Below are 57,671 nucleotides of genomic sequence, written 5' to 3'. Positions count from 1 at the left end.
CACCGCCGGAGAGCTCACCGGGCATCCGGTCCTCCTTGCCGCCGAGCCCGACGAGGTCGAGCACCTGCGGCACGGACTTGCGGATCTCGCCCCGGGACTTGCCGATGACCTCCTGCGCGAAGGCCACGTTCTCGGCGACCGTCTTGTTGGGCAGCAGGCGGAAGTCCTGGAACACCGTCCCCAGCTGGCGCCGGACCTGCGGCACCTTCCAGTTGGAGACGCGCGCGAGGTCCTTGCCCAGGACGTGCACCTGACCGTGGCTGGCCCGCTCCTCGCGGAGGATCAGCCGCAGGAAGGTGGACTTGCCGGAGCCCGAGGACCCCACGAGGAACACGAACTCGCCCTTCTCGACCTCCAGGGAGACATCTCGGAGGGCAGGACGGTTCTGCTTGGGGTAGGCCTTGGAGACGTTGTCGAATCGGATCACGGGTGCACCACGGGTCGCCGGGGGTAGATGTGCGTGACCTTACGCGAAGCGGAAGCCCGACCGCAGTCACCGGAGTGGGTTGCGTGCCACTTGCGCGCTTTATGCCGGATGTGCGGCGGGCCCGCCGGCCCGGGGGCGGGGGCGGGGGCGGGCAGGATACGGGGGCCGCGCCGATTTCCGGGGAACCTGGCACAGTGGTGGGGGGAACGTTCGCGCCGCCGCGGGCGTTGTACTGACTGGAACCGGTGCGAGGAGGGAGAGCGGATGACGTACGACCGGCTGGTGTGCGCCAACTGCGCCGCACCCGTGAGCGAGGGCCGGTGCCCGGTGTGCCGTGCGAGCCGCGAGCGGATGCAGCAGGTGAACTTCTTCGCGGGCCTGAACCCCATGACGCTGATCGCGCTGCTGGCGGTCCTGGTCGCGGCGGTGGCGTTGCTCGCCCACCAGACCGTCTGACCGTCGCGGATCCGCCGTCCGGCACGGAGAACCCCGAGCACGCCCGAGGGGCCCGGAGCGCATGTGCGCTCCGGGCCCCTCGGCCTGTGTCCCTGCCCTGCGTACGGTGCGTACGCGCGGCGTCACCGTCAGGCGGTGGCGCCGCCGCGGCCGGTCATGAGGCGCGGCAGCACGCGGAAGCCGATGCCGCCGGCGATCATAGTGGCGGCGCCGATCACCAGGAAGGTCATCTCGGCGGCGCCGGTCTCGGCGAGCTCCTGGCCGTTGCCCTGGGCCGACGTGGCGGGCTCGTCGCCTGTGCCGGTGAGGGCCGAGGAGCCCTGCTCCTGGGTGGAGACGTCGGAGCCCCCGGCGGGGTTGGCGGCGTTGCCGCCACCGCCGTTGCCGTTCCCCTTGCCGTTGTCGCCACCGGTGCCCGGGGTGCTCGGCTTTGCGGTCGGCTCTGTCGGCTCCGTCGGCTCAGTGGGCTCCGTCGGGTCCACCGTGGGTTCCTCGGTGGGCTCCGTCGGGTCCACCGTGGGCTCCTCGGTGGGATCGGTGGGCTGCTCCGTCGGCTCCTCGGGAATGGTGGTCGGCGGGTCCGTCGGCTCGGTCGGCTCGTCGGTCGGGTCCTCGTCCTCGAGGTTCACGTTGACGCCGACGTTGGCGCCCTGGCTCCCGACACCGGCGTTCACGCCTATGCCGAGGGCGGAGGCCGCGCCGGCGGCGGTCAGCGAGGCGCCGCCCGCGATCACGGCAGCGGCCGCGATCCGTGCGACACGGATACGCGTCTTCTTGGTCATCTGGTTGCTACCCCCAGTAGCTCATCGTCAATGAGGCGGCGCTCGGGGCCGTGATCAACGGGGGTGACTGCGGTGAAACGCCCCCCCCGGTTCACATGCGCCCCAGAGATACGCATGCCGCGCCTCACCCTTCCCACTTTTCAAATCGACGTCAAGGCCGTTGCGTACGCGATGTCCACGTACGTGCGCTTTGCCGCACATTGAAGGTGTGAGTGTGATGCAAAACCCCGACACCCCCGGCATACGAAAGGCAACTGCCGCCCCGAAGGCGGCAGTTGCCTTGTCGACAAAGCTCTGTCGGTGTGGAGGTCACTTCTCCCGCTGCTTGCGCCAGCGAATTCCGGCCTCCAGGAAGCCGTCGATCTCACCGTTGAACACGGCCTCGGGGTTGCCGACTTCCTGCTCCGTGCGCAGGTCCTTGACCATCTGGTAGGGGTGCAGCACGTACGAACGCATCTGGTTGCCCCAGGAGTTGCCGCCGTCGCCCTTGAGGGCGTCCATCTTGGCCTGCTCCTCCTGGCGGCGCCGCTCCAGCAGCTTGGCCTGGAGGACGTTCATCGCGGTGGCGCGGTTCTGGATCTGGGAGCGCTCGTTCTGGCAGGAGACCACGATGCCGGTCGGGATGTGCGTGATGCGCACCGCGGAGTCGGTGGTGTTGACGCCCTGGCCGCCGGGGCCCGAGGAACGGTAGACGTCGACACGCAGCTCGCTCTCGTCGATGTCGACGTGGTCGGCCTTCTCGACGACGGGGAGCACCTCGACGCCCGCGAACGAGGTCTGGCGCCGGCCCTGGTTGTCGAAGGGCGAGATGCGCACCAGTCGGTGCGTGCCCTGCTCGACCGAGAGGGTGCCGTAGGCGTAGGGCGCCTGCACGGCGAAGGTGGTCGACTTGATGCCGGCCTCCTCCGCGTACGACGTCTCGTAGACCTCGGTCTTGTAGCCGTGCTGCTCGGCCCAGCGCAGGTACATCCGCTGGAGCTTCTCCGCGAAGTCGGCGGCGTCGACGCCACCGGCCTCCGCCCGGATGTTGACGAGCGCCTCACGGGCGTCGTACTCGCCGGACAGGAGGGTACGGACCTCCATCTCGTCGAGCGCCTTGCGGACGCCCGCGAGCTCGGCCTCGGCCTCCGCGCGGGTGTCCGGGTCGTCCTCCTCCTCGGCCATCTCGAAGAGAATGGCGAGATCGTCGATCCGCCCGCGCAGCGTCTCCGCCTTCCTGACCTCGGCCTGGAGGTGGGAGAGCTTGCTGGTGATCTTCTGCGCCGCCTCCGGGTCGTCCCACAGGGAGGGCGCGGCCGCCTGCTCCTCGAGCACGGCGATGTCTGCCCTCATCCTGTCGAGGTCCAGAACGGCCTCGATCGACTCCATGGTCGAGGAGAGGGACTTGAGCTCTTCGGATACATCGACGACTGCCACACCCCCAGCGTAACGGCTCGCTCGAGCCACCCCTACCGAACACCTGGGACGGAATCCCCACCGGCGGCGTCAGTGCTGGTCACGCGTGGGGCGGGTGCGGCTCAAGGGGTGGCTGGGGCCGAGTTGCTGCTGTCGTTGTCGTCCTTGGGGTTCGTTCCCGGCTCGTCGTTCGAGGTGGCCAGCCAGGTACCGGCGCCCACCGCGGCCAGCAGGGTCACCGCCAGCGCGGCCAGGGTCAGCCGGCGTCGGCGGGCGAGCGCGCGGTTGCGGGCCGAACCGGGACGGCGGGCGCCGCTCGCGCGGGGGGCGCGGGCCGTGCCGCGGGCGCCGCCGGCCAGCTCGTCGGGGCTCGGTACCCGCATCGAGGTGTGGGTGTCCCGGTTGGAGTCGGTCGGCCTCGCGCCCGGCACCAGCGGGACCGCGCCGCGCCGCCGCACGGGCACCCCGGTGCCCGGTGCCGGGCCGGAGGCCGGGGTGTCCCCTCGCTCCGGCCTCTCCGTCCTGTTCGGCCTGTCCGTCCTGTCCGGCTCCACCGGATCCGTGGCCGGCTCGTCCACGTCCAGCGGCGGCATCCCCGCCAGCATCGGCAGCAGCTCCCGCAGCCGTGTCCCCAGCTCCGAGGCGCGCAGCCGCGAGGCCGGCGCCTTGGCCAGGCACTGCACGAGCAGCTGCCACAGCTCGTCGGGGATGCCGGGGAGCGGGACCACCGACTCGGTGACGTGGCGGCGCAGCACCGCCCCGGGGTGTCCGCCGCCGAACGGCGTGAAGCCCGCGAGCAGCTCGTACAGGACCGTGGCGAGCGCGTAGATGTCGACCGACGCGCGCGGCGGCAGGCCCTCCACGATCTCCGGCGCCAGGTAGTCCGGCGTCCCGATGATCTTCGTGGCCCGGGTGCGGCGCGGGGTGTCGATGAGTTTGGCCACGCCGAAGTCGGTCAGCAGGGCGCGGTGCGAGCCGCCGGGGCCGAGCGGGCCCTGCATGTCCAGCAGCACGTTCTCCGGTTTGACGTCCCGGTGCACGACCCCCGCCGCGTGCGCCGCCGCCAGGCCGTCCGCGATGTCGGCGACGATCGCCACCGCGGCCTCCGGCGCGAGCCTGCGCTCCCGGTCGAGCCGGGTGCGCAGATCCGTGCCGCGGACCAGGTCCATGACCAGGGCGAGATCGTTGCCGTCGACCACCAGGTCGCGCACCGAGACGATGTGCGGGTGCTCCAGGCCGAGCAGCGCCGTCCGCTCCCCCACGAAACGCCCGACGAGCTCCTGGTCGGAGGAGAGGTCCTCGCGCAGCAGCTTGATGGCGACGGGTCCTCGCGGCCCTTCGCCGAGCCACACCGTGCCGGCGCTGCCCCGGCCCAGGATCTGGTGGGCGGTGTACCGGCTGCCGATCTTCCGTGCCAAGACTGCTCCTACCGACGCGTGTTGCCGCCAAAGCTACGCGCCTCGAAAGCCGACGTTCACCGGGGACGGCGAATTCACCCGCCGGATGTCGACAAATCAGCAAACAAGTCGGAACCGCCCCCGGAAGGGGGCGGGCGCCCGTTTCGGTCGGGGCTCTAAGGCGCCCCGGGCCCGCCCAGGTCCTGGATCCAGTCCGTCGCCGTGCCGAACCAGTCGGTGAGCTGGTCCCAGTAGCCCTTGCCGCTGCCGATCCAGCCCTGCAGCGGGCTCAGCTCCCAGATCAGCCAGCCCGCGACGAACAGGATGATGATCGTGAACAGGCAGCCCTTCAGGCAGCCGAGACCGGGGATGCGCATCGGGTTGGCGCTGCGCTGCCGCTGGCGGGGCTCGCGCGCGGGACGCCGCGGTTCCGGCGGCGGGGTGTACCGCTGCGGCTCCGGCTGCCGCGGTCGCTGCGGCGGTGGCGGGGCGTACTGCTGCGGCTGCTGGTACTGCTGCGGCTGCTGTCCGTAGCCGGGAGCGGGCTGGGGCTGCGGACGGCGCTGCTGCTGCGGCTGCTGCTGCGGCGGCCGGGCGACCTGCCGCTGGGGACGACGGCGCAGCGGGTCCTCGCCCGGGTCGAGGTACTGGACCTGCGTCTGCTCGTTGCGGTCGCGGGCCGCGCGCAGCTGGTTCTGCCAGGGGTGCGGGTCGTCGGGGCCGCCCTGTCCCTGGCCGCCCTGGCCGGGCGGGCCCGGTGGCACCGGGGGCATGACGGCGGTCGGGTCGGCGGCGCCGGAGGGCCCGCCGGTGTGCGGCAGGACGCTGGTCGCGCCGTTGGGGTCGTACGCGCCCCCGGTGTGCGGCAGTACCTGCGTCGGGTCGGCGGCACCGGGCGCGCCCGGCGTGCCGGGCACGGGGGCGGGCGCGGGGTCGGGCATGAGGAGCACGCCGACGTTCTCCGCGGCGGCGATCTGCGCGGAGTTCACGTGCACGCCGATGCCGTCGGCGACGACGCGCAGGCCGCGTGCGAGGTTCTCGGCGCTGGGCCGGTGCTCGGGATCCTTGCTGAGGCAGCGCTCGATGACCGTCCACAGCGGGTCCGGGACCGTGGAGGGGCGGCGCGGTTCGGCGCTCAGGTGCTGGTGCAGCACCTCCAGGGCGGAGCCGCCGGAGAACGGCGGGCGGCCGGTGACCAGCTCGTACAGCAGGATGCCGGCGCCGTAGATGTCGACGGCGGAGGTCTGCGGGCGGCCCTCGGCGGACTCGGGCGCGATGTACGCGGGCGTGCCGACGAACTCATGGGTGCGGGTCAGGCCCGGGGAGTCGGCCAGCCGGGCGATGCCGAAGTCGGTCAGCATCGGGTGCATCTCGCCGCCGTCCTGCTTGAGCAGGACGTTGGCGGGCTTCAGGTCGCGGTGCACCACGCCGTCGGCGTGGCTGGCGGCGAGCGCGTCGGAGATCTGGGCGGTCAGCAGCGCGGCGGCGACGGGGGTGAGGGGGCCGTTCTCCCGCAGGTAGCGGTGCAGGTCGGGGCCCTGGACGAGGTCCATGACCAGAGCCAGCAGATCGCCCTCGACGACCAGGTCGCGGACCCGGACGATGTTGGGGTGGGTCAGCCTGAGCAGGACGGAGCGCTCCCGCAGGAACCGCGTCACGATGTCCGCGTCGCTCGCGAGCTCCTCCTTGAGGACCTTGATCGCGACGGTCTCACCCGGCTGGCCGGGCACCGCCGCCTCGGCTCCCGCGGTCTCCCTCTGGCGGCCCCGCCAGACGGTGCCCGTGGCGCCGCGTCCGATCTGCTCCTCGAGCAGGTACTTGCTCCCTACCGGCCGCACGTCATGCGCTCCCTGCTGCTTGCTTGGCTGGCGTACACCGTGGTTCGTCGTACCGCGGAACGGAATTGCTCCGCCCCACTGTAGGGCCTGTCCGGCAAATCCCCGCCTGCTCTGGGGCGTCTGGCACGCACGCTCGCCGCGTTGCCGAAAGGCCCTAGTAGCTCCTCCCCCACTCTCGGCTCCGCTCGAGCGGGGGGACCCCCATCGAGGACCTTCCGGCGCCTTGCGATCGCACGCACCAGACGCCCCAGAGCCCGCCCTCCGGGCGGACGACGGGGATGTGCCGGACAGGCCCAGTGCCGCCGCACGGGACACCGGCCTGTCGACTTCGGCGTCTTCCCGGCTCTTCCTGTCGGGTCCGTGTCGGGTCCGTGCCGGCTTTCCGCCCTGTGTCGGGTTCCACGGGGCTGTGGGGTTTCCTCCGTACGGTTCCCCCTCCGTGTTCGACGGAAGACGCTCGACTCGGTCCGTTTGGTTGCCGGACACCGGACGTGACCGATCTCAAGTGGCGCTGAAACGATCATCCACGGCGCATTGGGCAGGCACTTTTGAGGGCAGAGCCGACCAATCAAGATCATTTGATGCCGGGGGGCGGGCATGGCGCCGGTGTCAGGTGCGAGGATGCCTGCAGTACTGGCCGTACGTGCGCGTGTGGTGGTGGGGGAAGTCCGCGGTGGGGGACCGCGGGGCCGCTTCGTCCCCCTGTGCCGCGGGCGCCCGCGCAGAAGGGACCGCTCCCGGCGATGCAGATCCGGCTGACCGTCGTAGACCCGCTGGGCCCGCCCTCCCCCGCGCGGGGCCACGTGGTCGTCACCGCCCCCGCCGGTACGGCCCTGGCGACGGTGGCCGCCGCACTGGTCTCCGCGGCTTCCGGCGGCGACGGGGGATCCGGCTCCTCCTCGGGCTCGGGTGCCCCGGTGCTGTACGCCGGTGACCAGCGGCTGGACGCCCAGCGCTGCACCCTCGGCGAGCCTCCGCTGATCGAGGGCGCGGTGCTGGCCGTGGGCGCCCCGGGCGAACCCGAGCCGCATCCCGAGCTGGACGACACCCCGACCAGGCTCCATGTTGTCGCCGGTCCCGACGCGGGGGGCGTCCACCTGCTGCACGGCGGCGAGATCCGCATCGGCCGCTCGGCCGACGCCGATGTGCCGCTCGACGACCCGGACGTCTCCCGGCTGCACTGCGCGGTGACGGTCGGCCCGGACGGCAGGGTCTCGGTCGCCGACCTCGGTTCCACGAACGGCACAACCTTGGACGGCCGGCGGGTGGGCCCCCGCCCGGTCGCTCTGGCACCGGGCGCGCTGCTGCGGATCGGCGAGTCGGCCCTGCGCCTCACCCCGGCCGCCGGACCGGGGGCGTGCGCGCGGACGACACCGGACGGGGAGGGGCATGTACGCGTGCCGAATCCACGCGCGGGCGAGGACCGTGTCGGCGGTGGTGGCAGCGGGGAGCCGGCCAGGACGACGTCGGGGACGGGGACGCTGGGGTCGGGGTACGCGCGGGTACCGGCCGCGTATCCGGTGCAGCCGGGTCGTCCGACCCACCACGGCTACGGTTCCGCACCCTGGGCCACCACCTCCGGCGGGTACGGGGCGGGCACGGGGGAACGCCCGCCGGCCCCCGGCCGGGGCGACGCACCGGGGATCGAGAACCGCGAGACGGACCCCTCCGATCCCGGCGGGCGCACGGTGCACGTCGCTCCCCGGGGCGAGCTGCCGCGGGTCCCCAAGGGGCGCCGGGTGTCGCAGCCGAGGCCCGCCGACGGCGACCCGGACGCCGGACGCCCGGGCGACATGTACCGCGACCCGTACGACGGGGCGACCCCAGAACCCCCGGCGCCCCCCACCGGGGTCACCCACTCGGGCACCGGCGGCCCCGGGGCCCCTCCCCCCACCAGCCGTAAGGGCACCCCGCTGCGCGGCACCGACCTGGACGGCGCCGGACTCACGCAGCAGCCTTCCGGCGCCCGCAGGCGCGGCGGGCTCTCCGCCTGGGCGCGGCGCCTGGCCGGAGGACGCCAGGGACCGGAGAGCGCCGGGGCGGACGGGCCCGGCGGGGAGGCGGTCGGCGCCGTCCCGCCCGAACGGGCCGTGGCCGCGCCGGGCCCGCCCGAGACCTGGCCCGACCCCGCCGCCCTGCTGCTGACCGCGCTGGGCCCCGGGCCCCGGCTGTGGGAGCGCGGGCCCGGCCATCCGGAGACCCTCGCGATACGCCTCGGCACGGCCGACCGGGCGGTGCCGGGCGGCTCGGGTCTGCTGCCCGCCGTACCGATGACCTCGGGACTGCGCGAGGTGGGCTCGCTGGGCCTGGCCGGCCCGCGCGAGCGGCTCACCGGGCTGGCCCGCGTGGTGCTGGCCCAGCTCGCCGCGCTGCACTCCCCCGACGTGCTGGAGATCGTCCTGATCGCCGCGGACCGCTCCCGCCCCCTGGAGGAGCGGACCGCCGAATGGGCCTGGCTGGGCTGGCTGCCGCACGTACGCCCGGGGCACGGCCAGGACTGCCGGCTGCTCCTCGCCCACGACCGCGAACAGGCCGCGGCCCGCACCGAGGAGCTGCTGCGCCGCCTGGCGGACCACGACCACGCGGCACGGACCTCACCCACCCGACCGGCCCCGGCCGCCCCGCTCATCCCGGAGCAGCCCCGGCCCGCCGACGCCGACCGGAGCGAGCGCCGGCGTCCCTCCTGGGCCGTGGGCGACGGCGCCGGCCCGGCGGACGGCTTCGCGGGGCCGTACACCGTGGTCGTCGTGGACGGTGATCCCGGTGACCTCGGTGCCTCCGGTGCCCCCGAGGTGCGCGACGCGCTGGTGCGGCTGGCCGTGGAGGGACCGCGGGCCGGGATCCACCTGGTGTGTCTCGCCGAGACGTCCGCCGCCTCCGCCGCGTCCCCGGTCACGCGGACGTACGAGGCGGCCTGCGCGGTGACCCCGGCGTTCCGGGAGTGCGGTGCCGTCGCCCTGCTCAGCGGGGACGTGGCGACCACCCTGCGGCTGCTGCGGGTGGCCGGCACCGGCGCCGGTACGGGGACGGTGTCGGCACCGGGCCCGGTCGGTCACGGCACGGTCGCCACGGTCGACGCGGTCTCCCCGGCGTGGGCCGAACGCTTCGCGCGGGCGCTGGCACCGCTGCGCCCGGAGGGCGTCCCCGGCGCGGTGCACACGCGCGTGTCGGCGCCGCTGCCCCAGTCGGCGCGGCTGCTGGACGAGCTGGGGCTGGCCCGTGCCACCCCGGCCTCGCTGATGGCCCGCTGGGCGGACGCGGCCGACGACAGGGAGAGCACCGGCGGCCGGGTGTCCGCGGTGCTGGGCGCCGGTCCCCGCGGCCCGGTCGCCGCCGACCTCGCGGCCGAGGGGCCGCACCTGCTGGTGGAGGGGCCGTCCGGCAGCGGCCGTACCGAACTGCTCCGGGCCGTCGTCGCCTCCCTGGCCGCAGCCGAACGGCCGGACCGGCTGGGCATCGTCCTGGTGGACGGCCGGTGCGCCGCCGCGTCGGGCGGCGGGCCGGGCGACGGACTGCGGGTGTGCACGGACGTACCGCACGTCACCACGCACCTCAGCGCCAACGATCCGGTGCGGATGCGGGAGTTCGCCCAGTCGCTGAGCGCCGAGCTGAAGCGGCGTGCCGAACTGCTCGGCCGGTCGGACTTCGTGGAGTGGCACACCGGGCGTGAGCTGTCGGACCGTATGGTCGCCCAGCGCACGACCGCGCCCCGCGGCCAGGCGGCCGCCGGCGGTGAGCACTCGGGGGACCTGGACGCCCCGCCCAGTTCGACGCTGCGGCTGCGGCCCGGGGCGGCGCGGCGCAGGACGGAGGCCCCGCCTCCGCTGCCCCGGCTGGTGGTGGTCGTGGACGACCTGGACGCGCTGGTCTCCCCCGCGCTCGGCTCGCCGGGGCGGCCCGCCGCCGGGTCGGTGCTGCGGGCGCTGGAGGCGGTCGCGCGGGAGGGCGAGCGGCTGGGCGTGCACCTGGTGGCCGCCACCGGCCCCTGCGCCCGCACGGCGGAGACCGAGCCGGCGAAGCGGGCGACCCTGCGCGTGACGCTCGACCCGCCCGCGCCGGGCGGCCGTGGGGACACCTCCCCGTTCGAGCAGGGCCGGGACAACGGAGGAGAACCGGCGCCGGGACGCGGACAGTTGGCCCACCCGGACGGCACGGCGACCGCGTTCCAGGGCGGACGGGTGACCGGCCGCATCCCGCGCACGGCGACGCTGCGGCCCACGGTCGTACCGCTGGAGTGGCACCGCATGGGCGATCCGCCGGCCCGCCGCCCGGTCCGGGAACTCGGCAACGGCCCGACCGATCTCGCGCTGCTCGCCAGCGCGCTGGAACGCGCGGCCCGCCAGGTCTCGGCCACCGAGGTGCCGTCCCTGCTCTGACCTGACTCCGAGCCGGCTGACCCCGCGTCACCCGACCGCTCGCCACCCGGCACGCGGCACGGACACGCCCCGCCCCGGCATGCCCCGCTCCGGCGCCCCACGGCCCCGGAGAGTCACGACGCGGTCACGATCCCGGACTTGACACACGACGCGGTCTTGCCGCCCCCGTCCTCCCGGGCGTACACAGAGCCCACGGGACAGCGCTCGACGTTCGACGAGGTACGAAGAACGGGGCAGTGATGCGCAGGACGAGCAGAATCATCCGGATACGCAGGTCACCCGGCACACCCACGGAAACGGCGACTCCCCGCGTCCGCAGGGCCGCGAGAACCTCGGCCGCCGTCGTCGCGGGTGTCCTCGCGGTCTCGCTCACCGCGTGCAGCGGGGACGACGACGGCGGCACCGCCGACGGCGCGGGCGGCACCGCCGACGAGACCGCCGCCACCGTCACGCTCCCCCGGCTGGACGGTGAGAGCCTCGAGGTCGCCGCCGTGTGGACCGGCACCGAACAGGCCAACTTCAAGAAGGTCCTGGCGGAGTTCGAGAAGCGCACCGGAGCGAAGGTGACCTTCGTTCCCGCCCAGGATCCCATCATCAACTTCCTCGGTTCGAAGATCGCGGGCGGCGCCCCGCCGGACGTGGCGCTGCTGCCGCAGCCGGGCGCCATCAAGCAGGCCGTCGACAAGGGCTGGGCCAAGCCGCTCGGCGCCGAGGCGACCAAGGAGCTCGGCGAGAACTACTCGCAGGGCTGGCAGGACATCGGCAAGGTCGACGGCAAGCAGTACGGCGTCTACTACAAGGCCGCCAACAAGTCGCTGATCTGGTACAACGCCCAGGTCTTCGAGAACGCGGGAGCGGCCGAGCCCAAGACCTGGGACGAGCTGCTCACCGCCGCGCAGACCGTGTACGACTCCGGCGTCACCCCGTTCTCGGTCGGCGGCGCCGACGGCTGGACGCTGACCGACTGGTTCGAGAACGTCTACCTCTCCCAGGCGGGCCCGGAGAAGTACGACCAGCTCGCCGCGCACGAGATCAAGTGGACGGACCCTTCCGTGAAGGAGGCGCTGACCACGCTGGCGGAGATCTGGGGCAAGGCGGACTACGTGGCGGGCGGCCCGGGCGGCGCGCTGCAGACCGAGTTCCCGGCCTCCGTGACGCAGACGTTCACCGGCGGCGACCAGCCCAAGGCGGGCATGGTCTACGAGGGCGACTTCGTACAGGTCAACATCGGTGAGACCAAGGCGAAGGTCGGCACGGACGCGAAGGTGTTCCCGTTCCCCGCGGTCGGTGACAGCCCGCCCGTGGTGTCCGGCGGCGACGCGGCCGTGATCCTGAAGGACTCCAAGGCGTCGCAGGCCCTGGCGACCTTCCTCGCCTCCCCGGACGCGGCCGGCGTCCAGGCGAAGCTGGGCGGCTACCTCTCGCCGAACAAGAACGTGCCGAACACGGCGTATCCGAACGCGGTGCAGCAGAAGATGGCCAAGGCGCTCATCGACGCCGGTGACGACTTCCGCTTCGACATGTCCGACCAGGCTCCGCAGGCGTTCGGCGGCACCCCCGGCAAGGGCGAGTGGAAGGCGCTGCAGGACTTCCTGAAGAACCCGAAGGACATCGCGGGAACGCAGACCCGGCTGGAGGCCGACGCGGCCGCGGCGTACGGGGACTGAGCCGGCGATGGCGTCGGACACGGCGGCAGGGGTCCCCGAGGTCCCTGCCGCTCCCCAGTCGCGCAGGAGCGTCACCGGCACCCGCAGGACCGTCGCGGCGCTGTTCCTGCTGCCCGCGCTGCTGCTGCTCGGTGCGCTCGTGGTCTACCCGATCGGGTATTCCGTCATCCGCAGCTTCTACGACCAGTCCGGTGGCGGCTTTGCCGGATTCGACAACTACCGGGCCCTGTTCACCGACGACGGCATCCGCACCGCCCTGAAGAACAACGTCATCTGGGTGGTGTTCGCGCCGACGGTCGCGACCGCGCTCGGTCTGGTCTTCGCGGTGCTGACCGAACGGATCCGCTGGGGCACGGCGTTCAAGCTGGTCGTCTTCATGCCGATGGCGATCTCGATGCTGGCGGCGGGCATCATCTTCCGCCTGGTGTACGACCAGGACCCGGACAAGGGCGTCGCGAACGCGGTGTGGGTGGGGGTGCACGACACCTTCGCCGAGTCCTCGGCGTACCCGAAGGCGCATCCGGGCCGCGAGTCGCCGCTGGAGGCGGCCGGCGGGGGCGCCTTCGTCACCAAGGGGACGGTGCGCGTCGGGGACGCCGTCACGCTGCCGCTGGTCGGTGTCGCCCCGGACCTGATCCCGGAGGGCGCCGAACGGGCGGCCGCGCCGAAGCCGGAGCCGGACCGGATCACCGGCACGACCTGGCAGGACTTCACCCGCGGCAAGGGCGTCGGCACGCTGAACGGCGTCGACGCCGACGAGTTGGGCTACCCCGGCATGAGGATCGAGGCGGTCAGGGACGGCACGGTGGTGGAGACGGCCACGGCGGGAGCCGACGGCACGTTCTCCCTGTCGTCCAAGGCGGACGGGGCTCGACTCCGGCTTCCGGCGAGCAACTTCAAGGAGCCGTACAACGGCCTGGACTGGCTGGGCCCGTCGTTGGTCACGCCCGCCGTCATCGGCTCGTACATCTGGATGTGGGCGGGCTTCGCGATGGTGCTGATCGCGGCCGGACTCGCGGGCATGCCCCGGGAGTTGCTGGAGGCCGCGCGGGTCGACGGTGCCAACGAGTGGCAGGTGTTCAGACGGGTCACGGTGCCCCTGCTGGCGCCGGTGCTCGCGGTCGTCACCGTCACCCTGATGATCAATGTGCTGAAGGTGTTCGACCTGGTCTTCATCATCGCCCCCGGCTCCTCCCAGGACGACGCCAACGTCCTCGCGCTGGAGCTGTACCGCAAGGGCTTCTCCGAGGACCAGCCGGGCATCGCCAGCGCGATCGCGGTGTTCCTGTTGCTCCTGGTGATCCCGGTGATGTGGTTCAACGTGCGGCGGCTGAGGCGGGAGGTCAGGCGATGAGCCCACGTCTGCTCAAGGCACGGCCCCCGGTCAAGTCGCTTCCACCGGGCTCCCGTTCGCTCGCCTCCCGGCTCGCGGACCGGGTCGGCGGGGGGCTGGTCCAGGCGTTCCTGATCGTCGTCGGGCTGTTCTGGCTGGTCCCGACGATCGGGTTGCTGCTGGCCAGTCTGCGCACTCCCGAGGACATGGCCGCCGACGGCTGGTGGACGGTGTTCACCGAGCCCTCGCAGCTCACCTTCGGCGCCTACGAGACCCTGTTGGAGAACGGCGACATCACCGGCTCCCTGCTGAACACGGCGTACATCACCGTCCCGGCGACGGTGCTGGTGGTGGTGATCGGTTCGCTCGCCGGATACGCCTTCGCGTGGATGGAGTTCCCGGGCCGGGACTGGTGGTTCCTCGGTGTGGTGGGGCTGCTGGTGGTGCCGGTGCAGGTGGCGCTGATCCCGATCGCCGAACTCTTCGGCAGTCTCGGCATCTTCGGCTCGCTGGCCGGGGTGGTGCTGTTCCACGTCGGCTTCGGTCTGCCGTTCGCGGTGTTCCTGCTGCGGAACTTCTTCGCGGAGATCCCGAAGGAGCTGCTGGAGGCGGCCCGGCTGGACGGCGCGGGTGAACTGCGCCTGTTCGCCCGGGTGGTAATGCCGCTGGCCGGGCCGGCGATCGCCTCGCTGGGCATCTTCCAGTTCCTGTGGGTGTGGAACGACATGCTGGTCGCGCTGATCTTCACGGACTCCGGGAGCCAGCCGATCACGGTCGCCCTGCAGACGCAGGTACGGCAGTTCGGCAACAACATCGACGTGCTGGCGCCGGGCGCGTTCATCTCGATGGTGATCCCGCTGGCCGTGTTCTTCGCCTTCCAGCGGCAGTTCGTCTCCGGCGTGATGGCGGGCGCCGTGAAGTGAGCTGCGCGGAGGCAGAGTTGACGGGCGGGTCCGGGGCTCCGCACAAAGGGCCCCGGGCCCGCCCCTTCGGGTGACGGATGCCCCGGATGCCGCACACGGCGTAACCCGGGCGGCCCGGCGGCCGTTCCCGGGCCGAACCCCCCGTGCCGACCGTTGGATGTCCCTTGCCCAGGTTCCGTGTCACCGTCCCCGCGCGCCCGGGGTGGGCGCACCCGCCGCACCGGGTCCGGGTGTACCGGGCCGTCCGCCCGGCGCGGCCCGCTCCGACCCGGCCACCCACCTGGCGGCCCTCGGGACGGCCTTCGGGGCGGCCCGGCCGGTGAGCCCGGGGCGGCTGTTCGCCTACTCGATTACTCGATTGCTCGATTACTCGATGACAAGATCGACCGGGATGTTGCCGCGGGTGGCGTTGGAGTAGGGGCAGACCTGGTGGGCCTGCTCGACCAGCTTGCGGCCGGTCTCCTCGTCCACGGTGTCGGGCAGCTCGACGCGCAGCGTCACGGCGAGCGCGAAGCCCTCTCCCTGCTTGCCGATGCCGACCTCGGCGGTCACCGCGGCCTCGCTGACGTCGACCTTCGCCGCCCGGCCGACCAGGCCGAGGGCGCTGCCGAAGCAGGCCGCGTAACCGGCGGCGAACAGCTGCTCCGGGTTGGTGCCCTCGCCACTGCCGCCCAGCTCCACGGGGGCGCCGAGACCGAGGTCCAGCTTGCCGTCGGAGGTGACGGCGCGGCCCTCGCGGCCGTGGGTGGCGGTGGCGACGGCGGTGTAGAGCGCGTCCATGGGAAACCTTCCCTCTCGAGTCGTGGCCGGGCGGCCGGCCCTCTGCCTTCGGGGCTCCGGCCGCCGCACGACGCAAGTAGAGCACGCAATTCAATTGCGCGCAATCAAATGGCCCGAAAGAGCTACCCTGGGGCCATGACACCGACCCCGAACCCCCCGCCGGCCGCGTCCCCGGCGCCGGCCGCGGACCCGGCCGGTGCCCCGCCGCCCGGTTCCGCCGACGACTGGCTCCGCCTCGACCGGCAGATCTGCCTCTCCCTGCACGCCACCTCGCGCGCCTTCAACGGCGTGTACCGCGTGGTCCTCAAGGACCTCGGCCTCACCTATCCGCAGTACCTGGTGATGCTGGCCCTCTGGGAGCACGGCACCCTGCCCGTCAAGAAGCTCGGCGAACACCTGCGGCTCGACTCCGGCACCCTGTCCCCGCTGCTCAAACGGCTGGAGACGGCCGGCCTGGTGCGCAGGGAGCGCAGCACGCTCGACGAGCGCTCGGTGGAGGTGCGACCCACCGAGGAGGGCACCGCGCTGCGCGAGCGGGCCGTGGACGTCCCGCGCCGGATCGTCGCCGCGACCGGCTTCGAGATCGACGAGATCCAGTCACTGCGGGCCCGCCTCGACCGGCTCACCGCCGCACTGGACACGGCGGCGGCGAACGGCGCCTGACGGCTGCGCGGCGCCGCCGCAGCGGACATGGGGGTACGAAGTACCTGTTAGCGGGCAAAAGGTCAGTAATCCATTCACCCGAGCCCCAGGGGACGCCTATGCACCCCCACCGCCCCCAGGCCGCCGCCGGCGGCGCCACCGGCATCACCGTCGTGGTCATAGGCCACGACGACGCCGCCCATGTGACCGACGCCGTGCGCTCGGCGCTCGGGCAGGGCCCGGCCGTACGCGAGGTCGTGGCCGTCGACGACTGCTCGACGGACGGCAGCGCGGGCCTGCTCGCCCGGCTGGCCGGGACCGAGCCCCGCCTCCGGGTGATCCGGCACCGCGCCAACAGCGGCGGCTGCGGCTCCCCGCGCAACACCGGGCTCGACGCGGCGACCTCGCCGTACGTGATGTTCCTGGACAGCGACGACGTCCTGCCGGCCGGTGCCGTGGACGCGCTCCTCGGCGCGGCGGGCGCGGCGGACGCGGACGTCACCGGCGGGCTGTGCGTGCGCCGCGAGCTGCCGTCGGGACGCGAGGTGCCGTGGCAGCCCGGCCTGTACGCGGCGCCCCGGGTGCTCGCGCACCCCGCCCGGCGCCCCCGCCTGGTGCACGACACCCTCTGCGTCAACAAGCTCTACGCGACGGCCTTCCTGCGCGCGCACGGCATCCGCTTCCCCGAGGGGCACTTCCCCTACGAGGACTTCGTCTTCACCGCGCGCGTGTGGGCCGCCGCCCCGCGCGTCGCCCTGGTCCCGGACCGGGTCTACGTCTGGCAGGTGCGCCGGTCCGCCCGGCGGCTGTCGATCTCGCTGGACCGCGCGGGCCTCGACAATTGGCAGGACCGCACGCGCGCGTGCCGCACGGCGCACGAGATCCTGCTGGCCGCAGGACAGAAGGAACTGGCACGGGCGGCGCGGGCCAAGTTCCTCGACCACGAGCTGCGCATGTACGTGCGGGAACTGCGGCTGCACGACGCGGACTACCGGCACGCGTGGTGGGCGCACACCCGCGCGTTCCTCGCCGAGTACGACGCGGCCGACTGGGCCCGCGACCCGGTCGCGCCCGGCCGGCTGATCGGGCGGGTCCTGCTGGCCTCCCCCGAGCCGCGCGACCTGCCCCGCCTCCAGGAACTGGCGGGCCGCCCGGCGCGGCTGTGCCCGCCGTACCCCCGCGCGGCGGACGGTACGCCCTGCTGGTCCGCCGACCTGCCCGGGGTCACCCTGGAGCCCCTGCTGGCCCGTCCCGTGACCCGGCTGCCGCTCGCCGTCGACGCGGAACTGCGCCCCCGCACCCGTGCCACCCGGCTGCGCCTGCGCCTGCACGAGCTGTACGGCCTGCTGGAGCGGGCGCACCCGGTGGAGCTGGAGATCGAGTGGCGGCACCGGGACGGCGGCGGCAGGAGGGTGTGCACGGTGCCGCTGCGGGCGGCTGCCGGGGGCGGCTGGTCCGCGGAGACGACCGTACGGCCGGCCCGGCTGGCCGCGCTCGGCGCCGGCGCCTGGGACCTGCGCCTGCGGGTGCGCTTCGGCGACGGCTCGAGCCGCGAGGTCACCGCGCACGCGTGTGCGGGCCCCGGTCTGCTGCGCCGCCGCGCGGTGCCGAGCGTCCGGCACGGCGTGGTGCTGGTCCGGCCGTACGCCACCCACTCGGGCGCGCTGGCACTGCGGGTCGCACTCGGCGTACGCGGCGCCGCCTCCGTCGTACGCGGGAGACTGTGGCGCCTGCTTCACTAAGATCCGGGAGAGCGGCGGGGACCGACCACCCGCCGCGGGCCAACGACGAGGGGACGTCCGCACATGACCTGGTTGATCACCGGCGGCGCCGGCTACATCGGGGCGCACGTCGTACGGGCGATGACCGAGGCGGGCGAGCGGACGGTGGTGTACGACGACCTGTCCACCGGCCTCCCCGACCGGGTGCCGGACGGAGTGCCGCTGGTGGTCGGCTCGACCCTGGACGGCGAGCGGGTGGCCCGCGCCCTCGCCGACCACGAGGTCACCGGCGTCGTCCACCTGGCGGCGAAGAAGCAGGTCGCGGAGTCGTTGGAGCTGCCCCTGCACTACTACCGGGAGAACGTCGAGGGCCTGCGCGTCCTGCTGGAGGCGGTGGCGGCGACCGGTTCCGTGTCGTCCTTCGTCTTCTCGTCCTCGGCGGCGGTGTACGGCATGCCGGAGACCGCCGCCGAACTGGTGACCGAGGACACCCCCTGCGCGCCGATGTCCCCGTACGGGGAGACGAAGCTGGCCGGCGAGTGGCTGGTCCGCGCGGCGGGCCGGGCCACCGGTCTGTCCACGGCCTCCCTGCGCTACTTCAACGTGGCGGGCGCCGCGAGCCCGGAGCTCGCCGACACGGGCGCCCACAACCTCGTCCCCATGGTCTTCGAGAAGCTCACCGAGCAGGCGCCCCCGCGCATCTTCGGCGACGACTACCCGACCCCGGACGGCACCTGTGTCCGCGACTACATCCACGTGGTCGACCTGGCCGAGGCCCACGTGGCCGCGGCGCGCGCCCTGCGCGCCGCCCCCGGCCGGGACCTCACCCTCAACATCGGCCGCGGCGAGGGCGTCTCCGTCCGGGGCATGATCGACCGCATCAACGCCCTCACCGGCCACGACCTGCCGCCCGCGGTCGCCCCCCGCCGCCCCGGCGACCCGGCGAGCGTCGTCGCCTCCGCCGACCGCGCCGCCACCGAACTCGGCTGGAAGGCCCGCCACACCGTCGACGACATGATCACCTCAGCCTGGCAGGGCTGGCTCCGCCTCCACCCGTCGGCGGCCCGCGGCTAGTCTGCGCGGATGACCTCTGCCCCGACCTGGTCCGAGCGCGCCGTGGGTGCCGTCGTCGGTTCCGCCGTCGGCGACGCCCTGGGCGCCCCCTTCGAGTTCGGCCCCGAAGGGGCCTTCTCGGCCCGCTTCTCGGAGCCCGGAATCGGCGGCGAGATGTGCGGGGGCGGCGGCTGGGAGCCGGGTGAGGCGACCGACGACACGCAGATGGCGGTCCTGGTCGCCGAGTCGCTGCTGGAGCGCGACGGCCTCGACCTCCCCGACGTGTTCCGCCGCTTCCAGCGGTGGGCCGCCGCCGGCCCGAAGGACATCGGCCTCCAGACGGAAGCAGTACTGAGCAGCGGCGACCCGTGGGACCTGGCCGCCGCCCTGCATTTCCAGACCAGTCAACGGGCAGCAGGAAACGGTGCGTTGATGCGTGCCACCACTTCCGCCGTGTACTTCGCGTGTCTGGGCCGCGAGGCCACCATGGACGCCGCCCGTCGGCTGGCCGCGCTCACCCACGGCGACCGTGCGGCCTGGGAAGGCACGGCCATCTTCCACGAGTTGGTACGCGTCGCCCTGACCGGAGACGACCCCCTCTCCGCCGTGGCCGACACCCTGTACTCGGTCCACCCCGACCACCGCGAGCGCTACGCCACCGTCCTCGCTTCCGACTGGCATCCGGACCTGGCCACGGAGTTCAACGGCGCCGTCTGGCCCTGTCTCGCCTCCGCCGTCTGGGCAGTACGCACCACGACCGGCTACGAGGACGCCGTACGCGCCGCGATCGACCTCGGCGGCGACACGGACACGGTGGCCGCCGTGACCGGAGGACTGGCGGGGGCGGTGTACGGCATCACCGCCGTGCCCACCCGCTGGGCCGAGACTCTGCACGTACCCCTACCGGGCTCGGAGGGACGAGTACTGCGGGTGGCGGACATGGCCGCCCTCACCCGACGGTTGTGCCGCTGAGCGGCGCAGAAAGTCGCCGGAGCCACCGGTCACCCGAGTCGAACGCGGATGCCTCGTTGAAGGGAGAGCGGGCTTCTGGCTCTATTTCGAGGCTCGCGGCCTGACGCTCGGTCCGTGGGAACTCGCCGAGACCGAGGGGGATTTCAAGCTGATGTGGTGGCCGATGGGTGACGCACTCCGGGCCATGCACGAGGGGCGGTTCCTCCTGCCCGCCGGGCCGCCGACCCCACTCCTGGCAGATCACCGCCCCGCAGCGGACTGACCTGTCCCGCCGCGTCACAGCGCCTTGAGCGCCGCCGTCGTGGCTCTGGCCAGGGCGGGCAGGTAGCCCTTCGGCAGTTTCGGGTTGCGGATGACCACCGAGCGCCAGTACAGGGGGCCGGAGATCAGGTCGAGGGCCAGGGCGTGGTCGACCTCGGGGCGCACCTCGCCCCGTTGCTGCGCCGCCGTGACGACGCCCCTGGCGACCCCGTCCTGGCCCTCCCGCAGCGCCTTCCGGAGTGCCTCGGCGATGTCGGGGTTGCGGGCGGCCTCGGCCTGGAGGTCGGGGAGGATCTGCGAGGCGACGGGGTGGCGCAGGGCGCGTGAGGTGACCTCGTACAGCAGCCGCAGGTCTCCCTCCAGGGAGCCGGTGTCCGGCGCGGGCAGTCCCTGCACGGCGATGGCGGAGACCAGATCGAGGACCAGGTGCAGTTTGGAACGCCAGCGGCGGTACACCGCGGTCTTGCCGACGCCCGCGCGGCGCGCGATCCCCTCGATGGACATCCGCGCGTAGCCGACGGCCGCGAGTTCCTCGAAGACGGCTGCCCGGATGGCCTCCGTCACGTCCTCCCGCAGTACGGCGGCCCCGGCGGGGGCCCTGCGGCGCGGACGCGGCTGGGGCTCGTCGGCGTTGGTCGTCATGCGGCCCAGCATAGGGCGTGACGACGATACGGGCCCGTTCTGACGCCGACATGTACACCGATCCGGCACAGACCGGCGCGCCCGCCCCGGTCGTTGCGACGAAACGGTTGCGTTCCGACGTGCGTTCGCCCTACGCTCGCGTTGCGACGATACGGTGCCGTCCCGACGTAAGTGAACGCGCGAAAACACGCGGGGAAACACCGGGCGGAACACGGCATCGCACCGCCACGCCGCCACCCCCACTACTCCCCCTAGCGAAAGAAGCGGATGTGAGTCAGGCCCTCCACACACCGCCTTCCCCACCGGTCCGCCCGGTCCCGGCCGAGGACGACCTCCCGGCGCTCGCCGCCCGGTACGGGCTGACGGTCAGCGGCGCCCGGCCGTCGCTGCCCGAGTACGTCCGTCAGCTGTGGGCGCGCCGGCACTTCATCCTGGCCTTCTCCCGGGCGAAGCTGACCGCGCAGTACAGCCAGGCCCGGCTGGGCCAGCTGTGGCAGGTGGCCACCCCGCTGCTGAACGCGGCCGTGTACTTCTTCATCTTCGGGCTGCTGCTGGGCGCCCGCAAAGGCATCCCGCACGAGATCTACGTGCCGTTTTTGGTGACCGGGGTGTTCGTGTTCACCTTCACCCAGAGCTCGGTGCTGGCCGGGGTGCGGGCCATCTCCGGCAACCTGGGCCTGGTGCGGGCGCTGCACTTCCCGCGGGCGGCGCTGCCGGTCTCCTTCGCGCTGCAGCAGCTGCAGCAGCTGCTGTTCTCGCTGGTCGTGCTGGTGCTGGTGGTGCTGGCGTTCGGCAGCCTGCCCGGACTGTCCTGGCTGCTGGTGGTGCCCGCGCTGGGGCTGCAGTTCGTCTTCAACACCGGGCTGGCGCTGCTCTTCGCGCGGCTCGGCAGCCGGACGCCGGACCTGGCCCAGCTGATGCCGTTCGTGCTGCGCACCTGGATGTACGCCTCGGGGGTGATGTTCAGCATTCCGGCGATGCTGGCCGACAAGGACGTGCCGGGCTGGCTGGCCGACGTGCTGCAGTGGAACCCGGCCGCGGTCTACATGGACCTGGTGCGCTTCGCGCTGATCGACGGCTACGGCTCCGCGTATCTGCCGCCGCACGTGTGGGCGGTCGCGGTGGGCTGGGCGCTGCTGGCCGGGGTGATCGGTTTCGTCTACTTCTGGAAGGCCGAGGAGACCTACGGTCGTGGCTGACAACGCTGCTGAGAAGATTCCCACCGTCATCGCCGACGGCGTCGACATCGTCTACCGGGTCAACGGCACCGGCGCCGGACGCGGCTCCGCCACCGCCGCCCTCAACCGCATCGTGCGGCGCCGGAAGACCGAGCAGGCGGCCGGCGTGCGCACGGTGCACGCGGTGCGGAACGTGTCCTTCGTCGCCTACCGGGGCGAGGCCATCGGCCTGATCGGCACCAACGGATCGGGCAAGTCGACCCTGCTCAAGGCCGTCGCCGGACTGCTCCCGGTGGAGAACGGCCGGATCTACACCGGCGGCCAGCCCTCCCTGCTCGGCGTCAACGCCGCCCTGATGAACGACCTCACCGGCGAGCGCAACGTCCACCTCGGCGGCCTCGCCATGGGCATGTCCCGCGAGCAGGTCCGGGAGCGCTACCAGGAGATCGTCGACTTCTCCGGGATCAACGAGAAGGGCGACTTCATCACCCTGCCGATGCGCACCTACTCCTCCGGCATGGCCGCCCGGCTGCGCTTCTCCATCGCCGCCGCCAAGGACCACGACGTCCTCCTCATCGACGAGGCGCTGGCCACGGGCGACCGCTCCTTCCAGAAGCGTTCCGAGGACCGCATCCGGGAGCTGCGCAAGCACGCCGGGACGGTGTTCCTGGTCAGCCACAGCAACAAGTCGATCCGGGACACCTGCGAGCGCGTGCTGTGGCTGGAGCGGGGCGAGCTGCGCCTGGACGGGCCGACGGACGAGGTGCTCAAGGAGTACGAGAAGTTCACCGGCGGCCCGGACAAGGCCCGCAAGCCCAAGCCGAAGCCCAAGCCGAAGGCCACGGCTGAACCGAAGACCGAGACCGAGCCGAAAGCCGCGACCGAGCCCACGACGGTGACCGAACCGGAGGCCGCCACCGCCCCCTCGTGAGGTGCCGCCCGTCCGTCTCCGGGCAGCCCCTTCGTCACATTGATGCCACTATGACCGAAGGGAACGCCCGGATCGGTGACGAGACGAAGGAGCCCCGAGATGCCCGAGCTCAGCGTCATCGTCCACGGACCGAACACCCAGGACCACCTGACCGGCCTCCTCGACTCCCTCTGCTCCCCCGACTCCCTCACCGCCCGCACCACCTTCGAGGGGGATCCCTCCCCGGACATCGAGGTCATCGTCGCCGCCGTGGGCGACTGGGCCCGGGAGACCGCCGAGCGGCACACCCCCGACATCCAGGTGCTGCCCCTGCCCGACGGCACGTCCGACCCGGTGGCCAGGGCGGCGGGGGCGGCCCTGGCCACCGGCCGCTGGCTGCACTTCGTCCGCGCCAAGGACGGCCTGCCGTCCGGTGGTCCGCGTGCGGTCGCCGAGCACCTCGCCCGGCTCCCCGACACCGTGGACGTCCTGCTCCTGGACCACGTCCGCAGCACCTGGGACAGCTCCGGCCTGCCCTCCCCCGACGGCCCCCTGCTCGTCCGCGCGGGCCACGCCGAACTCGCCCTCGACGACTGCGCGCACCTGCTGCGCCTCACCCCGCTGCTCGGCACCCGCGTCCTGCGCGCCGCCTTCTGGCGGACCCGTCACACCCGGCTCACCGCGGTCGGCGTCCCGGACGGCGACACGTTCGACGAACCGTACGCCGCCCGCGCCGCCCTCCTGCTCGCCGACCGCGTCGCCTGTCTGCCCCGCGTCGCCCACGAGGACCGGCGGCTGCGTCCCGCCGCTCTCCCGCCGGTCACCCCCGAGCAGCGCTACGCCCTAGTCGAACACTACGAAGCCCTCCTCGGCCTCGCCGACGACCGCCCCGCCGTCCACGAGGCGCTGTACGAGATCATGGTCGACGACTGCCTGCGCACCTTCGTCCGCGGCGGCATGCCCGATCCGGTCGCCCGGGAGTTCTTCCGCCGCGCCTCGCTGGCCGCCGTACGCCACCGCCCCGAGGGCCACCGGCGCCCGGCAGGCCTCGAGGGCGTCCGGCGCTCGCTGCTCGAGGAGGGCGCCTACACCCGGTACCGCGCCCTCCAGGCCGCCAACCGCACCCGCCGCGCCGCCGGGTCCGCGGCGCGCGCCGGCAGGCGGCAGCTCGGCACCCTGCTCGTCGACCACCACTACCGCAGGGCCCTGCGCCGCCCCGTCGACCCGGACCTGGCGGTGTTCACGGCGTACTGGAACCGCGGTGTCGCCTGCAATCCGGCCGCGATCGCCGCCAAGCTCGCCGAACTCACCCCGTGGATCCATCCGGTGTGGGTGGTGAACGCCCACAGCGCCGCCCTGCTCCCGCCCGGCACGGACCATGTGGTGCCCGGCACCCGCCGCCACGGGGAGGTGCTCGCCACCGCGAAGTACCTCGTCAGCAACGTCAACTTCCCGGACGCCGTGGTCAAACGCCCCGACGCCGTCCACCTCCAGACACACCACGGCACCCCGCTCAAGCGCATGGGCGTGGACCAGATGCCGTTCCCGGCCGCCGCCCGGGGCCTGGACTTCCAGGCCCTGCTGGAGCGCGTTGACAAGTGGGACTACAGCCTCTCCAGCAACAGCCACACGACCCGCATGTGGCAGCGGGCGTACCCGTCCCGCCACGTCTCGCTCGACTACGGCTACCCGCGCAACGACGTCTACTACACGGCCGGCGCCGACGACATCCGCGCGATCCGCGAACGCCTCGGCGTCGCCCCCGGTCGCCGGGCCGTGCTGTATGCGCCCACGCACCGCGACTACGAGGCCGGCTGGGTCCCGCACCTGGACCTCGCCGCGCTCGCCGACCGCCTCGGCGAGGACACCGTCCTGCTGGTTCGAGGCCACTACTTCTACGACGGGAGCGCCGGAACCGCCGGGAGCGCCTCCCCCCGCACCGCCCCCTTCACCGCGCTGCGGCGCGGCGGCCGCAGCGCCCGCATCGTTGATGTTTCGTCCTACGACCCGGTCGAGGACCTGTGTCTGGCCGCCGACCTGCTGGTCACCGACTACTCGTCGATCATGTTCGACTACGCCAACCTGGACCGCCCCCTGGTGATCCACGCCGACGACTGGGACGTCTACCGGGAGACGCGCGGCGTCTACTTCGACCTGACGGCCGAGGCGCCGGGCCCGGTGGCCCGTACCCAGGAGGAGCTGACCGGGATCCTCACCACCGACGCCTGGCGCGACGCGAGCGCGGCGAAGGCGCGGGCCGTCTTCCGGCGCCGGTTCTGCGAGTACGACGACGGCCGCGCCGCCGAACGCGTCGTGCGCCGGGTCTTCCTCGGCCAGGGCGAGGAGTCGCTGCCGCCGGTGCTGCCCCTGGAGGAGCGCACCCCGGCGCCCGCCCCCGAGGAGGCGAACTCCTGATGAGTCCGCTCCCCGAGGCGAACGGCCTTCGAGAAGCGCTCGACGCACCCGACGTCACCGTGACGGTCATCGTCCACAACGACGCCGAACGCCTCCCCCGCGCGGTGGAGTCGGTCCGCCGGCAGACCCACCGCGACCTCGAGATCGTCATCAGCGACGACCACTCGACGGACGGAACCCCCCAGGTGGCACGGCGGTTGGCGGCCGCGGACCCGCGTATCCGGTACCTGCGCCTGCCGTACAACAGCGGCGGCTGCAGCGCGCCCCGCAACCGCGCCCTGGAGACCGCCCGCGCGCCGTATCTGATGTTCCTCGACAGCGACGACGAACTCCCCGCGAACGCCGTGGCGCTGCTGCTCGCCGCCCACCGCGAACGGGACATCGACTTCGCGATGGGCGCGGTACGACGCGTCCGCACCGACACCGGCCGCCGCTCCACCTGGATGCCGCACCTGGTGCGCGAGCGCCGCACCCTGGACGGCATCGAGGCCGATCCGCGGCTGTTCTTCGAGCACCTGTCGACCGGCAAGATGTACTCCCGGGCCTTCCTCGACCGGCACGGCCTGCGCTTCCCCGAGGGCATCCACTACGAGGACCAGTTGTTCTCGGCGCAGGCGTACTGCCTGGCGAGGAGGTTCACGATCGTCCCGGAGCCGGTGTACCTCTGGTACATAGCGCCCTACGCCGCCCGGGAGTCGGCGTCCATCTCCAACCAGCGGCACAAGCTGGACAACGTCCGCGACCGGGTCCGCGTCCAGCACCTCATCGACGCCTTCCTCACGGAGAGCGGGCACGCGTCACTGCGTGCGGACAAGGACCACAAGTTCCTCAAGCACGACGTCCGGATGTACACGGGCGACCTGCCCCACCGGGACGACGAGTGGCTCGCGGGCTTCGCGGACCTGCTGAACCCGTACCTGGAGACGCTGTCGCCCGGCGCGTACGCCCGCCTCCCGCGCGCCGAACGGGTCGTCCTCCGGTTGCTCCGTGACCGCCGCCTGGCCGAGGCCCGGCAGGCGGCCCGCGGCCTGGGCCACGACATCGGCCCGAGGCAGCTGACCGTGGGCCCGGACGGCCGCGCCTACTGGGGCGACCGGGTTCCCGCGTCCGCCGCCGCCCGCGCCGAGCTGGACCTCTCCGACCTGGAACCGGACACCCGCCCCTTCCTCACCGCCCTGTTCCGCCACGAGATCACGGACATCGACCGAGGTCCCGGCGGATCGGTCGAACTGACGGTGCGTACCTACGATCCGGCGCTGCGCCTCCCGCTCGGCCCGCAGCGCGCGACCCTCCTCGTCTCTCCCGGCCGGCGCTGCCTCAGCGTGCCCTTCCGCCTCTCCCCCGTCCGCTCCGGTGTCTTCGAGGGCCGCGTCGGCCTCGACCTGGCGGCTGCCTCCCTGCCGGTGAGCGGCTTCGCCGGGGTGCGCCATCCGCTGCTCCACCTCACCCTGCGGGGGCAGGGCAACGCGGGTCTCCTGCTGGCTCCCCCGGCCTTCCCCCCGTTCACCGCCCGTGTCCCGTACCGCCGTGGCGCGGCCCCGCACCGCGTCACCGTCGAACCGGAGGGCCACGGCGCGGGCCGCCTGCAGATCCGCTGGGAACCCGTGGGGGTGACGGCCCGGGTGACCCGCCCGACGGTGCGGCGTCTGGCCCGCCCGGTGGCGAACGTGCTGGGGTGGTGAGGCGCGCGGTCAGCGCACCGCGTAGAGCGTCTGGCCCTCCGGTCCCCGGGCCACGGCCCGCAGCCCGGTGTCGTGCAGGGTGCCCGTCGTGTCCACCACCCACCGCACCCCGTACGCCCGCTCGATGCCCCGGCGCACCCGCGCCGGTGTGCGCGGCGCGAAGTACTGCTCCGTGGCCGCCGCCCTGCGCTTCTCGTCCGGCAGGAAGAAGTCGGGGTAACCGGGGGCGACCGTGTAGGGCCCGTACGCGGGAATCCGGCGGGCCGGCTCCGTCTCGGCCATGACGACGTCCCCGTACTTCACCCACGGTGTCATCCAGTGGTACCCCGTCCACGGCTCCCGGTACCGGGCCTCGACCGCAGGGGGCAGCGCCTCGCGCGGGACGACGTAGCCCACCGCTCCCGCCTGCGCCCACGCGCCGACGGCCAGCGCACCGGTCAGGACGACGGCCCACCCGGCGCGCAGCGTGCGCCGCGCCGCCCCGAACGTCTCCAGCGCGGCCGCGAGCTGCGCCGGGATCAGCACGGCGGGCAGTGCGCGCCCCCACGCGTAGTGGCCGCTCAGCCAACCCGCCGCGAAGACCAGCGCGCCCAGCGCGAAGAACAGCGCGAGCGGGTCCCACCGGTCGCGCCGCCACCGCACGGCCAGCGCGGCCACGCCGAGCAGCACGAGCCCGAACCGGGCCGGCAGGTCCCGGTACAGCTCCCGGTGCACCGACTCCAGCCCGGCGCCGGCGCCCATCAGCGCGAAGAAGTCGTAGTACGGCCAGGCCCACAGCACGAGGACGCCCAGCAGCAGCCCGGCGCCGAGCCGCGGCCACACCGCCCGCGGCAGTCGCGCGGGCCGGGCCGAGAGCACCGTGGCGAGTGCGCCGACCGTGGCCACGACGCCGGTGAACTGGTGGCACAGCAGGATCACCGCCCACAGCGTGCCCAGCCCCGCCCACGTTCCCCACCCGGCCCGGCGGCGCAGCGCGGCCGTCAGCCGGGCCCAGAGGTGGAAGGCGAGGCCCAGGGTGAGGGTGCTCGGGTAGGACACCGTCAGCGCGAGCGAGTGGAGCCCCGGGAAGCCGCTCCACAGGAACGGGGTCGTGCCCCACAGGAACAGCAGGCTCAGCAGGGCGAGCGCGAAGACGGCCCGCTGCCCCGCCCCGTGCGCGGCCCGGGCCCCGGTCCCGCGAGCCGCCTCGCGCACGGTCAGCGCCCGTGCGTAACGCCATACGCCGGTCACCAGCAGCGCGAGTCCGGCCAGGGCTGCGAGCCGCAGCACTACGAAAACCGGCAGACCCGTCAGCCGGGCGAGGCCGCCGAGCAGCACGGTCCACGGCGAGTAGTACGGGCTCTGCGTGTCCGCGTCGACCAGGGGGTTGCCGGGGTCGGCCAGGTCGTGCCGCAGGCGTTGCAGGGTCGCCGCGTGCATGCCGAGGTCGCCGGCCCACGGGAGTGGCACGATCACCGCGAGCAGCAGGACCAGGGCCGACCCGGCGGCGACCTGAACGGCGGCCCGGGCGATGCCCGCCGACCGGAGCGCGGCACCCGGCCCGCCGGTCCTCCCGGGCAGGGCGGGCCGGGCACCGGCAGAGCGGCCGGAACGAACGGGACGGACGGTCACTCTCAGAGCCTTAACACCACATCGGCCCCGGGGCACCCCGACGACACCACAGGGGTGCCCCGGACCGTCGTGTCCGGGGCACCCCTGGGTGCGTCAGTGCCGTGTCGCTGCCGCGTCGGCGCCGTGCCCTACGAGTGCGTGCGCAGCAGCGTCCGCATCGTCCGCATCGCCACGGACAGGTTGGCCAGGTCGAACGTCTCCGAGCTGCGGATCTCCTCCAGGGTGGTGCGGGCCCGGCCGAGGATGGCCTCGTTCTTCGCCTCCCACGCCTGGAACCGCTGCTGCGGTGTCGCCGTGCCGTTGCCCGCCGCCAGCACCTCGGCCGTCACCGCCGCGTGCGCCGCGTACAGGTCCTCGCGGATCGCCGCGCGGGCCATGGACTGCCAGCGGTCCACGCGGGGCAGCTCGCTGATCCTGTCCATCAGCTGGGTGATGCGCAGCCGGTCGGCGAGGTCGTAGTACACCTCGGCGACGTCCAGCGGCTCCTTGCCCAGGCGGTCGGCCACCGAGACGATGTCGATCGCCGCGAACGCGGAGGAGAAGCCGGCCACGCGGGTGGCGAGTTCGCCGGGGACGCCGACGCCCGTCAGCTCGTCGTGGATCTTCTGGAACCACTCCAGGTCCGCGCCGCGCAGCAGCTTGGGCAGCTGCGACCAGACCTGCTCGACGCGCTCGGCGAAGAACGTCACCGTCTCCTCGAGCTCCAGCGGCTGCGGCCGGTTGTTGAGCAGCCAGCGCGTGCCGCGCTCCACCAGCCGCCGCGAGTGCAGCCGGATCCGGGTCTGGACGTCCGCGTCGACCTTGTTGTCGAGCTCCTCGACGCCGTCCCACACCAGGGCGGAACGGAAGATCGCGCGGGCCGCGGTCTGGGCCCGGACGATCTCCTCCAGCGACGCGCCCGTCTCCTCGCGCATCCGGTGCAGGTACGTCGTACCGCCCGTGTTGACCGTGTCGTTGACCAGGACGGTCGTGGTGATCTCGCGGCGCAGCGGGTGGTTGTCGATCCGGTCGAGGAACTGCTCGCGCAGCGGGGTCGGGAAGTACGCGTGCAGCAGGGTCTTGAGGTACGGGTCGTCGGGCAGCGAGGTGCTCAGCAGCTCCTCGGCGACCGTGATCTTCGTGTACGCCAGCAGGACGGCCGTCTCCGGGCCGGTCAGGCCCTGCCCGGCGGCCAGCCGCTCGCGGATCTGGCGGTCGGTGGGCAGGAACTCCAGGGCCCGGTCGAGGTGGCCCTCGCGCACCAGGTGCTTCAGGAAGCGTTGCTGGGCGTGGAGCATGTCCTTGGACTGGGCCAGGGCGTTGGCGATGGCGGTGTTCTGCGCGTAGTTGGTGCGCAACACCATCCGGCCGACCTCGTCGGTCATCGAGGCGAGCAGCTTGTTGCGCTGCTTGACCGTCATGTCGCCGTCCGCGACCAGGCCGTTGAGCAGGATCTTGATGTTCACCTCGTGGTCGGAGGTGTCCACGCCCGCGCTGTTGTCGATGGCGTCGGTGTTGATCCGGCCGCCGTGCAGCGCGACCTCGATCCGGCCGAGCTGGGTGAAGCCCAGGTTGCCGCCCTCGCCGACGACGGCGACCCGCAGGTCCTTGCCGTCGACGCGGATCGCGTCGTTGGCCTTGTCCCCGACGTCCGCGTTGGACTCGGTGGACGCCTTGACGTACGTACCGATGCCGCCGTTCCACAGCAGGTCCACCGGCGCCTTGAGGATCGCCTTCATCAGGTCGGCCGGGGTCGCCTTGGTGACGCTCTCGTCGAGGCCGAGGGCCTCGCGGATCTGGGCGTTGACCGGGATGGACTTGGCGCTGCGCGGGAACACCCCGCCGCCGGCCGACAGCAGGTCGGGGTCGTAGTCCGCCCAGGAGCTGCGCGGCAGCTCGAACAGGCGGCGGCGCTCGGCGTAGCCGACGGCCGCGTCCGGGTTCGGGTCGATGAAGATGTGCCGGTGGTCGAAGGCGGCGACCAGCCGGATGTGTTCGCTGCGCAGCATGCCGTTGCCGAACACGTCACCGGACATGTCACCGATGCCGACGGCCGTGAACTCCTGGCTCTGGGTGTCCACGCCCAGCTCCCGGAAGTGCCGCTTGACGGACTCCCAGGCGCCGCGGGCGGTGATGCCCATGCCCTTGTGGTCGTATCCGGCGCTGCCGCCGGAGGCGAAGGCGTCGCCGAGCCAGAAGTCGTAGGACTCGGCGACCTCGTTGGCGATGTCCGAGAACCGCGCGGTGCCCTTGTCGGCCGCGACGACGAGGTAGTTGTCGTCCCCGTCGTGCCGGACGACGTCCACCGGGGGCACGACCTGGCCGGCCACCATGTTGTCGGTGATGTCGAGCAGCGCCGAGATGAACGTCTTGTAGGAGGCGACGCCCTCGGCCATCCAGGCGTCGCGGTCCACGGACGGGTCGGGCAGCTGCTTGGCGACGAAGCCGCCCTTGGCGCCGACCGGCACGATGACGGTGTTCTTCACCATCTGCGCCTTGACCAGGCCGAGGATCTCGGTGCGGAAGTCCTCCCGGCGGTCCGACCAGCGCAGGCCGCCGCGCGCGACCTTGCCGTAGCGCATGTGCACGCCCTCGACCCTCGGCGAGTACACCCAGATCTCGAACGCCGGACGCGGCGCCGGCAGGTCGGGGATGGCCTGCGGGTCGAACTTCATGGAGATGTAGTCGTGCGGGCGGCCGTCGCTCGACTGCTGGAAGAAGTTGGTGCGCAGCGTCGCCTTGATCACGGTGAGGAAGGAGCGCAGGATGCGGTCCTCGTCGAGCGAGGCGACCTGGTCGAGGGCGGCGTCGATCTCCTCCAGCAGGGCGTCCAGCAGCTCGAACCCGGCGCCCTGCCGCTCCGGCGACAGCCGCGCCTCGAACAGGGAGACGAGCAGCCGGGTGGTGTGGATGTTGTTGCGGAGGGTGTCCTCCATGTAGTCCTGGCTGAACGTGGAGCCGGCCTGGCGCAGGTACTTAGCGTACGCGCGCAGTACCGTCGCCTGCCGCCAGTCCAGCCCGGCGCTCAGCACGAGGGCGTTGAAGCCGTCGTTCTCCGCCTGGCCGGTCCAGGTCGCGGCGAAGGCGTCCTGGAACCGCTCACGGGCGTCGTCCCCGAGGTGTTCGGCGTCGGACACCTTGGGCATCCGCAGTCCGAAGTCGTAGATCCAGGCGACGCTGCGGTCGGCGCGGCGCAGCTCGTAGGGCCGCTCGTCGACGACCTCGACGCCGAGCCGCTGGAGCACGGGCAGCACGGCGGACAGGGAGACGGCCTCGCCCTGGCGGTAGATCTTGAAGCGGCGCTCCCCGGGGGCCGCGCCCACCGGCTCGTACAGGCTGAGCTCGAAGTTCTTCTCCTGGTCGAGCTGTTCCAGCCGGACGATGTCGGCGACGGCGCTGCGAGGGGGGTGGTCGGCCTTGTAGCCCTCGGTGAAGGCGCCCGCGTAGCGGCGCAGCAGTTCGGCGGCGCGCTCCTCGCCCAGCTCTGCGGTGAGTGCCTCGCCGAAGCCGTCGGCCCAGGAGCGGGCGGCCTCGACCAGGCGGGCCTCGATGCGCTCCTTGTCGGTGTCGGACAGCTGGAGCAGCTCGGTGCCCTGCGGGACACGGACCACGAAGTGCAGCCGGGAGAGGATCGACTCGGTGTTCCAGGCGGTGAAGTCGACGCTGACGCCGCCGAGCTCCTCCTTGAGGATGTCGATGATCCTCAGGCGCACCCCGGTGGTGTAGCGGTCGCGCGGGAGGTAGACGAGGGCGGAGTAGTAGCGCCCGTACTCGTCCTGGCGCAGGTAGAGCCGCAGGCGGCGGCGCTCCTGGAGGTAGAGCACCGAGGTGGCGATGGCCTGGAGCTCGCCGACCGGGGTCTGGAAGAGCTCGTCGCGCGGGTAGGTCTCCAGGATCTGCAGCAGGTCGCGCCCGTCGTGGCTGTGCGGCGAGAAGCCGGCCCGCTCGAGGACCTCCTCGACCTTGCGGCGGATCACCGGGACCCGGCGGACGGACTCGGTGTAGGCGGCGGAGGAGAACAGTCCGAGGAAGCGGCGCTCACCGACGACGTTGCCGTCGGCGTCGAACTTCTTGACGCCGATGTAGTCCAGGTACGACGGCCGGTGCACGGTGGCCCGGCTGTTGGCCTTGGTCAGCACGAGCAGCTTGTGCTCGCGCGCCTTGGCCCGGGCGTCGGCGGGCAGCCGCTCGAAGGAGGGGCTGACCGGATGGCCCTCCGGGGTGGCGTGGTGCGGGTCGGCACGCAGGATGCCCAGACCGGTGCCGGGGAGGGCGCCGAGGGAGTCGTCGTCGCGCAGCTGGTACTCGCGGTAGCCGAGGAAGGTGAAGTGGTCGTCGGCGAGCCAGCGCAGCAGTTCCCGGGCCTCCTCGACCTGCTGCCCCGGCACGTCCCCGGGGGCGGGTTCGTCGGGCAGCCCCTCGGCCAGTCCGATGGCGGCCTGCCGCATCTTGCCCCAGTCCTCGACGGCCTCGCGGACGTCGGACAGGACGCGCAGCAGGTCGGCGGTGATCTGCTTGAGGTCGCCGCGGTCGGTCTCGCGGTCGATCTCGACGTGGATCCAGGACTCGGTGTGGGCGTCGTGCGGGAGGTCGTCGGCGGGCGGGGTGGCGAGCACCTCGATCAGCTGCCCGGTGAGGTCGCGGCGGACCACGATCTGCGGGTGGATGACGACGTGGATGCCCCGGCCCTGACGGGTCAGCTCGTTGGTGACGGAGTCCACGAGGAAGGGCATGTCGTCGGTGACCACCTCGACGACGGAGTGGCTGCAGGTCCAGCCATTCTCCTCGACGGTCGGGGTGTGGACCTTGACGTTGGCCGTGCCCTGGGGACGGTTCTCGGCCAGCCGGAAGTGCGCGACGGCGGCTCCGAAGACGTCGACCGGGTCGCGGCCGAGGAGGTCCTCCGGGGCGGTGTGCAGGTAGTAGCGCTGGAGGAACGCGAGCACGGTGTCCCGGTCGGGCATGCCCTTGTCCGTCGTCCCGGTCGGCAGTTTCCCGCCGGCCGGGCTGTTCTCAGCTACCCGGGCGGCCTTTTCGAGCAGCTCGGCCTTTGCTTCGTCCAGCTTGGTCTGCATTGTCCTCTGACTCCTGTCGCGCGCCATTGCGTGACGTAGAAGGAAGTACGGTCTCCGCGCTTGCGGTGCGGTGGTACGACGCGGGGTGTCCGGTCCGTTCCGACGCTATGCCGCAAGATGAGACGAGCGGGGGCTTCTCTGCCAACTTCGACGCGCCCGCCGGGTGTGACGCTGCTCTCTTCCGCGTCCGTACCCGGGGAGTGCCGCGCGCCCCTGGAACCCTTCGGGTCCTCTCCCGCCCGCGAGGACCAGCGAGCCCCGCCCGGCCACGGCTGTCGTCCGTGCTCTCCGGGCGCACGGCGGGGACGGCGAGGCCCCCGCGAGCTATCGCGCTGATCACGCCACCCAGGCTATCGCCCCCCGCAGGGGGCCCGTCATGAGCCGTATGTGTACAAAACACAGGGTGGAACTTGGACGTTCTGCACAGTGCGCGCCTGCGGTGCTCAGTGCTGCGTGCGCGGGCCCGGCGGTCAGCCGGCCAGGCGTTCCGCTTCCGCGACGGCCTCCGCCAGCGTGTCCACCACCGGCACCCCGACCGCTTCGAGGCTGGCCCGACTGTGCGAACCGCCGGTGTAGAGCACGGCTTTCGCCCCCACGCGCCGGGCGGCCAGCGCGTCGTCGGCGGCGTCCCCGATCACCACCGTACGCGCCGGGTCGATGTCGGTCAGCGCGCGGAGGTGGCGCACCATGTGCTCCGACTTGCCTCCGCCGGACGGCCCGGACCGCCCGTCGACGCGTATGAAGTGCGGCTCGATGCCGAAGCCCCGGACCAGCGGCACGAGGTCGTCGTGCCCGTACATGCTGAGGATGGACTGACTGCGCCCCGCCTCCGACCACTGCGCCAGCAGCTCGGCCGCGCCCTCGGCGAGCGCGCACCGCACCCGGTGTTCGGAGTAGTACCGGTGGAAGGTCGCGTCCATCAGCTCCCACTCGGCCCCGCTCGGCAGCCGCCCCATCAGCCGCTCGTAGAACTTCGGCACCGGCACGCAGTACAGCTCCCGGTACCGCTCCAGCGTGAGCGGCTCCAGGCCCAGCTCGGCGAAGGCCGCGTTCGTCGCGCCGATGACCGCGTCGACGTCGTGGAACAGCGTGCCGTTCCAGTCCCAGACGATGTGCGCGTCCGTGTGCATCCCCATGGAAGAAAAAGTACCCGCCGGCACTGACAACCGGGCCGCCGACTCGGCCCTCGGGGCCTGCCCGACGTCTCATGCCGCAGACGCGGGGCCTGGCACACCCTCCCCCAAACTCTTCGAGCAGGGGGACCCCCAGCGGCGTTGTCGTCACTCACCGGCTCCCCCGAGCTCTCGACGAGCCCGGGAAGGGAGGACCCCATCGCGTCGACGCCCTCCTCCACCGTGCGGCTGCACGCTCCCCGCAACCCTCGGCTGCGCTCAAGCGGGAGCACCCCCTCGCCCCCGCCCACCCGCGCTGACAAGGCACCGCCGGTTTCCTGCGCCCTGCTCCGCCGGACGGGCCCTAAGCCGTCGGGCCCAGCAGGTTCGGGATCTCCTGGGTGGCGTACCACAGCAGTTCGTGGTCCTCCGCCCCGTCCACGGCGGACTGGGCGTTCCCGTCCCCGCCGTCCGCGGCCGGCAGCGCGTCCGCAGCCGACGCCACGTCCGCCTCCGCGTCCTGAGCGTCCACGTGCACCGCCGCCGCCCTGTCCAGCCGGACGGGTCCGTCGACCCGCACCGCACCGGGGCCGGGGACCGGATCGGCCGAGACCGCCCGGTCGGGCACGTCCACGGCGACCACGACCCGGCGCCGCGGCGCCGCGGTGTCCGCCGCCAGCAGCCGCAACGAGGCCAGCGCGGCACCGCCCAGTGCCGCGTACTCCAGCTCCTCGACGTCGTCGGAGCGGTACCACTCGCGCAGCGCGGGCGTCACACCGTGGGCGGCGAACGGTCCCGGGCCCAGCTCACCCGTCCGGTACGCCTCGGCGAGTCCCGGGAGGGTGAGGGGGACGTAGACGCGCATGTCGGCCGCTTTCGTGGTCGGAGGTCCGCCGGCGTTCCGTCGAGGGGTGGTCGCACCCGGCCGGCTGGGCCTTCAGGATACGTGCGGGCGTCCCCCATCGGGTCCCTGCCCACCTCCTGGGCCGCGTCCACCCCGAGCCCGGAATTCACCCGGTGCGCCCGCTCCAGTACGGGGCCGAGGGGCCGCCATTCACTCGGATAAGTGAATTCCGCCGCCGCCCCGACACGGTTCACGGCGCCTTGCCGCCGCACTCCACCGCCCCGTACAAGATCCCCAACCCCGAAGTTACTGCCCGGTATCGCCTCGGTCCCCCGGCCGACGGCGACTCCCGGCCCGTCGAACGGAGTCCCGTGAACAAGGTCATGACCAGGGCTCAGCACCGCACCGGCACCCGCCCTCCCGGCCGCCGCGACACGCGCCGCCCCACCGGCGGCACCGTCCCGCCGCGCACCCCCGCGGGAGGCACCGCCCCCGCCCCGTCCCCCGGCGGGGGCCGCTCCTCTCCCGTACCCGCCCCGGCGTCCACGCGTCCCGCCGACAACCGCCCGCCGTCCTTCACGCCGACGGTCATGGCCACGGCCACGGCCACTGCCACGGCCCTGCTGCGACGGCGCCCGGCTCTCCCGGCCCCCGCGCCCCGGTCTCCCCGGCCGGCGCAGCCCCGTCCCACCGACCGCTTCGCCGAGCTGCTGCTCGCCGTCCTGAGCGGTCAGCGGCCCGTCCACTCGATGCTCCGGCACACCGCGGGCCGCGCCTACGACGAACTGGCGGACCTCGCCGAGCGCGGTCCGCTGCGCACCCGTGGCACCCGCCCGGTGGTGCGGGACATCGGTTACTACGTTCCCCGCGAGGGCGCGCTCGAGGTGTTCGCCCGGATCGGTGCCGGCGACCGGCTGCGGGCCATGGCATTCCGCCTGGAACAGGGCCAGGACCTGCGCTGGCGCTGCACCGCCGTGGAACTGGGCGGTACCCGCCCACCCCGCTCCCACGACCGCTGACGCCGAAGGGCCGGGCGACCCCTGGGGTCTGCCCGGCCCTCCGCCTGCTCTCACGGCTCCGTACGGAGCCTCACCGCTCGATCGGCCCGGAAGCCTCGCAGCTCGCTCACTTCTTGCGGCGGCGACCGCCCCGCGCCTGCTTGCGGCGCTCGGCGCGCGTGAGGCCGTCGGCCTCGGAGCGCACCGGCTCGTCCTCGGCGAACTCGCCCTCGACGGTGCCGCCCTCGCCGTCCACGGTCGGCGCGGAGAAGTGCAGGTTCCGCCGCTGCGGGGCGTCGAGCCCCTTGGCACGGATCTCCGGGCGGGCACCCGCCTGCGCGGGCACCGCGTCCTGCACCACCGGCTCCGGCTTGGCCTCCTCGACCGGGACCTCCTCGACCTGCTGCTCGACCTGGACCTCCAGGTTGAACAGGTAACCGACGGACTCCTCCTTGATGCCGTCCATCATCGCGGTGAACATGTCGAAGCCCTCGCGCTGGTACTCGACCAGCGGGTCCTTCTGCGCCATCGCGCGCAGGCCGATGCCCTCCTGGAGGTAGTCCATCTCGTAGAGGTGCTCGCGCCACTTGCGGTCCAGGACCGACAGCACGACCCGGCGCTCCAGCTCACGCATGATCTCGGAGCCGAGCTGCTCCTCACGCTGCTCGTACTGCTTGCGGATGTCCTCCTTGATGGAGTCACCGATGAACTCGGCCGTCAGCCCGGCGCGGTCGCCGGCCTCCTCCTCCAGCTCCTCCACGGTGACCTTCGCCGGGTAGAGCTGCTTGAAGGCGCCCCACAGCCGGTCCAGGTCCCAGTCCTCGGGGAAGCCCTCGGACGTCTCGGCCTGGACGTAGGCGTCGATGGTGTCGTCCATGAAGTGGTGGATCTGCTCGTGCAGGTCCTCGCCCTCCAGGACGCGGCGCCGCTCGCCGTAGATGACCTCGCGCTGCCGGTTCATGACTTCGTCGTACTTCAAGACGTTCTTACGGGTCTCGAAGTTCTGCGTCTCGACCTGCGACTGGGCCGACGCGATCGCGCGCGTGACCATCTTGTTCTCGATCGGCACGTCGTCCGGAACGTTCGCCATGGACATCACACGCTCGACCATCTGGGCCTTGAACAGGCGCATCAGGTCGTCGCCGAGCGAGAGGTAGAAGCGGGACTCGCCGGGGTCGCCCTGACGGCCGGAACGACCGCGCAGCTGGTTGTCGATCCGCCGCGACTCGTGCCGCTCGGTGCCGAGCACATAGAGCCCGCCGAGCCGCTCGACCTCGTCCTTCTCAGCCTTGACGGCGTCCTCGGCCCGCGCGAGGGCGTCCGGCAGGGCGTGCGCCCACTGCTCGATGTGCTCCTCGGGGTCGAGCCCGTGCTGGCGCAGCTCCGCCTCGGCGAGGTCCTCGGGGTTGCCGCCGAGCTTGATGTCCGTACCACGGCCGGCCATGTTGGTGGCCACCGTCACGGAGCCCCTGCGACCCGCCTGGGCGACGATCGTCGCCTCGCGCTCGTGGTGCTTGGCGTTCAGCACCTCGTGCTGGATGCCGCGCTTGCTGAGCTGCTGCGAGAGGTACTCGGACTTCTCCACCGAGGTGGTGCCCACGAGGATCGGCTGACCCTTGGCGTGCTTCTCCTCGATGTCGTCGACGACCGCCTCGAACTTGGCGACCTCGGTGCGGTAGATCAGGTCCGACTGGTCCATGCGGACCATGGGCCGGTTCGTCGGGATGGGCACCACACCGAGCTTGTAGATCTGGTGGAACTCGGCGGCCTCGGTCATCGCCGTACCGGTCATGCCGGACAGACCGGGCTGCTCCTTGCCGTTGTGGTCGCGGCGCTTGTAGAGGCGGAAGAAGTTCTGGAGGGTGATCGTGGCGAGCGTCTGGTTCTCGTCCTTGATCGGCACCGACTCCTTCGCCTCGATCGCCTGGTGCATGCCCTCGTTGTAGCGGCGGCCGGCGAGGATACGGCCGGTGTGCTCGTCGACGATCATGACCTCGTCGTCGATGATCACGTAGTCCTTGTCGCGCTTGAAGAGCTCCTTGGCCTTGATGGCGTTGTTCAGGTAGCCCACCAGCGGGGTGTTGACCGACTCGTAGAGGTTGTCGATCCCCAGCCAGTCCTCGACCTTGGCGACCCCGGACTCGTGGATGGCGACCGTGCGCTTCTTCTCGTCGACCTCGTAGTCGCCGGTCTCCTCGATGCCCTTGAGCGGGTTGCCGGCCTCACCGCGCTTGAGGCGCTTGACCAGCTTGGCGAAGTCGCCGTACCACTTGGTGGCCTGGTCGGCCGGGCCGGAGATGATCAGCGGCGTACGGGCCTCGTCGATGAGGATGGAGTCGACCTCGTCGACGACGGCGAAGTTGTGGCCGCGCTGGACGAGCTCGTCCTTGGACCACGCCATGTTGTCGCGCAGGTAGTCGAAACCGAACTCGTTGTTCGTGCCGTAGGTGATGTCGCAGTTGTACTGCTCGCGGCGCTGGGCCGGCGTCATGTTGGCCAGGATGCAGCCGACCTCGAGGCCCAGGAACTTGTGGACGCGGCCCATCAGCTCGGAGTCGCGCTCGGCCAGGTAGTCGTTGACCGTGATGATGTGGACGCCCTTGCCGGACAGGGCGTTCAGGTACGCGGGCAGGGTGCCGACGAGGGTCTTGCCCTCACCGGTCTTCATCTCGGCGACGTAACCCATGTGGAGGGCGGCGCCGCCCATGATCTGCACGTCGTAGTGGCGCTGGCCCAGGACGCGCTTGGCGGCCTCGCGGACGGTGGCGAAGGCCTCGGGGAGCAGGTCGTCCAGGCTCTCACCGTCGGCGTACCGCTCCTTGTACTCATCGGTGAGGGCACGCAGCTCGGCGTCGGAGAGGTCGGCGAAGTCCTCTTCGATGGAGTTGACCTGGCCCGCGATGCGGTGCAGTTTGCGCAGGATCTTGCCTTCGCCTGCACGCATGATCTTCGAGAGGACGGACACGGGGGGTGGTCTCCTTGCCGGTCGGGCCTGGGACGGTCGGTTTCCATTCCATTGCTGAGCAACGGCCATCGTATGCGAGGACCCCACCACGTCGGGAGGCCTGCCGCGACGGTGACCACGCACGGCTCCATATCTGTTTCACGGCTGCTTCAAAGAGGACAACGTCCGGAGCCCACGGATGGTGCCGCTTCACCCGTCGAATTGTGCGAAGGGTGACCATTTCCTCACGTACGGCAAACGGTTGGCGCCCATCACTCCTCCCTGAGGAGAATCGGCCGATGGAACCCGTCACGCTCACCACCGACCGGCTTCTGCTGCGCACGGTCGGCCCTCAGGACACCGACGCGGTGTACGCCGCCTGCCAGGACGCCGACATCCAGCGCTGGACCACGGTCCCCTCCCCGTATCTCCCCGAGCACGCGCGGGGCTTCACGGAGCAGATGTGTCCGGACGGCTGGGCGGACGGTTCGATGTTCACCTTCGGCGCCTTCCTCCTCTCCGGGGAGCTCACGGGCATGCTCGGCGTCACGATGCGCTCCCCGGGGGTGGGCGAGATCGGCTACTGGGGCGTCAAGGAACACCGCGGCAACGGCTACATGACCGAGGCCGCCCTCACCGTCTCCCGCTGGGCCTTCACGAAGATGTCGATCGACCGGGTGGAATGGCGCGCCGAGGTGGGCAACCGGGCCTCCCGCGCGGTGGCGGAGCGGGCGGGCTTCGTCGTCGAGGGCACCCTGCGCTCCGCGATCAACAACAAGGGCACGCTGCGGGACTGCTGGGTGGGCTCTCTGCTGCCGTCCGACCTGGGACTCGCGTCCACGGCGCCGTACCTGCCCGCCGGGGAGTAACGGGTGGGGGAGCGGGAGCGGAGGATGGGGCGGCGTCCGTCCGGGCCCGGGGCCGGTGTCAGTGCCGCCCCCTATCGTGCGGACGTATGACGACTCTCCCGCGTCCGGCCACGGACCTTTCGGCGGCAGAGGCCCGCCGCATCGCCCTGCGCGCCCAGGGCTTCCTGGGCGCCCCCGACCGTCGTTCCGGCGTCCGGGGGATCCTGCGTCACCTGGGCGCGGTGCAGCTCGACACCATCTCCGTCCTCGCCCGCTCCCACGAGCTCATCCCCTACGCCCGCCTCGGCGCCGTGGGCCGGGAAACGGTCGAGGCCGCGTACTGGAAAGCCGGCGCCCGGCCGCCGCGCGCGTTCGAGTACTGGTCGCACGCGGCCTGCATCCTGCCCGTCGAGGAGTGGCCGCACTTCGCCTTCCGCCGCCGTGCCTACCGCGGCCGCCCGCACTGGAACCACGAGCTCCCCGACGGGGCCTACGACCAGGTCGTCAAGCAGCTCCGCGCCCAGGGCCCGCTCACGGCCACGGAGTTGGGCGGCGCGAAACGCACCAGTGAGTGGTGGGACTGGTCCGGTGCCAAGGTCGCCGTCGAGCGGGCCCTGATGTACGGCGAGGTGGTGTGCGTCGAGCGTCGCGGCTGGAAGCGGGTCTACGACCTCGCCGAACGCGCGATCCCCGACGCCCTGCTGCACGACGAGCTGGACGACGCCGAGTGCCTGCGCCGTCTGGTCCGCCTGGCCGGTCAATCCCTCGGCGTCGGGACCCGCGCGGACCTCGCCGACTACCACCGCCTCAAGGGCGAGCAGGTCGACGCGGTGATCGCCGACTCGGGCCTGGTGCCGGTCACGGTCGAGGGCTGGTCCAAGCCGGCCTGGGCCGATCCGGAGGCCCTCGCCGCGCCTCCGCGCGGACGTCACCGTACGACGCTGCTGTCCCCGTTCGACTCCCTGGTGTGGGAACGGGCTCGCACCGAGCGGATCTTCGGCTTCACCCACCGCCTGGAGGCCTACGTGCCGAAACAGAAGCGGGTGCACGGCTACTTCGCGATGCCCGTACTCGCCGGTGGCCGGCTGGTCGGCCGCGTCGACCCGGCGCGCGAGGGCCGCACGCTGGTGGCCAGGCAGATCACGCTGGACGGCCCCAAGGCGGTCCCCGCCGTCGCGCAGGCCCTGGTCGAGGCGGCGAGCTGGGTGGACTGCACGAACGTCCGCGTGGAGCGCGTCGACGCGCCCGAACTGCGCGAACGGCTCACCCGGGAGCTGACCCGCGCTCTCGCCTGAGGTCACCGGATCTCGAGGATCTTCTCCCGCATCGCGTAGACCACCGCCTCCATCCTGGAGTGCAGCTGCAGCTTCTCCAGGATGTTGCGCACGTGGTTCTTCACGGTGTTCTCGGAGATGAACAGCTCCTTGGCGATGTCGCGGTTGTTCATCCCCGTGGCGACGAGCTTGAGCACTTCGAGTTCACGGTCCGTCAGCCGGGGCGCGGGCACCAGCCGGCGCTCGTCGGTGCGCTGGATCATCGACTTGAACTCGGTGAGCAGCTTCGACGCCATGGAGGGGCTGATCTGCGACTGTCCGTCGGCCACCGCGCGAATGGCGGTGGCCACCTCGTCCGTGGAGATCTCCTTGAGGAGGTAGCCGGTCGCACCCGCCTTGATGGCGTCGTAGAGATCGGCCTCCTCGTCACTGATCGTCAGCATGATGATCTTCGCGCTGGGGGCCACCTCCTTGATGGAGGTGCACGCCTCGATGCCGCCCCGCTTGGGCATCCGCACATCCATCAGGACGATGTCCGGCAGCAGGTCCGCGGCCTTCTCCACGGCCTCGGCACCGTCCCCCGCCTCGCCGACGACCTGGATGTCCTCCTCGGCCGCGAGGACGATCTCCAGTCCCCGGCGGAACAGCGCGTGGTCGTCCACCACCAGGACCCTGATCGGTTCCTTGCCCGCCTCCTCGGCCGGTTCACCGGCCGGCTCCTGGTACCCGGAGCCCGCGTGCGGGCCCCTGCCGGTGACGCCGTCGTCGGAGTCCTCTCCACGCATCGGGCCGAAGCTGTCCGCCATCGTTCCTCCCCCTGAAGGCTGTGGCCGTGGTCGTGAGCCATCGCCAACCCAAGGCAACGGCCCACCGGTTGGGCCGTTGCCGCCATGATTCCATGCCCGGACGGCACCGGGGTGCCGACGTGGGATGCGAAGTGGTCGCACACCGGTGCCCCCGGGGGCGCACACGCGCGCACCCGGGGGCACCGGTTCAGCAACTGCCGCCCGCCGGGTCAGCCGCCGAGGGGCCCGCCCGCCTCGGGAGCGTGCGGCTGCGTGACCATGGTGTCCGTACTGAGGTGGATCACGCCGTAGTCGTAGGCGTGCCGTCGGTAGACGACACTGGGTTCCTTCGTCTCGGAGTCGACGAACAGATAGAAGTCGTGCCCGACCAGCTCCATCTCGTAGAGGGCCTGATCGAGGGTCATGGGGGCGGCCACGTGGGTCTTCTCGCGGACGACGAGGGGTCCGTCACCCTGTACTTCCAGTGTGCCGATCTTCTTGGTGGGGACTGCGTCCTGCCCCTCCTCGGGGGAATGCGCGCCCGTCCCGTTGAGCGTCGCCGCACCCGGGACGTGGTCGGGGACCTCCGCTGCCGAGATCCTGCGCGCGCCGCGCCGTGAATAGCGCTTGTCGTGCTGCTTGCGCAGCCGGGCGTCCAGCTTCTCCGCTGCCAGGTCGAGCGCCGCGTACGGGTCGCTCGCCGCTGCCTCCGCCCGGATCACCGGACCGCGGGAATGGAGCGTGATCTCCACTCGGGCGCTGCGGTCGGCCTGCCGGGGGTTGGGCTCCTTGGACACCTCGACGTCGAGGCTGATCACCTTGCCGTCGAGCTTCTGGATCCTCTCCAGCTTCAGCTTCTCGGCCACGTGCTTCCGGAACCGCTCGGGCACCTCGATCTTGCGGCCCTTGACGACGATGTCCACGCAGAACTCCGTTCCCGGATCGCTCCGCCTCGGTGCGGAGCGTCTCCCTTTTGCACCAGGCCCCGGTCGACCCCGGAACCTCGGACTCGGTGACTTCCACCTCCATCCCCCATGGACGAGATCTACAGTCCACCAGCCCGGGTGATAACAGAAAACCCGTGGCACGGCATTCGGATTCGAGAGGTGTGGCCTGCGGCTTTCCCTCTCAACCGAACATATCTCGCCCGGACGGATGTCGTCACCCTCTACTGCCGCGTACCTCCGTTCAGGTGAATTCACCCTCTCGCTACCTGCAACGATGCAAGTTCCCAGTCAGTTCCGGTTTATTTCGAAAGAATCTGGTGAAGCCGCAACAACCGCCGCGCACTTCACGTCAATGGGCCGGTCGGCCCCATCCGCGCCCGCCACCGGGGCCGAACGGCCAAGCCCTTGATCCACCCTCTCGTGAGTCGATCCGTTTCGCCGTTCCCGTCGTTCTTGTCCTTCCCTTCGTGCCCCTCTCCTTTCCCATGTCTCACCCCTGTACACGGACGCGGACGCCGAAACACTCGAATCAGGCCCGACATCCACCTCCATGCGCGCCCCTCGCGCCCCCCACGCCCCCACAAGCGCTCCCGCACGCGGCTCGGTGTGCGACGCGAGACGCACCGCGCGCGCGGCCTCCGCCAGCGACGCCCCGGTCGTCATCAGGTCGTCGACGAGTACGACGGAGCCGTCGCGCAGCAGCCGGTCACAGCCCGGCGCCACCGCCAGCGCACCGGCGAGATTGGCCAGCCGCCGCCGGGCGTCGAGCCCCGACTGGTCGGCCACGTCCCGCCGATGCCGCAACGCGGGCAGCACCGAAACGGGTAGCCCCTGGCGCCGCAGCGCACCCGCCGCCGCCCGCGCGATCCGCAGCGCCGGGGCGTGTCCACGGGCCCGCACGGCCCGCCGCGCGGACGGCACGGGCACCAGCAGGACCGCCCCGCGGTGGCCGCGCACCGCCCCCGGAACCCCACCGGGGCCCGACCGCGCCGCCTCCCGCAGACCCGCGCGCACCGCTTTCGCCAAGGCCTCGCCCAGCGGCCGGGAGAGGGCCAGGGCGCCCCGCTCCTTGTGGGCCAGCAGCGCGGCACGCACCTCGTCCGCGTAGGGGGCGGCAGCGTGCACGACCGGCAGTCCGGCCGGCCGCGGCACCGGGCACACCCCGCGTGGCGCGGCGCCGCTCAGTGCCGTACGGCACCGCTCGCAGAGCACCGCACGAGGTCTGCCGCACCCGCCGCACTCGGCCGGGAGCACCAGGTCGCTCAGGTCCTGCCACCAGCCCCGCATGGCCCCACTGTGCCAACGCCCGCGGCCTCCGGCCACCCCTGTGGAAAACTCCGCACGGCCCGCAGACCGGTCGCCCCGGACAGACCGGTCACCCCGGATAGACCGGCGCGGTCCCCTCCGTCACCTGCTGCCACTGCGCACCCGACGACAGCCGCACGATTCCGTCCACCGAGTACGCCACCAGCGGTACCCCTTCATCGGGGGAGGCGGTCACCGCCTTGACGCCGGTCAGGGCAGCGGGCTGAGGCACCTCGGGTATGGAGCCGTCGACCTCGACGTACCGCATCTGCTCCACACCCCCCTCCTCCCGCCCGACCACCACGAGACGGCTGTCCCCGGTCCAGGACATGGCGGTGACCTTCTCCAACTCCGGCGTCGCGGGCCGCAGGTCCAGCACGGTGACGGTCGGCTGCTCGCCCGTGGTCCGTTCCTGCCCGTCCGGGCCGTCCCGCTCGATCCGCCCGATCATCAGGGACCGCCGGTCGCCCTTGGCCACGACGAGCGCGACCCTGACCCCGTCGGCGGCGACCCGGACCGCCTGGATCTGCCCGTCCAGACCCGGTGTGCGTACTTCCAGCGGCTCGCCCCCGCCCTCCTCCAGCAGGAGCAGCCGGGGGTTCCCCGGGTCCTGGTCGGCCACCCACAGGCCGCCGTGCGCGTCCCAGCTGGGCGCGGTCAGCCGGTCGCCCTCGGACTTGCCCGCGCTGGTCAACACGGGCTCCCCGAGCGAACCGCCCGGCACCAGCGATCCGACGTACAGCGACTTCCCGTCGAGCGCGACCCCGGCCGCGGTGCGCTCGTCCCGCGAGACCGCCACCGACCGCAACGGCGCCGCGCCCTCGCCGAGCGGCCCCGGCACCGGAGCCGGCTGGGTGGCGTTTTCGCCTGCGACGATCCGCACCAGCTGGTGCTCCTCGTCGATGAAGTACAGGTAGTCGGGGTGGTTCAGCGACCCCCGGTCGGCCACGGGCTCGGTGGCCTTCTGGGCCAGCGAGCACAGCTTCCTCCCGGCGGCCCGCAGCTCGACCTCGTCCACGGCGGGGCTGAGGTTGCGCAGCGTGAACAGCAGCTGAGCCGCCATCTCCCCGCACCTCTTGGCACCGACGTCGGCCGCCTTGTCGTTGAGCGGCACGGTCAGCCTGCCCTGGTCGTCCGCTGTCAGCGGACCGGCGCCCTTGCGCAGCGCCGTGCCCGTGGGGAAGCTCGACCTGACGGCCGGGTCCAGCCAGTTCGTGGGCCCGCCCAGGAGGGAGCGGACCATCTGGGTGGTGGGCTCCACGTGACTGCGCACGTAGACCGGGTCGGCGACCGCCATCGGCGGCCCGTCCGCATCGGGCCCACCTGCTCCCGCGGTGTTCGAGGCGAAGTAGTACTTGCTGACGGACATGTAGTTGCGCTGGAAGTCCGACTTGCCCATGACGACGCCCTGTGGCACCCCGTCGATGCGCCACTGGCGGGTCTTCACGTCCTGTGTGAGATGCACGAGCTGGTCGTACGGCCCGGAGTCGGCCGTGTACGCCTGCTGCGCGTCCACGGTGGCGACCTTGTCGCCGGTCAGCTTGAAGGAGAGCTCCCGGGCGTCCTTGCGGCCCGGCGGGCCGGGCTGGGCGCCCGGCCCGTCCGCCAGCACCGTGGTGGACAGCTCCGGCTTCCATACCTTCGCCGCCTCGGCGGTCAGATACTGGCGCGCGGTGCTGTAGTCCGGATCGTCGCTGGTCAGCGCCTCCAGGAAGCCCTGCACGATCTGGGGCGGCGACGCGTCCTCGCTCGGCGGCATCGCGAACACCCGCACCTGCGCGTCCTGGCGGGGCGTGGAGTCCACGCCCCGCACATCCCCGCTGTCGGGCATCGAGGCGCACCCGGCCAGCAGTACGACACCGCTGGTGGCGCACGCCACCACTCGTGCCGGTGCCGTCCTGCCGCGCCCTGCGCGCTCACCGCCCACGCGAAGCCTCCCCTTGCCTGTCCGCCTGCCGGTCCCCGGACCGGTCCTCGGGTTCGTTCTCTCGCCGGTCCCGGGCCGTCGTCCCGTTCTCCCCGCCGGGGTCGCCGAAACCGGCGCCGGCCTGCTCTCCGGTCCCCGCCGGCTCTTCCTGCCGTGCCCCGTCCCCCGACGGCCGCGACACCACGCGCGCACCGTTGCCGGGCAGTGCCGTCGGGTCGGCCGTGGGGGCCACGGTGGCAGACAGCGTCGCGAGCGGATCGCGGGCCGCGCGGGCCGATCCGTCGGTGTCCGCGGACCGCGCGGGCACGGTGGACTGTTTCTTGCCGTCCCCGCCGTCCCCGCCGTCCCCGTCGCCCTGCGGCTCGCCGACGCCGAGTCCGCTGTTGCGTCGTGAGTCCCTGGGCTCCAGGGGGATCGGGGAGCCCCGCAGCGGCTCGTCGGCCGTCCTGGGCAGCGTCAGCCGGAACTGCGAGCCGCCGCCCGGCTCGCCCCATGCCTGGAGCCAGCCGCCGTGCAGCCGCGCATCCTCCAGGGCGATGGACAGCCCCAGTCCCGTGCCGCCGGTGGTCCGCGCGCGTGCCGGGTCCGCCCGCCAGAAGCGGCTGAAGACCCGGGTCGCCTCACCGGGCTTGAGCCCGACACCGTAGTCCCGCACCGCGACCGCGACCGCCCCGCCCGCCGCGGCGAGCTTGACGACGACGTCCTTGCCGTCGCCGTGCTCCACGGCGTTGACGACGAGGTTGCGCAGGACGCGCTCCACGCGTCGCGCGTCGGCCTCGGCGACGACGGGCTGCTGGTCGCCGACGATCTTGATCGGCGTGCCCTTGCGCTCGGCGAGCGGCTCGGCCCCGCTGACCACGCGCCGTACGACTTCACGCAGATCTATCGGCTCCGCCTCGAGCGCCGCCGCGCCCGCGTCGAAGCGGCTGATCTCCAGCAGGTCCGAAAGCAGCGACTCGAACCGGTCGATCTGGTCCGCGAGCAGTTCGGCCGACCGCGCGGTGACCGGGTCGAAGTCCTCACGCGCCTCGTGGATGACGTCCGCGGCCATCCGTACGGTCGTCAGCGGCGTCCGCAGTTCGTGGGAGACGTCCGACACGAAACGGCGCTGCATCCGCGACAGTTCCTCGAGCTGGTTGATCTTCAGCTGGAGGTTCTGCGCCATCTTGTTGAAGGCTTCGCCGAGCCGCGCGATGTCGTCCTCACCGGTGACCTTCATCCGCTCCTGGAGACGCCCGGCGGACAGCCGCTCCGCGATCCCGGCGGCCATCCGCACCGGCGTCACGACCTGCCGCACCACGAGCCAGGCGATCGCCCCGAGGAGGACGACGACGAACAGCCCCGCGGTCGCCAGAGTGCCCTTGACCAGGCTCAGCGACTTCTCCTCCTGCGTGAGCGGGAAGAGGTAGTACAGCTGGTACGGATCACCGTTGGGGTCGTTGACCTGCTTGCCGATGACCAGGCCGGGCTGCGATTCCGCGCCGTTGCTGTAGACGATCCGCGTGTACCGCTGCGCCGCCGCGGTGTTGGCGTCGATCCTGTCCCGCAGGTTCCCGGGCACGCTCTGCGACGGGTCGACGTGCCCCGAGGCACGCGGGCCGCGCCCGCCGCCGCTCTCGTCGTCCATGGGCAGGGTGACCACGTCGAAGGCTCCCTGGCCGCCGCTGGAGAGCGACTCCACGAGGTCACTCATCCACTGGATGACGCTCTGCGAGGACCGGTCGCCCACCGCGACCGCGTTCTCACCGGTGCCGCTCGAGGCCTCGTCGGCCTGCTGCTTGGCCACCGCGAACCCGCCGGTGGCCTGGCTTTGCGACGCCTTCACCTTGGCGTCCAGCAGACCGTTGCGTACCTGGCCGATGACCACGAAGCCCAGCAGCAGGACCACGCCCAGCGACATCAGCAGCGTGGTGACGACGACCTTCAGCTGGATGTTCCGCCGCCACAGCCGCATGACGGGCAACAACGGCCTGCGCACCCAGCGGACGAACAGGCGGATCACCGGGCTGCCCTGGACTCCGCCCTGCAGCAGCCCGTCCTTGAGCAGGCGCCCCCAACGGGGGCGCCCTGATGCCCGGCTGCCGGACGATCGGCCGACAGGCCGCTCCGACGGGTCCCCGGGCCGGCCGGGCGCCGGAGCGGCACTGTCCCCGGACATGTCAGCTCGGTCCTGCCTTGTACCCGACGCCACGGACGGTCACCACGATCTCCGGCTTCTCCGGGTCCTTCTCGACCTTGGAGCGCAGCCGCTGGACATGGACGTTCACCAGCCGGGTGTCGGCCGCGTGACGGTACCCCCAGACCTGTTCCAGCAGCACCTCCCGCGTGAACACCTGCCACGGCTTGCGGGCCAGCGCGACCAGCAGGTCGAACTCCAGCGGGGTCAGCGCGATCGACTGCCCCTCCCGCTTCACGGAGTGTCCGGCCACGTCGATCACCAGGTCGCCGATGGCGAGCTGTTCCGGCGCCGGCTCCTCCGACCTGCGCAGCCGCGCCCGGATCCGGGCGACCAGTTCCTTCGGCTTGAACGGCTTGACGATGTAGTCGTCGGCACCGGACTCCAGGCCCACCACGACATCGACGGTGTCGCTCTTCGCCGTGAGCATCACGATCGGCACCCCGGACTCCGCCCTGATCAGGCGGCACACCTCGATACCGTCCCGGCCGGGCAGCATCAGATCGAGCAGCACCAGGTCGGGCTTGGCCTCACGGAAAGCGGCCAGCGCCTTGTCGCCGTCGGCTACGAAAGACGGTTCAAAACCTTCACCACGCAGCACAATGCCGAGCATCTCGGCCAGTGCGGTGTCGTCGTCGACGACAAGGACTCGTCCCTTCATAAACGACATCATCCCATTAGCTCATCGTGACCTGGCGTGACCTGGCGCACAGCTCGGCCAGGGCCTCGGCCGTCACGGGTGAGACGGCACCTTCCTCCGTGACGATCGCCGTCACCAGTTCCGGTGGTGTCACGTCGAACGCCGGGTTGTACGCCTGGGTCCCCAGGGGTGCCACAAGAATCCCGCCTCCCGCTTCGGTTCCGGCCACCGGCACCTGCGGTGCGGTGACCTCGGTCACTTCATGGCCGGGGCGCTGCTCGACCTCGATGGACGCCCCGTCCGGCGTCTGCGGATCCACCGTCGTCACCGGGGCCACGACGATGAACGGCACATGGTGGTACCGCGCCAGCACCGCGAGCGGATAGCTGCCCACCTTGTTCGCCACCGAGCCGTCGGCCGCGATGCGGTCCGCCCCTATGAGTACCGCGTCCACCTCACCGGCCGCGAACAGGGATCCCGCCGCGCTGTCGGTGAGCAGGGTGTACGCCATTTCACTGCGGGCCGCCTCGTATGCCGTCAGGCGAGCACCTTGCAGCAACGGGCGCGTTTCGTCCACCCACAGCCGCCTGAGCCGGCCCGCCCGGTGCGCCGCCAGCGCCACCGCGAACGCCGTGCCCTCACCGCCCGACACCAGGGAGCCGGTGTTGCAGTGGGTGAGGATCCGGTGCCCGCCACCGGGCAGCAGCTCGTCCAGCAGCGCCAGTCCGTGCTCGGCCATCCGCACGCTGGCCTCGGCGTCCTCGCGGTGCAGCCGCCGTGCCGCGGTCAGCGCGGCCACTGCCGCCTCCCGGTCGTCGCCGCCCCGGGCGACAACGCCCTGGTGGGCGGAGAGAGCCCGGCGCACCCCCACCGTGAGGTTCACCGCGGTGGGCCGGGCGCCCTCCAGCGCGGCCGCGGCGTCGTCCACGTCGAAGCCCCGTGCGGCGGCGAGTGCGACGCCGTACGCGCCGGCGATGCCCAGCAAGGGCGCACCGCGCACGGCCAGTGAGCGGATCGCCTCCACCAGCGCGGGTGCGTCCGTGCAGACCAGCTCGACCTCCTCGGCCGGCAGTCTCGTCTGGTCGAGAAGGATCAGAACGGGCCCTTCGGGTGGCTCTTCCCAGCGGAGCGCAGGTATCTCGGTCGGCCGCTTGTTGTCGCCGCCGTGTGCGTACTGATCAGCCATGCGGTCAGTCTGCCCCCTGCGGCACGGACAATTGAAGGTGCAGCCCGTCCCTCGGCAGATCCGGCAGGTCCGGCAGGTCCGGCAGGTCCGTTGGCGAACACCCCATGGCACGATGGCTGCGAACCTGCCGCCGCGACCGCGGACGGGCACCGTGAAGGAGCGATGATGAACGACACTCCGGGCTGGGCCTCGCCCGGATCCGCCCCGTCCGACGGGCAGGAGCCGGGTCAGGACGCACCCCAGGGTCCGGGCGTCAAGTGGTCGAAGGAGCAGCCGCCGCCCAGCCAGTGGTCCGCGCCCACCGGCCCGCCCGGCGCCACGGGCCCCGGCCAGGCTCCCCCGCCCGCACCGCCCGGCCCGGGATGGGGCACCCCGCCCCCCGGCGGCCCCGTGGGGCCCGGAGGATACGGCGGTCCCGGCGGCTACGGCGGTGGTCACGGCGGCCCCGGTGGCTACGGAGGTCCCGGTGGTTACGGAGCCTGGGGAGGCGGCTGGGGCGGTCCCCCGCCTGCCGCAAAGCCCGGTGTGATCCCGCTCCGCCCGCTCGGTGTGGGCGAGATCCTCGACGGCGCGGTCTCCACCATGCGCACCCACTGGCGCACGGCCCTCGGCATCTCGCTGACCGTCGCCGTCCTCATCCGGATCGTCGTCGTCCTCGTCCAGGGACTCTTCCTGAACAGCTCCAGCGCCGCGGTACTCAGCGACCCGAGCGCCACCCTCGACGAGCTGACCGGCGCCATGGGCGTCTCCCTGCTCAACAGCGGGGTGGTCTACCTGATCACCCTGGTGGGCACCCTCTCCGCCACCGCCCTGCTCGCGACGGTCACCAGCCGTGCCGTGCTCGGCACATCGGTCACCGCCGCCGAGACCTGGCGCGACGCCCGCCCCCAGCTCCTGAAGCTGTTCGGCCTGATCTTCCTGCTGCTGCTCATCATTGTCGCCGTCATCGCCGTGGGCGCGCTGCCCGGCATCCTCGTGACCGCCACGGTCAGCGGCCCGGGCGGCGTGGCACTCACGGTCCTGGGCATCATCGGCGGCGGCATCGTCGCCATGTGGCTGTGGATCCGCTTCTCGCTGTCCGTGCCCACGCTGATGCTGGAGAAGCAGGGCGTCACGAAGGCACTGAGCCGGTCCGCGAAGCTGGTGCGCGGCTCCTGGTGGCGGATGCTCGGCATCCAGCTGCTCGCGTCGATCATCGCGGGCGTCGTCGCATCGATCATCGTCATCCCCTTCGCCGTCCTCGCCACGACGTTCAACGGTGACGGCGTCTCCGGTTTCCTCAACGGCGCCGGCGGCGACATCGGCTGGGCGTTCCTCATCATCAGCGGGATCGGCGCAGTCATCGGCTCCACGATCACGTTCCCGATCACGGCCGGCGTCACCGTGCTCCTCTACGTCGACCAGCGCATCCGCCGCGAGGCCCTCGACCTCGAACTGGGCCGCGCCGCCGGCGTCCAGGGCTACGGTCCCGGCACCACCCCGGGGAGCTGAGGGGGTGCACACCACGGGGGGAGTTCTCACTTCGGCGCAGACGCTGCCCGAAGCCGCCGCCGGCGCCGTGCACACACTGCTGCGCGGCGACGGCGAGCCGCCCGTCACCATCCCGCGCGATCCCGCGCGGGAGGCGGCCCGGCGCGAGCTGTCCAAGCAGATGTACCACGAGAACGATCCCAGCTGGTTCCAGCGGGCCCTGGACGCCTTCTGGGAGTGGGTCGGCAAGCTGTTCGGCGCCGCCGCCACCGCGACGCCCGGCGGTGCGCTCGGACTGATCGTCGTCATCGCCGCCGTGATCGCCGTCCTGGGCGCCCTGTGGTGGCGGCTGGGCACCCCGCGACGCCGACCGACCTCCGCGCCCACGCTGTTCGACGACCGGCCCCGCAGCGCCGCCGAACACCGCGCGGCCGCCGAGGCGCACGCCGCCCAGGGCCACTGGAACCAGGCCGTGCAGGAACGCATGCGCGCCGTCGTCCGCGCCCTGGAGGAACGCACCCTGCTCGACGTCCGCCCGGGCCGCACCGCCGACGAGGCGGCAGCCGAGGCGGGCCGCGCCCTGCCCGCCCACACCGATCGGCTGCACACCGCCGCGCGGAGCTTCGACGACGTCACATACGGCGGCCGGACCGCGACGGAACAGTCGTACCGGCACCTCACCGAACTCGACCGTGACCTGGAACGCAGCAAACCCCAGCTCACGGGCGCCGCTGCCGGCGACGGCAACGGCACGAACACCAGCGACCGCAGCGACAACACGGGCGGCAGCGCCCGCCAGGGAGCCGCCGGATGACGACCGAGGTCACGCTCCCCTCCACCTCGGCCTCGCCCACCGCCCGCCAGGTGTGGACCCGCGCGCGAGGTGTCGTCCTCGCGCTCGTCCTGCTGATCGTGGCGGCCGTCGTCATCGCCGTGGTCCGCTCCGACGCCCGACACGGCGCACTCGACCCGCGCTCCGCCGACCCCTACGGCAGCCGCGCCGTCGCCGAACTCCTCACCGACCGCGGTGTGGACACACGCGTGGTCACCACCCTGCACGAGGCGTCCGCCGCCGCGAACCCCGACACGACCCTCCTGGTCGCCGTCCCCGACCGCCTGACCCACCGCCAGCAGTCGAGACTGCACGCCGCGGTCGCCGACTCCGGCGGCCGCACCGTCCTGGTCTCCTCCGGCAGCGCGTCCGTCGACCGGCTCGCCCCGGGTGTCACCGCCGACCCGGTCACCAGCTTCGGCTCCACCCTCTCCCCCCGCTGCTCCCTGCCCGCCGCCCGCAGCGCGGGCACCGCCGACACGGGCGGCATCCGCTACACCACCACCCATCTCGACGCCGACGAGTGCTACCCCAGCGAGCGCCTGGCCACCCTGCTGCGCATCCCCGCGGCCACCGGCGGCGACACCGTCCTCATCGGTGCCTCCGACATCCTCCGCAACGACCGCCTCGCCGAGCACGGCAACGCCTCGCTCGCCCTCCAACTCCTCGGCTCCCGCCCCCATCTGGTCTGGTACCTCCCCTCACTCGCCGACGCCTCCGCCGCCTCCGAGGACGGCCGGCGCGGCTTCTTCGACCTGCTCCCCTCCGGCTGGCTCTGGGGCACCCTGCAGCTCTTCATCGCCGCAGCCCTGGCCGCCCTGTGGCGGGCACGCCGGCTCGGCCCCCTCGTGCCCGAAAGGCTTCCCGTCGCGATCCGCGCCTCCGAAACCGTCGAAGGCCGCGCCCGCCTCTACCGCAAGGCGAACGCCCGGGACCGCGCGGCCGCCGCTCTTCGCTCCACCACGCGCACCCGTCTCGCCCCCCTCGTAGGCGTCTCCGCCTCCCAGGCACACTCGCCCGAGGCCCTGCTGCCCGCCCTGTCCGCCCGCCTTCACGGAGACGGACAGCCGTCCCCGCACGATCTCCTGTTCGGCCCGCCGCCCGGCGACGACGCAGCCCTGACCTCCCTCGCCGACCGACTCGACGCCCTCGAAAGAGAGGTACGCCGTCCATGATGGACCCGACCACTGACAACGCCGCGCACACCGGGGACCCGGCCGCAGCCAGGGCCTCCCTGGAGGCCCTGCGCGCCGAGATCGCCAAAGCCGTGGTCGGCCAGGACCCCGCTGTCACCGGCCTCGCCGTCGCCCTGCTGTGCCGCGGCCACGTGCTCCTCGAAGGCGTTCCCGGCGTCGCCAAGACACTGCTCGTCCGCACCCTCGCCGCTGCTCTGGAACTCGACACCAAACGCGTCCAGTTCACCCCCGACCTGATGCCGAGCGACGTCACCGGCTCCCTGGTCTACGACGCCCGCACCGCGGAGTTCTCCTTCCAGCCCGGCCCCGTCTTCACCAACCTCTTCCTCGCCGACGAGATCAACCGCACGCCCCCGAAGACCCAGGCGTCGCTCCTGGAGGCCATGGAGGAACGGCAGGTCACCGTCGACGGCACCCCCCGCGCCCTCCCGGAGCCCTTCCTGGTCGCCGCCACCCAGAACCCCGTGGAGTACGAGGGCACCTACCCCCTCCCCGAGGCACAGCTCGACCGCTTCCTCCTCAAACTCACCATCCCCCTCCCGTCCCGCCAGGACGAGATCGACGTCCTCACCCGCCACACCGAGGGCTTCGACCCCCGCGACCTGCGCGCCGCCGGCGTACGCCCCGTCGCGAGCGCCGCCGACCTGGAAGCTGCCCGCGCCGCGGTCGCCAGGACGACGGTCTCCCCCGAGATCACCGCCTACGTCGTCGACATCGTCCGCGCCACACGCGAATCGCCGTCCCTCACCCTGGGCGTCTCCCCCCGAGGAGCCACCGCCCTCCTGTCCACCGCCCGCGCCTGGGCCTGGCTGACGGGACGCGACTACGTCATTCCCGACGACGTCAAGGCCCTCGCCCTCCCCACCCTCCGCCACCGCGTACAGCTCCGGCCGGAGGCCGAGATGGAAGGCGTCACGACCGACTCGGTCATCAACGCCATCCTCGCCCACGTCCCCGTCCCCCGCTGATGGCCCTCACCGGACGCGCCACCCTCCTCGCGGCACTCGGCTCTCTCCCCGTCGGCATCTGGGAACCCGGCTGGACGGGCATCCTCGCCGTCAACGCCCCCCTGGCGGTGGCCTGTGCCTGCGACTTCGCCCTGGCCGCCCCCGTACGCCGGCTCGGCCTGAGCCGCTCCGGGGACACCTCGGTACGGCTGGACGACAGCGCGGACGTCACCCTGACGCTCACCAACACGTCCCGTCGTCCGCTCCGTGCCCGCATCCGTGACGCCTGGCCTCCCAGCAGCTGGCAGCCCGGCACCGAGGGAACGGCTTCCCGTCACCGCCTGTCGGTCCCCGCCGGTGAGCGCCGACGCATCACCACCCGGCTGCGTCCCACCCGCCGGGGCGACCGCCAGGCCGACCGCGTCACCATCCGCTCCTACGGCCCGCTCGGCCTCTTCGCCCGTCAGGGCACGCACCAGGTCCCCTGGACGGTACGGGTGCTGCCGCCGTTCACCAGCCGCAAGCACCTGCCTTCCAAACTGGCCCGCCTGCGCGAACTGGACGGCCGCACCAGCGTTCTGACCCGCGGTGAGGGCACGGAGTTCGACAGCCTGCGCGAGTACGTTCCCGGCGACGACACCCGCTCCATCGACTGGCGTGCCACAGCCCGCCAGTCCGCCGTGGCGGTACGCACCTGGCGCCCCGAGCGAGACCGCCACATCCTGCTCGTCCTCGACACCGGCCGCACCTCCGCGGGCCGTGTCGGCGACATCCCCCGCCTCGACGCCTCCATGGACGCGGCCCTGCTCCTCGCGGCGCTCGCCTCCAGGGCCGGCGACCGCGTGGCCCTCCTCGCCCACGACCGCCGCCTCCGCGCCCTCGTGCAGGGTCGGTCTGCAGGCGATGTCCTCCCCTCCCTGGTCAACGCCATGGCCACGCTCGAACCGGAGCTCGTGGAAACCGATGCCCGGAGCCTCACGGCCACGGCCCTGCGGACTGCCCCCCGCCGTTCCCTGATCGTCCTGTTCACCACGCTCGACGCAGCCCCCATCGAGGAGGGTCTGCTTCCCGTACTGGCCCGACTCACCCAGCGGCACACAGTCCTGCTCGCATCGGTCGCGGACCCACACCTGGCCCAGATGTCGAAGGCCCGCGGAAACGCCGATGCGGTGTACGAGGCAGCGGCGGCCGCCCAGGCCCAGACCGAACGCGACCGGACCGCGGAGCAGCTCCGCCGCCACGGCGTCACCGTCGTCGACGCCACCCCGGACAGCCTGGCGCCGGCACTGGCCGATGCCTATCTGGCGCTGAAAGCAGCGGGCCGCCTCTGACAAAGAACCCAGTGACCAGAAAAGGCGGGTGAAAGGCCCGCCCCTGAAACGCAGAAAGCCCCGCACCTGTCGGTGCGGGGCTCTCCCACGATTTGTTCGGCGGCGTCCTACTCTCCCACAGGGTCCCCCCTGCAGTACCATCGGCGCTCTGGGGCTTAGCTTCCGGGTTCGGAATGTAACCGGGCGTTTCCCCCACGCTATGACCACCGAAACACTATGAAACACTCAACCGCACCACGCTGAATCAACGCGGGGTCGTTCGTGGTTTCAGAACCAACACAGTGGACGCGAGCAACTGAGGACAAGCCCTCGGCCTATTAGTACCGGTCACCTCCACACCTTGCGGTGCTTCCAGACCCGGCCTATCAACCCAGTCGTCTGCTGGGAGCCTTACCCCATCAAGTGGGTGGGAGTCCTCATCTCGAAGCAGGCTTCCCGCTTAGATGCTTTCAGCGGTTATCCCTCCCGAACGTAGCCAACCAGCCATGCCCTTGGCAGGACAACTGGCACACCAGAGGTTCGTCCGTCCCGGTCCTCTCGTACTAGGGACAGCCCTTCTCAAGACTCCTGCGCGCGCAGCGGATAGGGACCGAACTGTCTCACGACGTTCTAAACCCAGCTCGCGTACCGCTTTAATGGGCGAACAGCCCAACCCTTGGGACCGACTCCAGCCCCAGGATGCGACGAGCCGACATCGAGGTGCCAAACCATCCCGTCGATATGGACTCTTGGGGAAGATCAGCCTGTTATCCCCGGGGTACCTTTTATCCGTTGAGCGACGGCGCTTCCACAAGCCACCGCCGGATCACTAGTCCCGACTTTCGTCCCTGCTCGACCCGTCGGTCTCACAGTCAAGCTCCCTTGTGCACTTACACTCACCACCTGATTGCCAACCAGGCTGAGGGAACCTTTGGGCGCCTCCGTTACCCTTTAGGAGGCAACCGCCCCAGTTAAACTACCCATCAGACACTGTCCCTGATCCGGATCACGGACCCAGGTTAGACATCCAGCACGACCAGACTGGTATTTCAACGACGACTCCACCACCACTGGCGTGGCGGCTTCACGGTCTCCCAGCTATCCTACACAAGCCGAACCGAACACCAATATCAAACTGTAGTAAAGGTCCCGGGGTCTTTCCGTCCTGCTGCGCGAAACGAGCATCTTTACTCGTAGTGCAATTTCACCGGGCCTATGGTTGAGACAGTCGAGAAGTCGTTACGCCATTCGTGCAGGTCGGAACTTACCCGACAAGGAATTTCGCTACCTTAGGATGGTTATAGTTACCACCGCCGTTTACTGGCGCTTAAGTTCTCAGCTTCGCCAGGACGAATCCTGACTGACCGGTCCCCTTAACGTTCCAGCACCGGGCAGGCGTCAGTCCGTATACCTCG

General features: G+C 72.1%; 40 protein-coding genes and 2 rRNA genes (1 of these 42 running past the window's edge). 21 read left to right on the top strand and 21 right to left on the bottom strand.

Annotated elements, in window-relative coordinates; translation table 11 throughout:
• Positions 1–427, bottom strand: the 5' portion of a protein-coding gene (gene ftsE / locus DIZ27_RS11705; RefSeq protein WP_109378302.1) for a cell division ATP-binding protein FtsE. Its footprint begins 263 nt before the window's first position; 427 of the gene's 690 nt are visible here — the first part of the coding sequence; the start codon lies at positions 425–427; its stop codon lies off the left edge, out of view.
• Positions 428–691: 264 nt separating this feature from the next.
• Here ftsE and DIZ27_RS11700 point away from each other — a divergent pair, with 264 nt between their 5' ends.
• Positions 692–883: a hypothetical protein gene (locus DIZ27_RS11700; protein ID WP_109378301.1), complete on the top strand. Its 192-nt coding sequence runs from the start codon at positions 692–694 to the stop codon at positions 881–883.
• A gap of 128 nt (positions 884–1,011) precedes the next feature.
• Here DIZ27_RS11700 and DIZ27_RS11695 read toward each other — a convergent pair whose 3' ends face one another.
• From DIZ27_RS11695 to DIZ27_RS11680, 4 genes are all read right to left on the bottom strand, one after another.
• The gene (locus DIZ27_RS11695; protein WP_109378300.1) at positions 1,012–1,665 is read right to left on the bottom strand and encodes a hypothetical protein; all 654 of its coding nucleotides are present in this window, start codon (positions 1,663–1,665) and stop codon (positions 1,012–1,014) included.
• A 309-nt stretch (positions 1,666–1,974) separates the two neighbouring features.
• A complete protein-coding gene (gene prfB / locus DIZ27_RS11690; protein WP_109378299.1) occupies positions 1,975–3,081 on the bottom strand; it encodes a peptide chain release factor 2 in 1,107 nt (368 codons plus the stop codon).
• 101 nt (positions 3,082–3,182) lie between these two features.
• On the bottom strand, positions 3,183–4,478 hold the full coding sequence (locus DIZ27_RS11685; RefSeq protein WP_109378298.1) for a serine/threonine-protein kinase: 1,296 nt from the start codon (positions 4,476–4,478) through the stop codon (positions 3,183–3,185).
• Between the two features lie 155 nt (positions 4,479–4,633).
• On the bottom strand, positions 4,634–6,295 hold the full coding sequence (locus tag DIZ27_RS11680) for a serine/threonine-protein kinase (protein ID WP_109378297.1): 1,662 nt from the start codon (positions 6,293–6,295) through the stop codon (positions 4,634–4,636).
• A gap of 743 nt (positions 6,296–7,038) precedes the next feature.
• Here DIZ27_RS11680 and DIZ27_RS11675 point away from each other — a divergent pair.
• The 4 genes from DIZ27_RS11675 (at position 7,039) to DIZ27_RS11660 (ending at position 14,594) form a co-directional block, all read left to right on the top strand.
• A complete protein-coding gene (locus DIZ27_RS11675; RefSeq protein ID WP_109378296.1) occupies positions 7,039–10,671 on the top strand; it encodes an FHA domain-containing protein in 3,633 nt (1,210 codons plus the stop codon).
• A 239-nt stretch (positions 10,672–10,910) separates the two neighbouring features.
• A complete protein-coding gene (locus tag DIZ27_RS11670) occupies positions 10,911–12,338 on the top strand; it encodes an ABC transporter substrate-binding protein (protein ID WP_109378295.1) in 1,428 nt (475 codons plus the stop codon).
• A 7-nt stretch (positions 12,339–12,345) separates the two neighbouring features.
• Entirely contained in the window at positions 12,346–13,692 is a 1,347-nt protein-coding gene (locus DIZ27_RS11665) for a carbohydrate ABC transporter permease (protein ID WP_181383485.1), read from the top strand.
• A complete protein-coding gene (locus DIZ27_RS11660) occupies positions 13,689–14,594 on the top strand; it encodes a carbohydrate ABC transporter permease (RefSeq protein ID WP_109378294.1) in 906 nt (301 codons plus the stop codon). Before DIZ27_RS11665 ends, DIZ27_RS11660 begins: the two co-directional genes overlap by 4 nt.
• A 366-nt stretch (positions 14,595–14,960) precedes the next feature.
• Here the strand turns inward: DIZ27_RS11660 and DIZ27_RS11655 are convergent, their stop codons facing one another.
• Positions 14,961–15,374: an organic hydroperoxide resistance protein gene (locus tag DIZ27_RS11655; protein WP_109378293.1), complete on the bottom strand. Its 414-nt coding sequence runs from the start codon at positions 15,372–15,374 to the stop codon at positions 14,961–14,963.
• 135 nt (positions 15,375–15,509) lie between these two features.
• On the opposite strand from DIZ27_RS11655, the gene DIZ27_RS11650 reads away from it, so the two are divergent.
• The 4 genes from DIZ27_RS11650 (at position 15,510) to DIZ27_RS11635 (ending at position 19,762) form a co-directional block, all read left to right on the top strand.
• Positions 15,510–16,037, top strand: a complete 528-nt coding sequence (locus tag DIZ27_RS11650) for a MarR family winged helix-turn-helix transcriptional regulator (protein WP_109378292.1) — start codon at positions 15,510–15,512, stop codon at positions 16,035–16,037.
• A 98-nt stretch (positions 16,038–16,135) separates the two neighbouring features.
• Positions 16,136–17,758 (top strand): glycosyltransferase, encoded by a 1,623-nt coding sequence (locus tag DIZ27_RS11645; protein ID WP_109378291.1) that lies wholly within the window; start codon positions 16,136–16,138, stop codon positions 17,756–17,758.
• A gap of 63 nt (positions 17,759–17,821) precedes the next feature.
• On the top strand, positions 17,822–18,811 hold the full coding sequence (gene galE / locus DIZ27_RS11640) for a UDP-glucose 4-epimerase GalE (RefSeq protein ID WP_109378290.1): 990 nt from the start codon (positions 17,822–17,824) through the stop codon (positions 18,809–18,811).
• Between the two features lie 9 nt (positions 18,812–18,820).
• On the top strand, positions 18,821–19,762 hold the full coding sequence (locus DIZ27_RS11635) for an ADP-ribosylglycohydrolase family protein (RefSeq protein WP_109378289.1): 942 nt from the start codon (positions 18,821–18,823) through the stop codon (positions 19,760–19,762).
• A gap of 276 nt (positions 19,763–20,038) precedes the next feature.
• Here DIZ27_RS11635 and DIZ27_RS11630 read toward each other — a convergent pair whose 3' ends face one another.
• A complete protein-coding gene (locus tag DIZ27_RS11630) occupies positions 20,039–20,677 on the bottom strand; it encodes a TetR/AcrR family transcriptional regulator (RefSeq protein ID WP_109378288.1) in 639 nt (212 codons plus the stop codon).
• Between the two features lie 257 nt (positions 20,678–20,934).
• Between DIZ27_RS11630 and DIZ27_RS11625 the strand changes: the two genes are divergently transcribed.
• The 4 genes from DIZ27_RS11625 to DIZ27_RS11610 all read left to right on the top strand — a co-directional run bounded on the left by DIZ27_RS11625 (position 20,935) and on the right by DIZ27_RS11610 (position 26,850).
• A complete protein-coding gene (locus tag DIZ27_RS11625; protein WP_109378287.1) occupies positions 20,935–21,864 on the top strand; it encodes an ABC transporter permease in 930 nt (309 codons plus the stop codon).
• Positions 21,857–22,774, top strand: a complete 918-nt coding sequence (locus tag DIZ27_RS11620) for an ABC transporter ATP-binding protein (RefSeq protein WP_181383484.1) — start codon at positions 21,857–21,859, stop codon at positions 22,772–22,774. The genes DIZ27_RS11625 and DIZ27_RS11620 overlap by 8 nt, the downstream gene beginning before the upstream one ends.
• 99 nt (positions 22,775–22,873) lie before the next feature.
• On the top strand, positions 22,874–25,168 hold the full coding sequence (locus DIZ27_RS11615) for a CDP-glycerol glycerophosphotransferase family protein (RefSeq protein ID WP_109378286.1): 2,295 nt from the start codon (positions 22,874–22,876) through the stop codon (positions 25,166–25,168).
• Entirely contained in the window at positions 25,168–26,850 is a 1,683-nt protein-coding gene (locus DIZ27_RS11610; RefSeq protein ID WP_109378285.1) for a glycosyltransferase family 2 protein, read from the top strand. The genes DIZ27_RS11615 and DIZ27_RS11610 overlap by 1 nt, the downstream gene beginning before the upstream one ends.
• Positions 26,851–26,859: 9 nt before the next feature.
• On the opposite strand, the gene DIZ27_RS11605 is transcribed toward DIZ27_RS11610, so the two are convergent.
• From DIZ27_RS11605 to DIZ27_RS11590, 4 genes are all read right to left on the bottom strand, one after another.
• The gene (locus DIZ27_RS11605; protein WP_375231956.1) at positions 26,860–28,461 is read right to left on the bottom strand and encodes a hypothetical protein; all 1,602 of its coding nucleotides are present in this window, start codon (positions 28,459–28,461) and stop codon (positions 26,860–26,862) included.
• Between the two features lie 128 nt (positions 28,462–28,589).
• Complete coding sequence (locus DIZ27_RS11600; protein ID WP_109378284.1) at positions 28,590–33,515, bottom strand: NAD-glutamate dehydrogenase; 4,926 nt, start codon at positions 33,513–33,515, stop codon at positions 28,590–28,592.
• A 470-nt stretch (positions 33,516–33,985) separates the two neighbouring features.
• The gene (locus tag DIZ27_RS11595) at positions 33,986–34,651 is read right to left on the bottom strand and encodes an HAD family hydrolase (protein WP_109378283.1); all 666 of its coding nucleotides are present in this window, start codon (positions 34,649–34,651) and stop codon (positions 33,986–33,988) included.
• 340 nt (positions 34,652–34,991) lie between these two features.
• Positions 34,992–35,492 (bottom strand): DUF6912 family protein, encoded by a 501-nt coding sequence (locus DIZ27_RS11590; protein ID WP_109378282.1) that lies wholly within the window; start codon positions 35,490–35,492, stop codon positions 34,992–34,994.
• Positions 35,493–35,842: 350 nt separating this feature from the next.
• On the opposite strand from DIZ27_RS11590, the gene DIZ27_RS11585 reads away from it, so the two are divergent.
• Positions 35,843–36,490, top strand: coding sequence for an Rv3235 family protein (locus DIZ27_RS11585; protein ID WP_109378281.1), 648 nt, complete (start codon positions 35,843–35,845; stop codon positions 36,488–36,490).
• Positions 36,491–36,596: 106 nt separating this feature from the next.
• Here DIZ27_RS11585 and secA read toward each other — a convergent pair whose 3' ends face one another.
• Positions 36,597–39,434 carry a preprotein translocase subunit SecA gene (gene secA / locus DIZ27_RS11580; RefSeq protein WP_109378280.1) on the bottom strand — a complete coding sequence of 946 codons (2,838 nt, stop codon included), beginning with the start codon at positions 39,432–39,434 and terminating at the stop codon, positions 36,597–36,599.
• Between the two features lie 278 nt (positions 39,435–39,712).
• Here secA and DIZ27_RS11575 point away from each other — a divergent pair, with 278 nt between their 5' ends.
• Complete coding sequence (locus tag DIZ27_RS11575; RefSeq protein WP_109378279.1) at positions 39,713–40,282, top strand: GNAT family N-acetyltransferase; 570 nt, start codon at positions 39,713–39,715, stop codon at positions 40,280–40,282.
• Between the two features lie 86 nt (positions 40,283–40,368).
• Positions 40,369–41,556, top strand: a complete 1,188-nt coding sequence (locus DIZ27_RS11570) for a winged helix-turn-helix domain-containing protein (protein WP_109378278.1) — start codon at positions 40,369–40,371, stop codon at positions 41,554–41,556.
• A 2-nt stretch (positions 41,557–41,558) separates the two neighbouring features.
• On the opposite strand, the gene DIZ27_RS11565 is transcribed toward DIZ27_RS11570, so the two are convergent.
• The 7 genes from DIZ27_RS11565 to mtnA form a co-directional block, all read right to left on the bottom strand.
• Positions 41,559–42,341, bottom strand: a complete 783-nt coding sequence (locus DIZ27_RS11565) for a response regulator transcription factor (RefSeq protein WP_109378277.1) — start codon at positions 42,339–42,341, stop codon at positions 41,559–41,561.
• A 209-nt stretch (positions 42,342–42,550) separates the two neighbouring features.
• Complete coding sequence (gene hpf / locus DIZ27_RS11560; protein WP_109378276.1) at positions 42,551–43,243, bottom strand: ribosome hibernation-promoting factor, HPF/YfiA family; 693 nt, start codon at positions 43,241–43,243, stop codon at positions 42,551–42,553.
• Positions 43,244–43,555: 312 nt separating this feature from the next.
• Positions 43,556–44,554, bottom strand: a complete 999-nt coding sequence (locus DIZ27_RS11555) for a ComF family protein (protein WP_109378275.1) — start codon at positions 44,552–44,554, stop codon at positions 43,556–43,558.
• Positions 44,555–44,642: 88 nt separating this feature from the next.
• The gene (locus DIZ27_RS11550; RefSeq protein ID WP_109378274.1) at positions 44,643–46,499 is read right to left on the bottom strand and encodes an LpqB family beta-propeller domain-containing protein; all 1,857 of its coding nucleotides are present in this window, start codon (positions 46,497–46,499) and stop codon (positions 44,643–44,645) included.
• Positions 46,489–48,657: an MtrAB system histidine kinase MtrB gene (gene mtrB / locus DIZ27_RS11545; RefSeq protein WP_109378273.1), complete on the bottom strand. Its 2,169-nt coding sequence runs from the start codon at positions 48,655–48,657 to the stop codon at positions 46,489–46,491. Before mtrB ends, DIZ27_RS11550 begins: the two co-directional genes overlap by 11 nt.
• Before the next feature lies 1 nt (position 48,658).
• Entirely contained in the window at positions 48,659–49,348 is a 690-nt protein-coding gene (mtrA, locus tag DIZ27_RS11540; RefSeq protein ID WP_193478414.1) for a two-component system response regulator MtrA, read from the bottom strand.
• 4 nt (positions 49,349–49,352) lie between these two features.
• Positions 49,353–50,501, bottom strand: a complete 1,149-nt coding sequence (mtnA, locus tag DIZ27_RS11535; RefSeq protein ID WP_109378272.1) for an S-methyl-5-thioribose-1-phosphate isomerase — start codon at positions 50,499–50,501, stop codon at positions 49,353–49,355.
• Positions 50,502–50,666: 165 nt separating this feature from the next.
• Here mtnA and DIZ27_RS11530 point away from each other — a divergent pair, with 165 nt between their 5' ends.
• Genes DIZ27_RS11530 through DIZ27_RS11510 form a run of 5 tightly spaced genes read left to right on the top strand, consistent with a single transcriptional unit; the run spans position 50,667 to position 56,277 of the window.
• A complete protein-coding gene (locus DIZ27_RS11530; RefSeq protein ID WP_109378271.1) occupies positions 50,667–51,992 on the top strand; it encodes a glycerophosphoryl diester phosphodiesterase membrane domain-containing protein in 1,326 nt (441 codons plus the stop codon).
• Between the two features lie 4 nt (positions 51,993–51,996).
• On the top strand, positions 51,997–52,785 hold the full coding sequence (locus DIZ27_RS11525; RefSeq protein WP_109378270.1) for a DUF4129 domain-containing protein: 789 nt from the start codon (positions 51,997–51,999) through the stop codon (positions 52,783–52,785).
• Positions 52,782–53,978, top strand: a complete 1,197-nt coding sequence (locus tag DIZ27_RS11520) for a DUF4350 domain-containing protein (protein ID WP_109378269.1) — start codon at positions 52,782–52,784, stop codon at positions 53,976–53,978. The genes DIZ27_RS11525 and DIZ27_RS11520 overlap by 4 nt, the downstream gene beginning before the upstream one ends.
• Positions 53,978–54,967 carry a MoxR family ATPase gene (locus DIZ27_RS11515; protein WP_109378268.1) on the top strand — a complete coding sequence of 330 codons (990 nt, stop codon included), beginning with the start codon at positions 53,978–53,980 and terminating at the stop codon, positions 54,965–54,967. The genes DIZ27_RS11520 and DIZ27_RS11515 overlap by 1 nt, the downstream gene beginning before the upstream one ends.
• Positions 54,967–56,277: a DUF58 domain-containing protein gene (locus tag DIZ27_RS11510; protein ID WP_109378267.1), complete on the top strand. Its 1,311-nt coding sequence runs from the start codon at positions 54,967–54,969 to the stop codon at positions 56,275–56,277. The genes DIZ27_RS11515 and DIZ27_RS11510 overlap by 1 nt, the downstream gene beginning before the upstream one ends.
• Before the next feature lie 94 nt (positions 56,278–56,371).
• On the opposite strand, the gene rrf is transcribed toward DIZ27_RS11510, so the two are convergent.
• Positions 56,372–56,488 (bottom strand): 5S ribosomal RNA (gene rrf, locus DIZ27_RS11505).
• An 86-nt stretch (positions 56,489–56,574) separates the two neighbouring features.
• Positions 56,575–57,671, bottom strand: a 23S ribosomal RNA gene (locus tag DIZ27_RS11500); the annotation flags it as partial.

Source organism: Streptomyces sp. NWU339, from assembly GCF_003143855.1.
In the GTDB taxonomy this organism is placed as follows: Bacteria; Actinomycetota; Actinomycetes; order Streptomycetales; family Streptomycetaceae; genus Streptomyces.
The sequence above is the reverse complement of the archived record's forward strand: the minus strand, read 5'-3'. Positions and strand labels throughout refer to the sequence as shown.

What these genes read in the sequence shown, in the direction of transcription:
- DIZ27_RS11700 (WP_109378301.1), top strand. Translation starts at nt 692, where the DNA reads ATGACGTACGACCGGCTGGTGTGCGCCAACTGCGCCGCACCCGTGAGC.
- DIZ27_RS11695 (WP_109378300.1), bottom strand. Translation starts at nt 1,665, where the DNA reads ATGACCAAGAAGACGCGTATCCGTGTCGCACGGATCGCGGCCGCTGCC.
- DIZ27_RS11675 (WP_109378296.1), top strand. Translation starts at nt 7,039, where the DNA reads ATGCAGATCCGGCTGACCGTCGTAGACCCGCTGGGCCCGCCCTCCCCC.
- DIZ27_RS11670 (WP_109378295.1), top strand. Translation starts at nt 10,911, where the DNA reads ATGCGCAGGACGAGCAGAATCATCCGGATACGCAGGTCACCCGGCACA.
- DIZ27_RS11665 (WP_181383485.1), top strand. Translation starts at nt 12,346, where the DNA reads ATGGCGTCGGACACGGCGGCAGGGGTCCCCGAGGTCCCTGCCGCTCCC.
- DIZ27_RS11660 (WP_109378294.1), top strand. Translation starts at nt 13,689, where the DNA reads ATGAGCCCACGTCTGCTCAAGGCACGGCCCCCGGTCAAGTCGCTTCCA.
- DIZ27_RS11655 (WP_109378293.1), bottom strand. Translation starts at nt 15,374, where the DNA reads ATGGACGCGCTCTACACCGCCGTCGCCACCGCCACCCACGGCCGCGAG.
- DIZ27_RS11650 (WP_109378292.1), top strand. Translation starts at nt 15,510, where the DNA reads ATGACACCGACCCCGAACCCCCCGCCGGCCGCGTCCCCGGCGCCGGCC.
- DIZ27_RS11645 (WP_109378291.1), top strand. Translation starts at nt 16,136, where the DNA reads ATGCACCCCCACCGCCCCCAGGCCGCCGCCGGCGGCGCCACCGGCATC.
- galE (WP_109378290.1), top strand. Translation starts at nt 17,822, where the DNA reads ATGACCTGGTTGATCACCGGCGGCGCCGGCTACATCGGGGCGCACGTC.
- DIZ27_RS11635 (WP_109378289.1), top strand. Translation starts at nt 18,821, where the DNA reads ATGACCTCTGCCCCGACCTGGTCCGAGCGCGCCGTGGGTGCCGTCGTC.
- DIZ27_RS11630 (WP_109378288.1), bottom strand. Translation starts at nt 20,677, where the DNA reads ATGCTGGGCCGCATGACGACCAACGCCGACGAGCCCCAGCCGCGTCCG.
- DIZ27_RS11615 (WP_109378286.1), top strand. Translation starts at nt 22,874, where the DNA reads ATGCCCGAGCTCAGCGTCATCGTCCACGGACCGAACACCCAGGACCAC.
- DIZ27_RS11610 (WP_109378285.1), top strand. Translation starts at nt 25,168, where the DNA reads ATGAGTCCGCTCCCCGAGGCGAACGGCCTTCGAGAAGCGCTCGACGCA.
- DIZ27_RS11600 (WP_109378284.1), bottom strand. Translation starts at nt 33,515, where the DNA reads ATGCAGACCAAGCTGGACGAAGCAAAGGCCGAGCTGCTCGAAAAGGCC.
- DIZ27_RS11595 (WP_109378283.1), bottom strand. Translation starts at nt 34,651, where the DNA reads ATGGGGATGCACACGGACGCGCACATCGTCTGGGACTGGAACGGCACG.
- DIZ27_RS11590 (WP_109378282.1), bottom strand. Translation starts at nt 35,492, where the DNA reads ATGCGCGTCTACGTCCCCCTCACCCTCCCGGGACTCGCCGAGGCGTAC.
- DIZ27_RS11575 (WP_109378279.1), top strand. Translation starts at nt 39,713, where the DNA reads ATGGAACCCGTCACGCTCACCACCGACCGGCTTCTGCTGCGCACGGTC.
- DIZ27_RS11570 (WP_109378278.1), top strand. Translation starts at nt 40,369, where the DNA reads ATGACGACTCTCCCGCGTCCGGCCACGGACCTTTCGGCGGCAGAGGCC.
- DIZ27_RS11565 (WP_109378277.1), bottom strand. Translation starts at nt 42,341, where the DNA reads ATGGCGGACAGCTTCGGCCCGATGCGTGGAGAGGACTCCGACGACGGC.
- DIZ27_RS11555 (WP_109378275.1), bottom strand. Translation starts at nt 44,554, where the DNA reads ATGCGGGGCTGGTGGCAGGACCTGAGCGACCTGGTGCTCCCGGCCGAG.
- mtrB (WP_109378273.1), bottom strand. Translation starts at nt 48,657, where the DNA reads ATGTCCGGGGACAGTGCCGCTCCGGCGCCCGGCCGGCCCGGGGACCCG.
- mtrA (WP_193478414.1), bottom strand. Translation starts at nt 49,348, where the DNA reads ATGATGTCGTTTATGAAGGGACGAGTCCTTGTCGTCGACGACGACACC.
- mtnA (WP_109378272.1), bottom strand. Translation starts at nt 50,501, where the DNA reads ATGGCTGATCAGTACGCACACGGCGGCGACAACAAGCGGCCGACCGAG.
- DIZ27_RS11530 (WP_109378271.1), top strand. Translation starts at nt 50,667, where the DNA reads ATGAACGACACTCCGGGCTGGGCCTCGCCCGGATCCGCCCCGTCCGAC.
- DIZ27_RS11520 (WP_109378269.1), top strand. Translation starts at nt 52,782, where the DNA reads ATGACGACCGAGGTCACGCTCCCCTCCACCTCGGCCTCGCCCACCGCC.
- DIZ27_RS11515 (WP_109378268.1), top strand. Translation starts at nt 53,978, where the DNA reads ATGGACCCGACCACTGACAACGCCGCGCACACCGGGGACCCGGCCGCA.
- DIZ27_RS11510 (WP_109378267.1), top strand. Translation starts at nt 54,967, where the DNA reads ATGGCCCTCACCGGACGCGCCACCCTCCTCGCGGCACTCGGCTCTCTC.